Source organism: Rhizobium sp. Leaf341 (genome assembly GCF_001424325.1).
Lineage (GTDB): Bacteria > Pseudomonadota > Alphaproteobacteria > Rhizobiales > Rhizobiaceae > Ferranicluibacter.
In genome coordinates this window covers 960,074-1,015,503 of sequence record NZ_LMPE01000003.1, presented here as the reverse complement: position 1 = coordinate 1,015,503, position 55,430 = coordinate 960,074, and the positions used below count along the sequence as shown (strand labels likewise).

At 63.1% G+C, this 55,430-nt stretch carries 55 protein-coding genes (2 of these 55 running past the window's edge); 27 read left to right on the top strand and 28 right to left on the bottom strand.

The window, feature by feature from the left end; all coding sequences use genetic code 11:
- The 4 genes from ASG03_RS06395 to ASG03_RS06380 all read left to right on the top strand — a co-directional run.
- Positions 1–1,073 carry the 3' portion of a microcin C ABC transporter permease YejB gene (locus tag ASG03_RS06395; RefSeq protein WP_062471394.1) on the top strand. Its footprint begins 19 nt before the window's first position, so the window shows 1,073 of its 1,092 coding nt (coding positions 20–1,092); its start codon lies off the left edge, out of view; it ends in the stop codon at positions 1,071–1,073.
- Complete coding sequence (locus tag ASG03_RS06390) at positions 1,073–2,215, top strand: ABC transporter permease (protein WP_062692930.1); 1,143 nt, start codon at positions 1,073–1,075, stop codon at positions 2,213–2,215. Before ASG03_RS06395 ends, ASG03_RS06390 begins: the two co-directional genes overlap by 1 nt.
- Before the next feature lie 232 nt (positions 2,216–2,447).
- Positions 2,448–4,076, top strand: coding sequence for an ABC transporter ATP-binding protein (locus ASG03_RS06385; RefSeq protein WP_062692928.1), 1,629 nt, complete (start codon positions 2,448–2,450; stop codon positions 4,074–4,076).
- 42 nt (positions 4,077–4,118) lie between these two features.
- Positions 4,119–5,081, top strand: coding sequence for a 2-hydroxyacid dehydrogenase (locus ASG03_RS06380; RefSeq protein WP_062692926.1), 963 nt, complete (start codon positions 4,119–4,121; stop codon positions 5,079–5,081).
- A 112-nt stretch (positions 5,082–5,193) separates the two neighbouring features.
- Here the strand turns inward: ASG03_RS06380 and ASG03_RS06375 are convergent, their stop codons facing one another.
- The 3 genes from ASG03_RS06375 to xseA form a co-directional block, all read right to left on the bottom strand.
- On the bottom strand, positions 5,194–6,060 hold the full coding sequence (locus ASG03_RS06375) for a C40 family peptidase (RefSeq protein WP_062693075.1): 867 nt from the start codon (positions 6,058–6,060) through the stop codon (positions 5,194–5,196).
- Between the two features lie 73 nt (positions 6,061–6,133).
- The gene (locus ASG03_RS06370; protein ID WP_062471381.1) at positions 6,134–6,484 is read right to left on the bottom strand and encodes a MarR family transcriptional regulator; all 351 of its coding nucleotides are present in this window, start codon (positions 6,482–6,484) and stop codon (positions 6,134–6,136) included.
- Positions 6,485–6,650: 166 nt separating this feature from the next.
- Positions 6,651–8,228 carry an exodeoxyribonuclease VII large subunit gene (gene xseA, locus ASG03_RS06365; RefSeq protein ID WP_062693074.1) on the bottom strand — a complete coding sequence of 526 codons (1,578 nt, stop codon included), beginning with the start codon at positions 8,226–8,228 and terminating at the stop codon, positions 6,651–6,653.
- A 138-nt stretch (positions 8,229–8,366) separates the two neighbouring features.
- On the opposite strand from xseA, the gene ASG03_RS06360 reads away from it, so the two are divergent.
- The gene (locus ASG03_RS06360) at positions 8,367–8,630 is read left to right on the top strand and encodes a spike base protein, RCAP_Rcc01079 family (RefSeq protein ID WP_062692924.1); all 264 of its coding nucleotides are present in this window, start codon (positions 8,367–8,369) and stop codon (positions 8,628–8,630) included.
- A 3-nt stretch (positions 8,631–8,633) separates the two neighbouring features.
- On the opposite strand, the gene ASG03_RS06355 is transcribed toward ASG03_RS06360, so the two are convergent.
- Positions 8,634–9,620 carry a Gfo/Idh/MocA family protein gene (locus ASG03_RS06355; protein ID WP_062471379.1) on the bottom strand — a complete coding sequence of 329 codons (987 nt, stop codon included), beginning with the start codon at positions 9,618–9,620 and terminating at the stop codon, positions 8,634–8,636.
- A 240-nt stretch (positions 9,621–9,860) separates the two neighbouring features.
- Here ASG03_RS06355 and ASG03_RS06350 point away from each other — a divergent pair, with 240 nt between their 5' ends.
- From ASG03_RS06350 to ASG03_RS06335, 4 genes are all read left to right on the top strand, one after another.
- The gene (locus tag ASG03_RS06350) at positions 9,861–10,811 is read left to right on the top strand and encodes an aldo/keto reductase (protein WP_062692922.1); all 951 of its coding nucleotides are present in this window, start codon (positions 9,861–9,863) and stop codon (positions 10,809–10,811) included.
- A 72-nt stretch (positions 10,812–10,883) separates the two neighbouring features.
- A complete protein-coding gene (locus tag ASG03_RS06345) occupies positions 10,884–11,783 on the top strand; it encodes a polysaccharide deacetylase family protein (protein ID WP_062693073.1) in 900 nt (299 codons plus the stop codon).
- Between the two features lies 1 nt (position 11,784).
- Positions 11,785–12,093 (top strand): hypothetical protein, encoded by a 309-nt coding sequence (locus ASG03_RS06340; RefSeq protein ID WP_062692920.1) that lies wholly within the window; start codon positions 11,785–11,787, stop codon positions 12,091–12,093.
- Complete coding sequence (locus ASG03_RS06335; RefSeq protein ID WP_062692918.1) at positions 12,090–13,166, top strand: CobW family GTP-binding protein; 1,077 nt, start codon at positions 12,090–12,092, stop codon at positions 13,164–13,166. The genes ASG03_RS06340 and ASG03_RS06335 overlap by 4 nt, the downstream gene beginning before the upstream one ends.
- A gap of 81 nt (positions 13,167–13,247) precedes the next feature.
- Here ASG03_RS06335 and pheT read toward each other — a convergent pair whose 3' ends face one another.
- From pheT to ASG03_RS06305, 5 genes are all read right to left on the bottom strand, one after another.
- Positions 13,248–15,680: a phenylalanine--tRNA ligase subunit beta gene (gene pheT, locus ASG03_RS06330; protein ID WP_062692916.1), complete on the bottom strand. Its 2,433-nt coding sequence runs from the start codon at positions 15,678–15,680 to the stop codon at positions 13,248–13,250.
- Positions 15,681–16,095: 415 nt separating this feature from the next.
- A complete protein-coding gene (gene pheS / locus ASG03_RS06320; RefSeq protein WP_062692912.1) occupies positions 16,096–17,181 on the bottom strand; it encodes a phenylalanine--tRNA ligase subunit alpha in 1,086 nt (361 codons plus the stop codon).
- Between the two features lie 104 nt (positions 17,182–17,285).
- Positions 17,286–17,690, bottom strand: a complete 405-nt coding sequence (gene rplT, locus ASG03_RS06315) for a 50S ribosomal protein L20 (protein WP_062471358.1) — start codon at positions 17,688–17,690, stop codon at positions 17,286–17,288.
- Between the two features lie 37 nt (positions 17,691–17,727).
- A complete protein-coding gene (gene rpmI / locus ASG03_RS06310; protein WP_029620731.1) occupies positions 17,728–17,931 on the bottom strand; it encodes a 50S ribosomal protein L35 in 204 nt (67 codons plus the stop codon).
- Positions 17,932–18,112: 181 nt separating this feature from the next.
- Positions 18,113–19,063 carry a lysylphosphatidylglycerol synthase domain-containing protein gene (locus tag ASG03_RS06305; RefSeq protein ID WP_062692910.1) on the bottom strand — a complete coding sequence of 317 codons (951 nt, stop codon included), beginning with the start codon at positions 19,061–19,063 and terminating at the stop codon, positions 18,113–18,115.
- A gap of 159 nt (positions 19,064–19,222) precedes the next feature.
- Here ASG03_RS06305 and ASG03_RS06300 point away from each other — a divergent pair, with 159 nt between their 5' ends.
- Positions 19,223–20,206, top strand: coding sequence for a glycosyltransferase family 2 protein (locus tag ASG03_RS06300; RefSeq protein WP_062693072.1), 984 nt, complete (start codon positions 19,223–19,225; stop codon positions 20,204–20,206).
- A 1-nt stretch (position 20,207) separates the two neighbouring features.
- Positions 20,208–21,752 carry a glycosyltransferase family 39 protein gene (locus tag ASG03_RS06295; protein WP_062692908.1) on the top strand — a complete coding sequence of 515 codons (1,545 nt, stop codon included), beginning with the start codon at positions 20,208–20,210 and terminating at the stop codon, positions 21,750–21,752.
- Positions 21,753–21,880: 128 nt separating this feature from the next.
- Here ASG03_RS06295 and infC read toward each other — a convergent pair whose 3' ends face one another.
- Positions 21,881–22,417 carry a translation initiation factor IF-3 gene (infC, locus tag ASG03_RS06290; RefSeq protein ID WP_082475557.1) on the bottom strand — a complete coding sequence of 179 codons (537 nt, stop codon included), beginning with the start codon at positions 22,415–22,417 and terminating at the stop codon, positions 21,881–21,883.
- A gap of 212 nt (positions 22,418–22,629) precedes the next feature.
- Here infC and ASG03_RS06285 point away from each other — a divergent pair, with 212 nt between their 5' ends.
- Complete coding sequence (locus ASG03_RS06285) at positions 22,630–23,433, top strand: alpha/beta hydrolase (protein ID WP_062692906.1); 804 nt, start codon at positions 22,630–22,632, stop codon at positions 23,431–23,433.
- A 127-nt stretch (positions 23,434–23,560) separates the two neighbouring features.
- On the opposite strand, the gene ASG03_RS06280 is transcribed toward ASG03_RS06285, so the two are convergent.
- The 5 genes from ASG03_RS06280 to ASG03_RS06260 form a co-directional block, all read right to left on the bottom strand.
- Positions 23,561–24,499: a sugar phosphate isomerase/epimerase family protein gene (locus tag ASG03_RS06280; protein ID WP_062692903.1), complete on the bottom strand. Its 939-nt coding sequence runs from the start codon at positions 24,497–24,499 to the stop codon at positions 23,561–23,563.
- Positions 24,500–24,570: 71 nt separating this feature from the next.
- Complete coding sequence (gene ugpC / locus ASG03_RS06275) at positions 24,571–25,728, bottom strand: sn-glycerol-3-phosphate ABC transporter ATP-binding protein UgpC (RefSeq protein ID WP_082475556.1); 1,158 nt, start codon at positions 25,726–25,728, stop codon at positions 24,571–24,573.
- 54 nt (positions 25,729–25,782) lie between these two features.
- The gene (locus ASG03_RS06270; RefSeq protein WP_062471336.1) at positions 25,783–26,670 is read right to left on the bottom strand and encodes an ABC transporter permease subunit; all 888 of its coding nucleotides are present in this window, start codon (positions 26,668–26,670) and stop codon (positions 25,783–25,785) included.
- Between the two features lie 7 nt (positions 26,671–26,677).
- On the bottom strand, positions 26,678–27,568 hold the full coding sequence (locus ASG03_RS06265) for a carbohydrate ABC transporter permease (RefSeq protein ID WP_062692901.1): 891 nt from the start codon (positions 27,566–27,568) through the stop codon (positions 26,678–26,680).
- A 76-nt stretch (positions 27,569–27,644) separates the two neighbouring features.
- The gene (locus ASG03_RS06260; RefSeq protein WP_082475555.1) at positions 27,645–29,003 is read right to left on the bottom strand and encodes an extracellular solute-binding protein; all 1,359 of its coding nucleotides are present in this window, start codon (positions 29,001–29,003) and stop codon (positions 27,645–27,647) included.
- Between the two features lie 462 nt (positions 29,004–29,465).
- On the opposite strand from ASG03_RS06260, the gene ASG03_RS06255 reads away from it, so the two are divergent.
- Positions 29,466–30,086, top strand: coding sequence for a transglutaminase-like cysteine peptidase (locus ASG03_RS06255; RefSeq protein WP_062692899.1), 621 nt, complete (start codon positions 29,466–29,468; stop codon positions 30,084–30,086).
- Positions 30,087–30,150: 64 nt separating this feature from the next.
- Here the strand turns inward: ASG03_RS06255 and mbfA are convergent, their stop codons facing one another.
- Entirely contained in the window at positions 30,151–31,134 is a 984-nt protein-coding gene (gene mbfA / locus ASG03_RS06250) for an iron exporter MbfA (protein WP_062692897.1), read from the bottom strand.
- 300 nt (positions 31,135–31,434) lie between these two features.
- Here mbfA and ASG03_RS06245 point away from each other — a divergent pair, with 300 nt between their 5' ends.
- A complete protein-coding gene (locus ASG03_RS06245; protein WP_062471330.1) occupies positions 31,435–31,689 on the top strand; it encodes a GlsB/YeaQ/YmgE family stress response membrane protein in 255 nt (84 codons plus the stop codon).
- Positions 31,690–31,746: 57 nt separating this feature from the next.
- Entirely contained in the window at positions 31,747–32,076 is a 330-nt protein-coding gene (locus ASG03_RS06240; RefSeq protein ID WP_156381739.1) for a hypothetical protein, read from the top strand.
- 114 nt (positions 32,077–32,190) lie between these two features.
- Here ASG03_RS06240 and efp read toward each other — a convergent pair whose 3' ends face one another.
- Positions 32,191–32,760, bottom strand: coding sequence for an elongation factor P (gene efp / locus ASG03_RS06235; RefSeq protein ID WP_062471326.1), 570 nt, complete (start codon positions 32,758–32,760; stop codon positions 32,191–32,193).
- Positions 32,761–32,966: 206 nt separating this feature from the next.
- On the opposite strand from efp, the gene epmA reads away from it, so the two are divergent.
- Complete coding sequence (epmA, locus tag ASG03_RS06230; protein WP_062693070.1) at positions 32,967–34,031, top strand: EF-P lysine aminoacylase EpmA; 1,065 nt, start codon at positions 32,967–32,969, stop codon at positions 34,029–34,031.
- Positions 34,032–34,048: 17 nt separating this feature from the next.
- Positions 34,049–35,080, top strand: a complete 1,032-nt coding sequence (locus tag ASG03_RS06225; protein ID WP_156381752.1) for a lysine-2,3-aminomutase-like protein — start codon at positions 34,049–34,051, stop codon at positions 35,078–35,080.
- A gap of 66 nt (positions 35,081–35,146) precedes the next feature.
- On the opposite strand, the gene ASG03_RS06220 is transcribed toward ASG03_RS06225, so the two are convergent.
- Genes ASG03_RS06220 through ASG03_RS06210 form a run of 3 tightly spaced genes read right to left on the bottom strand, consistent with a single transcriptional unit; the run spans position 35,147 to position 37,086 of the window.
- A complete protein-coding gene (locus ASG03_RS06220; RefSeq protein WP_062471321.1) occupies positions 35,147–35,812 on the bottom strand; it encodes an OmpA family protein in 666 nt (221 codons plus the stop codon).
- A gap of 54 nt (positions 35,813–35,866) precedes the next feature.
- Positions 35,867–36,478 carry a GNAT family N-acetyltransferase gene (locus ASG03_RS06215; RefSeq protein WP_062693069.1) on the bottom strand — a complete coding sequence of 204 codons (612 nt, stop codon included), beginning with the start codon at positions 36,476–36,478 and terminating at the stop codon, positions 35,867–35,869.
- Between the two features lie 8 nt (positions 36,479–36,486).
- Positions 36,487–37,086: a helix-turn-helix domain-containing protein gene (locus ASG03_RS06210; protein WP_062693068.1), complete on the bottom strand. Its 600-nt coding sequence runs from the start codon at positions 37,084–37,086 to the stop codon at positions 36,487–36,489.
- A gap of 129 nt (positions 37,087–37,215) precedes the next feature.
- Between ASG03_RS06210 and lepA the strand changes: the two genes are divergently transcribed.
- Positions 37,216–39,042 (top strand): translation elongation factor 4, encoded by a 1,827-nt coding sequence (gene lepA, locus ASG03_RS06205; protein ID WP_062471320.1) that lies wholly within the window; start codon positions 37,216–37,218, stop codon positions 39,040–39,042.
- A 172-nt stretch (positions 39,043–39,214) separates the two neighbouring features.
- On the top strand, positions 39,215–39,589 hold the full coding sequence (locus ASG03_RS22225) for a DUF1508 domain-containing protein (protein WP_082475553.1): 375 nt from the start codon (positions 39,215–39,217) through the stop codon (positions 39,587–39,589).
- Between the two features lie 235 nt (positions 39,590–39,824).
- Here ASG03_RS22225 and ASG03_RS06195 read toward each other — a convergent pair whose 3' ends face one another.
- The 3 genes from ASG03_RS06195 to ASG03_RS06185 all read right to left on the bottom strand — a co-directional run bounded on the left by ASG03_RS06195 (position 39,825) and on the right by ASG03_RS06185 (position 41,952).
- Positions 39,825–40,295: a GFA family protein gene (locus ASG03_RS06195; protein WP_062692891.1), complete on the bottom strand. Its 471-nt coding sequence runs from the start codon at positions 40,293–40,295 to the stop codon at positions 39,825–39,827.
- Positions 40,296–40,317: 22 nt separating this feature from the next.
- Positions 40,318–41,097 carry a pentapeptide repeat-containing protein gene (locus ASG03_RS06190; protein ID WP_244475171.1) on the bottom strand — a complete coding sequence of 260 codons (780 nt, stop codon included), beginning with the start codon at positions 41,095–41,097 and terminating at the stop codon, positions 40,318–40,320.
- A 96-nt stretch (positions 41,098–41,193) separates the two neighbouring features.
- Complete coding sequence (locus ASG03_RS06185) at positions 41,194–41,952, bottom strand: type 1 glutamine amidotransferase (RefSeq protein ID WP_062693065.1); 759 nt, start codon at positions 41,950–41,952, stop codon at positions 41,194–41,196.
- Between the two features lie 177 nt (positions 41,953–42,129).
- Here ASG03_RS06185 and rbfA point away from each other — a divergent pair, with 177 nt between their 5' ends.
- The 6 genes from rbfA (at position 42,130) to ASG03_RS06155 (ending at position 49,707) form a co-directional block, all read left to right on the top strand.
- Complete coding sequence (gene rbfA / locus ASG03_RS06180; protein ID WP_062471314.1) at positions 42,130–42,567, top strand: 30S ribosome-binding factor RbfA; 438 nt, start codon at positions 42,130–42,132, stop codon at positions 42,565–42,567.
- Positions 42,568–42,673: 106 nt separating this feature from the next.
- Positions 42,674–43,609 (top strand): tRNA pseudouridine(55) synthase TruB, encoded by a 936-nt coding sequence (gene truB, locus ASG03_RS06175; protein ID WP_062471311.1) that lies wholly within the window; start codon positions 42,674–42,676, stop codon positions 43,607–43,609.
- Between the two features lie 277 nt (positions 43,610–43,886).
- Entirely contained in the window at positions 43,887–45,593 is a 1,707-nt protein-coding gene (locus ASG03_RS06170; RefSeq protein WP_244475170.1) for a sensor histidine kinase, read from the top strand.
- 230 nt (positions 45,594–45,823) lie between these two features.
- Complete coding sequence (gene rpsO / locus ASG03_RS06165; protein WP_062471308.1) at positions 45,824–46,093, top strand: 30S ribosomal protein S15; 270 nt, start codon at positions 45,824–45,826, stop codon at positions 46,091–46,093.
- A gap of 293 nt (positions 46,094–46,386) precedes the next feature.
- Entirely contained in the window at positions 46,387–48,519 is a 2,133-nt protein-coding gene (pnp, locus tag ASG03_RS06160) for a polyribonucleotide nucleotidyltransferase (protein WP_062600810.1), read from the top strand.
- Positions 48,520–48,690: 171 nt separating this feature from the next.
- Positions 48,691–49,707 carry a class I SAM-dependent methyltransferase gene (locus ASG03_RS06155; RefSeq protein WP_062692889.1) on the top strand — a complete coding sequence of 339 codons (1,017 nt, stop codon included), beginning with the start codon at positions 48,691–48,693 and terminating at the stop codon, positions 49,705–49,707.
- Between the two features lie 91 nt (positions 49,708–49,798).
- On the opposite strand, the gene fabI is transcribed toward ASG03_RS06155, so the two are convergent.
- The 3 genes from fabI to fabA are packed head-to-tail and all read right to left on the bottom strand — an operon-like array spanning position 49,799 to position 52,405.
- Positions 49,799–50,605, bottom strand: a complete 807-nt coding sequence (gene fabI / locus ASG03_RS06150; protein ID WP_062692887.1) for an enoyl-ACP reductase FabI — start codon at positions 50,603–50,605, stop codon at positions 49,799–49,801.
- 6 nt (positions 50,606–50,611) lie between these two features.
- Positions 50,612–51,835, bottom strand: coding sequence for a beta-ketoacyl-ACP synthase I (fabB, locus tag ASG03_RS06145; RefSeq protein WP_062472358.1), 1,224 nt, complete (start codon positions 51,833–51,835; stop codon positions 50,612–50,614).
- 54 nt (positions 51,836–51,889) lie between these two features.
- The gene (fabA, locus tag ASG03_RS06140; protein WP_062595396.1) at positions 51,890–52,405 is read right to left on the bottom strand and encodes a 3-hydroxyacyl-[acyl-carrier-protein] dehydratase FabA; all 516 of its coding nucleotides are present in this window, start codon (positions 52,403–52,405) and stop codon (positions 51,890–51,892) included.
- A 315-nt stretch (positions 52,406–52,720) separates the two neighbouring features.
- Between fabA and irrA the strand changes: the two genes are divergently transcribed.
- The gene (gene irrA / locus ASG03_RS06135) at positions 52,721–53,140 is read left to right on the top strand and encodes an iron response transcriptional regulator IrrA (RefSeq protein ID WP_062471296.1); all 420 of its coding nucleotides are present in this window, start codon (positions 52,721–52,723) and stop codon (positions 53,138–53,140) included.
- 31 nt (positions 53,141–53,171) lie between these two features.
- Here irrA and ASG03_RS06130 read toward each other — a convergent pair whose 3' ends face one another.
- Together ASG03_RS06130 and ASG03_RS06125 are read right to left on the bottom strand one after the other, a co-directional pair.
- Positions 53,172–53,807, bottom strand: coding sequence for a trimeric intracellular cation channel family protein (locus tag ASG03_RS06130; protein ID WP_062692885.1), 636 nt, complete (start codon positions 53,805–53,807; stop codon positions 53,172–53,174).
- Positions 53,804–54,604, bottom strand: a complete 801-nt coding sequence (locus ASG03_RS06125) for a YdcF family protein (RefSeq protein ID WP_062692883.1) — start codon at positions 54,602–54,604, stop codon at positions 53,804–53,806. Before ASG03_RS06125 ends, ASG03_RS06130 begins: the two co-directional genes overlap by 4 nt.
- 188 nt (positions 54,605–54,792) lie before the next feature.
- On the opposite strand from ASG03_RS06125, the gene ASG03_RS06120 reads away from it, so the two are divergent.
- Positions 54,793–55,430 carry the 5' portion of a TIGR03862 family flavoprotein gene (locus tag ASG03_RS06120; RefSeq protein WP_082475597.1) on the top strand. 616 nt of this gene lie beyond the right edge of the window, so only the first 638 of its 1,254 coding nucleotides appear in the window; its start codon is at positions 54,793–54,795; its stop codon lies off the right edge, out of view.

Sequence of the window (55,430 nt, the reverse complement as noted above, 5' to 3'; positions counted from 1 at the left end):
GGCGTCTGCTCCTGATGATCCCGACGATCATCGGCATCATGGCCATCTCCTTCGCTGTCGTTCAGTTTGCACCCGGTGGCCCGGTCGAGCAGGTCATTGCCGACCTGACCGGGCCGAACCAGGGCGGCGACCGGTTGTCGGGCGGCGGCGGCGATCTTGCTGGCGCGTCCGGCGGTGACCAGAGCGGCAACAGCTATCGCGGCGCTCAGGGACTCGATCCGGATTTCATCGCCAAGCTCGAGAAGCAGTTCGGCTTCGACAAACCACCGCTCGAGCGCTTCCTCACGATGATGTGGAACTATGCCCGCTTCGATTTCGGCGAGAGCTTCTTCCGCAACACGTCCGTCATCGACCTCATCCTCGACAAGATGCCGGTGTCGATCTCGCTCGGCCTTTGGATCCTCATTCTCTCCTATGCGATCTCGATTCCGCTCGGTATCCGTAAGGCGGTCTCGGACGGCTCGCGCTTCGATGTCTGGACCTCTGCCATCGTCATCGTCGGCTATGCCGTGCCGGGCTTCCTGTTCGGCATCCTGCTCATCGTGCTTTTTGCAGGCGGTTCCTTCTTCGACTGGTTTCCGCTGCGGGGCCTGGTCTCGGACAATTTCAGCCAGCTGACATGGTGGCAGAAGATCCTGGATTATCTCTGGCACATGACGCTGCCGCTTGTCACACTGCTGCTCTCGGCCTTTGCCACGACGACACTGCTGACAAAGAACTCCTTCATCGACGAAATCCGCAAGCAATATGTCGTCACCGCCCGGGCCAAGGGTCTGGCGGAGCGGCAGGTGCTCTATCGCCACGTCTTTCGCAATGCCATGCTGATCATCATCGCCGGCTTTCCCGCAGCCTTCATCTCGGCCTTCTTCACCGGCTCGCTCTTGACCGAATACATCTTCTCGCTCGATGGCCTTGGCCGTCTCGGCTACGACGCCGTCGTCAAGCGGGATTACCCGATCGTGTTCGGCACACTCTTCATCTTCTCGCTGATGGGCCTCGTTGTCAGCCTCCTATCGGACCTTATCTACACCTGGGTCGATCCGCGTATCGACTTCGAGCGGAGGGACGTCTGATGACGGCGCTCACTGGAACCCCGTCGGGGATGGCCGCGCCGCAGACGGGTCGGCTTTCCCCCGTCGCCCGTCGGCGCTGGGAGAACTTCAAGGCCAACCGGCGTGGCTTCTGGTCGCTCTGGATCTTCCTTGCCCTGTTCGGCATCAGTCTCTGCGCCGAATTCATCGCCAACGACCGGCCGATCCTCGTCTCCTACAAAGGCGAACTGCTCGTTCCGGTGCTCGTCAACTATCCGGAAGAGACGTTCGGCGGATTTCTGGCCGAAACCGACTATGCCTCCGACTTCATTCGGGAGGAGATCGAGGCGCATGGCTGGATGGTCTGGCCGCCGATCCGGTATTCTTATCGCAGCGCCAATTCCAATATCCCGCATTCCGCGCCCACGGCGCCGTTCTGGACGATGAGCGCAACAGAGCGTTGTTCGGGCTACCCGCAGGGCGAGGCGGATCGCGGCTGCACGCTCGGCAATTTCAACTGGCTCGGCACCGACGATCAGGCGCGAGACGTCGCCGCCCGCACGATCTACGGGTTCCGCATTTCGGTGCTCTTCGGCCTGGCGCTGACCATCGCCTCGGCCATCGTTGGCGTGACCGCCGGGGCCATTCAGGGCTATTTCGGCGGTTGGACGGACCTCCTGATGCAGCGCTTCATCGAGATCTGGTCGTCCATGCCGGTGCTCTACATCCTGCTGATCATCGCGGCGATCCTTCCGCCCGGCTTCTTCGTTCTCCTCGGCATCATGCTGCTGTTCTCCTGGGTCGGCTTCGTGGGCGTGGTGCGGGCCGAATTCCTGCGGGCGCGCAATTTCGAGTATGTCCGCGCCGCCCGGGCGCTTGGCGTCGGCAATGCCACCATCATGTGGCGGCATCTTCTGCCAAACGCGATGGTCGCCACGCTCACCTTCCTGCCGTTCATCCTTTCAGGCTCCATCACCACGCTGACCTCGCTCGACTTTCTCGGTTTCGGCATGCCGCCCGGCTCGCCCTCCCTCGGCGAGCTGATCGCACAGGGCAAGTCCAACCTGCAGGCCCCTTGGCTCGGCCTTACCGCCTTTCTGGTGATGTCGATCATGCTGTCGCTGCTGATCTTTATCGGCGAAGCCGCGCGCGATGCGTTCGATCCGCGAAAGACGTTTGGTTGATGCGTGTCTCGCACGCGCACATGAAAGGGCGTACTCTCGCGTCCGGCCCGTTCCAAAGGCGATATGACGTCGATGATCCGGCATGCCCGTCCCGCATGCAATCTGCCGACGACGGTAGTCGCGTTCATGGCGACATGGCCGATGCTGTATTACCGTCGGGAATGAATGAAGCCGTCAGGCTTTTGCGCGCCGACATCCCCACGCTCACCACACGTCTGGAATCGCTGTCCCCATGACCGAACCGCTGCTTTCCGTGCGCGATCTCTCCGTGGCCTTCCATCAGGGCGGCAAGACCTCCCTGGCGGTCGATCGGGTGTCGTTCGACATCGCAAAAGGCGAGGTGGTGGCGCTTGTGGGCGAGTCCGGGTCCGGCAAGTCGGTATCCGCCAATTCCATCCTGAAGCTTTTGCCCTATCCCGCCGCTAGCCATCCGAGCGGGCAGATCCTGTTCAATGGCCGCGATCTCCTGACGATCGACGATGCCGAACTGCGTGCCGTGCGCGGCAACGACATCACCATGATCTTCCAGGAGCCGATGACGTCGCTCAACCCGCTCCATTCGATCGAACGGCAGATCGCCGAGATCCTCGACCTCCACCAGGGCATCAAGCCGGCGCAGGCGCGGCCGCGCGTGCTGGAGCTCTTGCGCCAGGTCGGCATCCGCGAGCCCGAGAAGCGCCTGAAGGCCTATCCGCACGAGCTCTCCGGCGGTCAGCGCCAGCGCGTGATGATCGCCATGGCGCTTGCCAACCGGCCGGAACTGCTGATTGCCGACGAGCCGACAACGGCGCTCGACGTCACCGTGCAGGCGCAGATCCTCGAGCTTCTCAAGCAACTGAAGGACGCGCATGGCATGTCCATGCTGTTCATCACCCATGATCTCGGCATCGTGCGCAAGATTGCCGATCGCGTCTGCGTCATGACGAAGGGTCAGATCGTGGAGACGGGGCCGACCGCCGAGATCTTCGGCAATCCGCAGCACGCCTATACCCGTCATCTCCTCGCCTCCGAACCGCGCGGTACCCCGCCGACGACCGACGAGACGAAGCCCATCGTCATCGAGGCCACGGACATGAAGGTGTGGTTTCCGATCAAGGCAGGCTTCCTGCGCAAGACGGTGGATCATGTGAAGGCCGTCGATGGCATCGACCTGACGCTGCGCGCCGGGCAGACGCTGGGCGTGGTCGGAGAATCCGGTTCGGGCAAGACGACCCTCGGCCTTGCGCTCACCCGGCTGATCGGGTCGCAGGGGCGTATCGGTTTCGAGGGGCAGAACATCGAGAGCTATTCCTTCAGCCAGATGCGGCCGCTGCGACGGCGCATGCAGATCGTCTTCCAGGATCCCTTCGGCTCACTCTCGCCCCGCATGGCGGTTTCCGACATCATCGGCGAGGGGCTGAAGGTGCACGAGCCGTCCCTGTCGGCGCGGGAACGCGACGCGCGCGTGGCCGCCGCCCTGGAGGAGGTGGGCCTCGACGCTGCAACGCGCTGGCGATACCCGCATGAGTTTTCGGGCGGCCAGCGCCAGCGCATCGCGATTGCCCGCGCCATGGTGCTCAAGCCGCAGTTCGTCATGCTGGACGAGCCGACCTCGGCACTTGATATGAGCGTCCAGGCCCAGGTGGTCGACCTCCTGCGCGACCTGCAGGCGCGCCACGGCCTTGCCTACCTCTTTATCAGCCATGATCTGAAGGTGGTGCGGGCGCTGGCCAATGACATGATCGTCATGCGGCTCGGCAAGGTGGTGGAGAAGGGGCCGGCGGAAACCATCTTCACGGCGCCCCGCGAAGACTATACCAAGGCCCTTATGGCCGCCGCCTTCGATCTGGAAGCCGTGCCCGTTCCTGCGGTGCGCCAGTAGGCTCGGACGCGCGAAACCCAAAGCAGATCCGGGAAAATCAACATGACTGCCAGTGCCGCTCCTGTCGTCGTCGACCTGAAATTCAACCCGGATGACGTGAAGGCAGCGCTTTCCCGTGCCTTTCCCGGCCGCGACGTCATCAACCGCGCCGATCCCGACCAGACGGGGCGCGATCTTGCGCAGGCGCGCTATGCCGTCGTCTGGAAGTCGCAGCCCGATCTCTTTGCGCGCGCACCCAACCTGCAGGCGGTCTTCTCCGGCGGCGCAGGGGTCGATCACGTGCTGACCCTGCCCGGATTGCCGGATGTGCCTCTGGTCCGCTTCGTCGACCCGACGCTCACCACCCGCATGAGCGAATGGGTGGTGCTGCAATGCCTGCTGCATCTCCGCCAGCACGCTCGCTATGCGGCGCAGGCTCAGCGGGGTGAATGGGCGGAGCTTCCACAGCCGGAGGCGCGCGAGATCACCGTCGGCGTCATGGGTCTCGGCGTTCTCGGGCAGGACGCCGTGCGCAAACTGAAGATCATGGGCTTCACCGTCGTCGGCTGGTCGCGGCGGCAAAAGACGATCGACGGGGTCGAGACCTATGACGAAAACGGCCTCGACGCCTTTCTCGCCCGCACGGACATGCTCGTCGGACTTCTGCCGCTGACGGCCGAGACGCGCGGCCTCTATGATGCGGCGCTTTTCGCAAAGCTCCGCCGCGGGGGGCCGCTCGGTGCGCCGGTGTTCATCAATGCCGGACGCGGCGGTAGCCAGGTGGAAGCCGATATCGTCGCGTCACTCCGCTCGGGCGTCCTGCACGGTGCCTCGCTGGATGTCTTCTCGACCGAGCCGCTGGAGGCCGATAGTCCGCTATGGACGCTTCCGAACACGATCGTCACGCCGCATGCGGCAGCGGCGTCAGACGTCAATGCCCTCTTCCGCCACGTGGAGGCGCAGATAAAGCGTCACGAGGCAGGACTGCCCTTCGAGCATCTGGTCGATCGAACAGCCGGCTATTGATACCTCGGCTGAATGCATGTCGCCCGAAAGTGTGCAGCGATTTCGGGAAACGACATGCATCAGAACAAGACCTTGAAGCGCGTTGTGAGAATCCTTTTTCACGCACCGCGCTTTAAGGCCTCTCGACCGGCCGGCGAAAGGCTGTCGGCTGCTCGTAGAGCCAGCCGATCCGTTCGATCGCCTCGTCGAGCCCTTCGCGTGCCACGCTCATCGTGTTGCCGTTGGCATGGATCAAGGTCGTTTCGTCTTCCATGATCGCAACATGGCCCTTCCAGAAGACAAGGTCGCCGCGCCGCAGCGTGTCGCGGGTGATCTCGCGCCCCAGCGAGGCCGCTTGCATATCGGTGTCGCGCGGTGCGCTGACCCCGGTCATCATCAGCGACAATTGCACGAGCCCCGAGCAGTCGATGCCGAAACCGGAGCGTCCACCCCACAGATAGGGTGTCTCGACGAACCGGGCGGCGATCGAGACGTAATCGCCCTGCAGCGCCTCGCCGACCGGCGCGCAGTGACCCGCAACGATGGCCTGTCCGTTCTCCAGAAGAAAATAGCGCGTGCCGCGCGTGCTGCGCTCGTCGATCGCCGTGATCCGGCTGCCCATCGACAGGGCCTGGACGGTGGGAAAGCGGAGATCCGCGCCGGAATAGACGAAGGTGCGCGGCGCTGTGATGATGTGCGTCGGGCTCTTCTGGATACTGATCACGGCGAAATCCGGGACATAGCCGACGTAACTGTCCGCATCCGCCTTGACCCATGCCCAGCCGTTCGCGGTATCGAGCACGCGCACCGTTTCGCCGATGAGAAGTTCCGTATCGGTGCCACAGCCGAGATCCGGCTCGGCCCGCAACGGCATGACCGGCACGCAGCAGACGGCGGTCGAGCCTGCGGTGAAGGCAAGGGCATCGACATGGCCGCGCAGCGCTTCCTCTGCAAGATCCGGGCGAAAGGCATGAAGCCGGCGATCGAAGGAAGAGGTCATCATGCTCACACGCAGGGAAGGGGATTGTGAAGGATCGGGATGACGATCCCGAAACGGCGTTTCAAACGACATATCAGAGGGACAGTCTACGGCCGCGATCAATGATCAGATCGCCGAGTTTTTCAAGATAGAGCGCGCCGGTCACGGTGCGTTTGATCACGACATTGCGCCGGTCGCGCTCGTCGCGAACCCGCTCCACCAGCCCACGTTCGCCCATCGTGTCCAGCGCTCGCGTGATCACCGGCTTGGTAACGCCCAAGGTGGCGGCGAGACCGCGGACCGTATGCGGCGGCGGCACGAGGTAGATGTGGAGCAGAATAGCCATCTGCCGCAGTGTCAAGTCGCCGGTCTCGACACGAACCTGATCGAGCGACACCGTGTGCCAGAGCGTCAGCGCCTGCGTTGCGGACAGTTCGACCGGCATGATCCCTCCGGGTTCTGGAAACGGATCCCAACTTGTCCCGGAAAATCGTTACGGAAGCGTTCTCGCCTGTCGGATCTCCGATGCATGCAAGGCGCGATCGGAGGCAGGACACGCTGCGTCTCTGATCGCGATCACGACCGAGAGTGCCTTACCGCCCGGACATTTCCTAGAACAGACTGCCCTGCTTTGCCGGCTCGGACGGCTCTGCGCTGCCGCGCTTGCGCGGCCTGGGTGCTGGTCCCTCGGTGGTGAGCGCGCCGACGGTGCCATCGGCAAATTGCAAGGCCACGGACTGGCCTGCCGACAGGGTGGCTGCGGCCTTGACTGGAGCGCCGTCCGCATCCCGCACGATCGCATAGCCGCGGGCAAGCACGTTCTGATAGGAGAGCGATTGCAGCACGCGGTCCTGTGCCGAGACGGTGCTGCGGGCCCGGCGCAGATCGGCAATGATGGCGGCCTCGGCCCGTCCCGAAAGGCCCTTCAGCCGATCGCCCGAGCGATGGATCTGCGACAGCAGCCGGGCGGGAAGGCCCCGCAAGGCCACATCCGCCGATGTTACGCGCGAGCCGGCCCGCGCGATCAGCCGCTCGACATTGCGTTCGGCCCGCACCATCCGTTCGAGGAGCCGCTGACGCCGATCGTTGATCCGGGCAGTCAGTATATCGGGACGAAGATGTGCCCCGACGCGCTCGAAACTGCGGCGCTTGTCGGCCGTGTTGCTGACCAGCCCGCGCACGAGCCCGGACGCCGCCTCGTCGAAACGGCGGCGCGGTAATGCGAGCACCTGATCGAGCGAGGGCAACGCGCGTGCCAGGGCCCGCAGTGACTGGCGGCGATTGTCCATATGCCGTCCGGCCGCGCTGCGCAGGCGGGCGGTCAGTGACGACAGCGTCGCCTCGAGGTCGGCGCGCACGGGCACTGCCATCTCCGCAGCCCCCGTCGGTGTCGGCGCGCGGCGGTCGCTCGCATGGTCGATGAGCGTCCAGTCTGTCTCGTGCCCGACGGCCGAGATCAGGGGAATGTCGGAGGCTGCGGCGGCCCGCACGACTGCCTCGTCGTTGAAGCCCCAGAGGTCTTCGAGACTGCCGCCGCCGCGCGCGACGATCAGCACATCGGGCCTCGCGATCGGCCCGCCGGGCGAAAGCGCGTTGAAGCCGCGAATGGCGGCTGCCACCTCGTCGCCGGAACCCTCACCCTGCACCTTGACCGGCCAGACGACGACATGCACCGGAAAGCGATCGGCAATGCGGTGGAGAATGTCGCGGATGACGGCTCCGGTTGGCGACGTCACGACGCCGATGACGCGTGGCATGAAGGGCAGGAGCTGCTTGCGGCTTTCCTCGAACAGACCCTCGGCGGCAAGCCTGCGCCGGCGCTCTTCCAGAAGTGCCATCAGGGCGCCGGCGCCCGCCGGCTCCAGCGTCTCGATCATGATCTGGTATTTGGAGGAGCCCGGGAAGGTGGTGACCTTGCCGACCGCGATCACCTCCATGCCCTCTTCGGGCTTGAAGCGCAGCTTGCCCATCGTGCCTTTCCAGACCACGGCATCGATCCGGGCGCGTTCGTCCTTCAGCCCGAAATAAGCATGGCCCGAGGAATGCGGACCGCGATAGCCGCAGATCTCGCCGCGGACGCGAACCTGGTCGAACGCCTGTTCCATTGTCCGCTTGATCGAGCCGGACAGCTCGGAAACGGAGTATTCCCACAGGTTGGAAGGCGAATCGGCATCGGAGGTAAAGCTCATGCGGCCATTCTGACGCGCCCGGGCCGTGAAAACCAGATGCGGCGGTCCGGCGAACAATCTTGCCACCGGTTTTCCACGCTCGGCCGGGGTGCCGCATCCTGTCGGCGAACGATCACCCCGAAAAAGGACCGCACCACCATGACCGACCGTTTTGCTCATACGGCAGACTCGCTCTCGAGCCCCGCCACCCATGCTTTCGACATCACGCCTGCCGACGACGCCGATCTCCCGGAAACGACCCGGGCGATTTTCGTGGGGATCGGCGGCGCGGTCGCGTTGCGGATGCAGTCAGGCGCCGTCGTTACGCTTGCCGGCATCTCCCAGGGCACGCTCCTGCCGGTGCGGGCCGATCGCATCCTGGCCACCGGCACGACGGCATCCGCCCTCGTCGGGCTGGTGTAAGCATCAAACGGCTTCCCAGCCGTCCTTGTCGCTGGCGCGGTAGATCGCGTCGATGAAGGCCTGGTTGGCGCGCGAGTTCTCGAGCGTCACCACGGCATCTTTGCTCCCCATGGCAGCGCGCGAAAAGGCTTCGGCCTGGAGCTTGTATTGGCGCGTGTCCTGGAAGCGGAAAAGCTGCGACTGGCTATGGTTCTGGTTGGTCAGGGCCACTTCCTGACGGCCGTAGCGTTCGGCGTTGAACGGGGAGGTCACCTCGATCACGCCCTCTTCGCCGTGGAAGACCATGACCTGGCGGGCGGCCAGCTGGGTTGAGATGTAGAAGGACAGCTCGAAGGCGCCAAAATCCGCCCTGACGCTCGAATAGATATCGGTGCCGAACGTCGCATCCCGCTCCGTGTTGGCCTGGACGCGCTGAGGCTCGAGGCCCGTTGAGAAACGGGTCGCCATGGTCGGGTACACGCCAATATCAGGAAGCCCGCCGCCGCCGAGTGCGGGAATGTTGCGCATGTTCGCAGGATCGCGGTTGAAATAGGTGAAGGCGCCCTGCACGTGCCGCAGCCGGCCGACGGCACCCTCGGCCAGCAGCGACCGCACCTTGTGCCAAACGGGGCTGTAGGTGATCATGTAGGCTTCCGAAATCAGGACGCCCGTCCGGTCGCGCGCCTCGATCAGCCGGTCGATCTCCTGCGCCTTGAGAGCGATCGGCTTCTCGCAGAGCACATGCTTTCCAGCTTCCGCCGCCCGGATGGACCACTCGACGTGCTGGGCCGTCGGCAGGGGGATGTAGACGGCGTCGATCACGTCGGACGCGAGCATCTCCTCGTAGCTGGCAAAGGCGTGCGGCACGGAAAACCTGTCGGCCATTTCGCGGGCCCGAGCGCCGTCGCGGCTGGCAATGGCGGTGACCACGCAGTTTTCTGCGTCCTGGATGGCGGGGACGACCGCATCGCGACCGATCTTGGCGGTCGACAGAATTCCGAACCTCAACATGCTGTGCTTCTCCCTGGATTGTGCGCCGGACTATGCCACGGCACGGACAGACTGTCTGTGTCGCGGCTTCCGGATCGCATCGCTTCCCCATGTTTTTGGCCGGCCTTACCCATCAGATCGACCTGCGACCCCTAGACCTTTTGGGGGGGTCGGCCCTGTCAGGCGGCCTTGCGGGCCCCTATGTCGAAGGCTGGGCGGATGCCCCGAACCTCTTCATCGAGATCGAACCGGAGAATTTTCATGGAAAAAAGACAGCTGGGCCGGACCGAGATCGCCATCGCGCCGCTGGTCTTCGGAGGCAATGTATTTGGCTGGACAGCGGACGAGACAACGTCCTTCCGTCTGCTCGACGCCTTCTTTGATGCCGGTTTCAACGCCATCGACACCGCCGACGTCTATTCTGCCTGGGCGCCGGGCAACAAGGGCGGTGAATCCGAGATGATCATCGGCAAATGGCTCCGTCAGACGAAGCGCCCGCGCGACGAGGTCGTGATCATCACGAAAGTTGGCTCCGATATGGGCGAGGGCCGCAAGGGACTTTCGGAAAAGTGGATCTCCAAGGCCGTCGACGATTCGCTGCTGCGCCTCAACACCGATTATATCGATCTCTACCTCTCGCACTGGCCGGATGCGGACACGCCATATGAGGAAACGCTTGGCGCCTACCAGGCCCTCGTGAAGCAGGGCAAGGTCCGCGCCATTGGGGCGTCCAACCTCGATGCGGGCCAGTTGCGCCAGTCGCTCGACGTTGCCCGGGAAAACGGCCTGCCGCGCTACGACGTTCTCCAGCCGGAATACAATCTCTACGACCGATCGAGCTTCGATGGCGCGCTGCGCAATCTCTGCATTGCCGAGGAGATTGGCGTCATCACCTATTACAGCCTCGCCTCCGGCTTCCTTTCGGGCAAGTACCGCTCGCACAAGGACCTCGAGGGCAAGGTGCGGGGCAAGAGCGTTGCCAAGTATCTCGATGGGCGCGGCATGCGCATCCTCGGCGCACTGGACGAGATCGCGGCGGAGAAGGCGGCGACGCAGGCTGAAATCGCGCTGGCCTGGATCATGGCGCGCCGCGGCGTCACCGCGCCCATCGCCAGCGCCACCAGTCTCGAACAGCTCCAGAGCCTGACGAAAGCCGCCGAGATCGAGCTCTCGGAGGAGGACTGTCGCCGGCTCAACGAGGCCAGCGAATAGGAAAGAGCCGTTGACCTGCCCGCAAGCCTCTCTAAGCTGAGGCTTCGGTGCCGTCGGATGAAAGGAATGGCCATGGCGAAAGAGATCTTCGTATCCTACGGCATCGATGTGGATGCCGTTGCCGGATGGCTCGGTTCCTATGGCGGCGAGGACAGCCCCTGCGATATCTCTCGCGGCGTCTTTGCCGGCAAGGTCGGCAGCGTCCGCCTTTTGAAGATGTTTCAGAAATGGGGCATCAGGACCACCTGGTTCATTCCCGGCCATTCCATCGAGACTTTCTGGGACGAGATGAAGGCGGTGGCCGATGCGGGCCACGAGATCGGCATGCATGGCTATAGCCACGAGAACCCGATCGCCATGACGCCTGAGCAGGAAGAGGCCATTTTCGACAAATGCGTCGAGCTGATCACGCAGCTTTCCGGTAAGCCACCACGCGGCTATGTCGCGCCCTGGTGGGAATTCGGCTCCAAGACCAATGCCCTGCTCAAGGAGAAGGGGATCCTCTACGATCATTCCCTGATGCACAACGACCACTTCCCCTATTACGTGACCGTGGGCGACGCGTGGACGAAGATCGATTATTCGCAGCATCCCTCGACCTGGATGAAGCCCTACGTGGCGGGGCCGGAGACGGACCTGATCGAAATCCCGGCCTCCTGGAACCTCGACGATCTTCCCCCGATGATGTTCATCAAGGCCGCGCCCAACAGTCACGGCTTCGTCAGTCCGCGCGATCTGGAACAGCAATGGCTCGACCAGTTCGAATGGGTCTACGAGAACTACGATTATGCCGTCTTCCCGATAACCATTCACCCCGACGTCTCCGGCCGGCCGCATGTGCTGAAGATGCACGAACGTCTGTTCGAAACGCTGAAGGGGTATGAGGGCGTGAAATTCGTCACGATGGAAGAGATCGCGCAGGATTTTGCCACCCGGTTCCCCCGTTCGGCTCCGGAGCGGCCAAAACCCTGACATGTGCGGCCTCTGCGGTGCCTTTGCCAATGCCGACCACTGGAGCCAGGGTGGCGACGCCGCGCGCATGACGGATGCCGTTCCGGCCGTCGAGCGCATGCGACAGGCGGCGGCGGCAAACCGTGTGCTGGCCCTGCGCGGTCTCAAACTGTCGGTCTGGGCCGACCGGTTTGTGCTGCGCGGGCCAACGGGCCGCAGCGTCGTGGTCGATAACCTGGGCACCCTCTGGCCGGCGGCCGATAGCCTGGGTGCGTGCGTTGATCCGCTAGACGCAGGCCTGATGTCACGGCTGGAAGACGACCAGACATGACGCGGGACCTGATCACCGCCAACGTGCTGACGGGATTTCTCGGCGCCGGCAAGACGACGCTTCTCAATCGGTTGCTGTCCGGTCCGGACCTTGCGGATACGGCCGTGATCATCAATGAATTTGGCGATATCGGTCTCGATCACCTGCTGGTCGAGTCTGTTGACGGTGATATCGTGCTCCTCAAGAGCGGATGCGTCTGCTGCACCGTTCGCGGCGACCTGAAGGACGCGGTGCTCGCCCTGTTCGAACGTCGTGCGCGTGGCGATATCCCGGCCTTTCGCCGGCTGGTCATTGAGACGACGGGCCTTGCCGATCCGGCGCCCATCATCGCGACGCTCGCCGCCGATCTGATGCTCAAATATCATTTCGCCATCGGCAATGTCGTCACGGCCATTGATGTACCGAACGGCTTGCACAATCTGGAGGCCTTCGAGGAAGCCGGGCGGCAGGTGGCGCTTGCCGATCGCATCGTTCTCACCAAGGCCGACCTCGCTTCCGGGCAAGATCTGGAGGCGCTCCGCCTCGCGGTGGAAGCGATCAACCCCGCAGCTATCATAACGACGACCATCGTGACAACCGGACGCGACAGCCGCGATAAGGGTCAAGCGAGATCCTCAGATGTGGCCGCGCTGTTGACGCAGGATATCCACGACCTCGCATCCCGCCCTGCAGAGGCGCGTCGCTGGGTAGCGGCCGCCCGTCATGGCGATCACGTCCACGCGACCCCTGACCGCAACCGTCATGGTGATATCCGCGCGATGTCCCTGACGATCGACCGCCCGATCGCCTGGGCCCGCTTTTCGCTCTGGCTGTCGCTGATGGTGCACCGACATGGGACGCGCATCCTCCGGCTGAAAGGCATCCTCGATATCGAAGGGGTTGGGTCTCCCGTCGTGGTGCACGGCGTCCAGCACCTGATCCATCCGCCCTTTCACCTCGCAGACTGGCCATGCGACAGGGCAAGCCTGCTGGTTCTGATCACAGACGGCGATCTGGGCGATCTCCAGCGTTCGTTGACGGCCTTCGTCGGCGCGCAGGCGAAAGTCCGGGCGAGCGTTCCCGCACGCACCTGAGAGCGCAACAGAAAGCCCCCGGAAAGAAGGCTTGCCGGGGGCTTGAGGAAACATCGCGAGACGGCCCGGCGGGCCCTTGCTTTACCCGCGCAGCACGCCGCCGGTGGTCTTCGTGACGTTGGCGACGATCTTTGCAGTCAGCGCCTCGAAGTCCTCGTCCGTCAGGGTGCGTTCTGCCGGCTGGATGACGACCTCGACGGCGACCGATTTCCTGTTTTCGCCGAGGGACGCGCCCTCGAACACGTCGAAGACGGTCACGCCCGCGACCAGCTTGCGGTCGGCACCCGAGGCTGCCTTGACGATGGCCGCCGCTTCAACCGAACGATCGACGACGAAGGCGAAGTCGCGCTTCACCGCCTGGAATGGCGAAAGCTCGAGCGCCGGCTTGGTGCGGGTGGCCTTCTTCTTCGGCTCTGGCAAGGCATCGACGAACACCTCGAAGCCGGCCAGCGTGCCGGAGACGTCGAGAGCCTCCAGCGTTTTCGGGTGAAACTCGCCGAAGACGCCGAGCGTGATTTTCGGGCCGTACTTGATGGTGCCGGACCGACCCGGATGGAACCAGGCGGGGGCGCCCGCCTCGATCTGCACATTGGCCATGGGGACGCCGCAGGCTTCAAGCACCGCCAAGGCATCGGCCTTGGCGTCGTAGACATCCACCGGCTTGCCGCCGCCGCTTCTGGCATTCGACCAGGCGCGGCCTGAACCTGCAAGGCCCGCCGTACCGCGACGGATGCCGCCGGCCACGCGTCGCTGACCCTCCGGCCGATCATTTTCATAGGTGCCGGACACCTCGAAGATCGCAACGTCGCCGTAGCCCTTGTCGGCATTGCGCTGCGCCGCCGTCAGGAGACCCGGCAGCAGCGACGGCCGCATGTCCGACATGTCGGCCGCGATCGGATTGGAGAGTGCCAGCGCCGGCTGGCCGCCGCCAAAAAGGCTTGCCTGGGCCTTGGGGATGAAAGACCAGGTCACGGCCTCCAGCATGCCGCGGGCAGCGAGCGCCCGCTTGGCCAGCCGCGTGCGGATCTGCAGCGGCGTGAGGATGCGCGTGTTGACCGAGACGTCCCGCGCGAGCGGCACCGGACGGATGTGATCGACGCCGTGGATGCGCATGACCTCCTCGACCAGATCCGCCTTGCCGTCGACATCAGGACGCCACGAGGGCACTGTGACCCGGAACCGCCCGGCGTCTGCCCCGTTCTCGACGCCAAAGCCGAGCCCGCGCAGGATCGCGACGCTTTCCTCCGCGCCGACATCAAGCCCCGTCAGGCGCTTGACCTCGGACACGGGGAAATCAACGGTTTTCGGATCGGTGTTCGGACCCTGCACGACATGGGCCTCGGCCGGCGTACCGCCGCAGAGTTCCAGAACCAGTTCGGTGGTACGGTCGAGGCCGGGAAGCATGTAGGCCGGATCGACGCCCCGCTCGAAGCGGTAGCGCGCATCGGTGATGATTCCGAGGCTTCTGCCCGTACGGGCGATGTTCATCGGATCCCAGAGAGCGGACTCGATCAGGACGTCCGTGGTGGTCTCGTCGCAGCCCGAATGTTCGCCGCCCATCACGCCGCCGATGGACTCCACCCCGGTTTCGTCGGCAATGACGACATGGCTGGGCGTCAGCTTGTACGTGCGCTGGTCGAGCGCCAGGACGGTCTCGCCGTCCAGGGCACGGCGCACCGTGAGATGGCCCTTGACCTTGGCTGCGTCGAAGACATGCATCGGCCGGCCCATGTCGAAGGTCATGTAGTTGGTGATGTCGACGAGCGCGTTGATGGGGCGTAGACCGATGGCGATCAGCCGCTTCTGCATCCAGGCAGGGCTCGGTCCGTTCTTGACGCCCCGCACGAGGCGCAGTGAAAAGCCCGGGCAAAGATTGACGTCGGCACCGAGGTCGAGCTTGACCTCGACAGGGGTCTGGCCCTCCGCCCGGAATGTCGGCGCCGGCCGCGCCTTCAGCGTGCCCAAGCCGGATGCCGCGAGATCGCGCGCGATACCATGGATGCTGGTGCAGTCCGGTCGGTTTGGCGTGAGGTTGATCTCGATGATCGGATCGTCGAGCCCGGCATAGGCGGCAAAGCTCGTGCCCACGGGCGCGTCGGCCGGCAGGTCGATGATGCCGTCATGGCTGTCGGAGATCTGCAGCTCGCGCTCCGAGCACATCATGCCCCGGCTTTCGACGCCACGAATGGTGCCGACGGACAGCGTCACGTCGATTCCGGGAACATAGGCGCCCGGCGCCGCGAAAGCCCCGATGAGGCCAGCGCGCGCATTGGGCGCACCGCAAACGACCTGGACCGGCTGTCCCGCGCCTGTGTCGACCATCAGCACCTTCAGCTTGTCGGCCTGGGGATGCTTTTCCGCCGACAGCACCTTCGCAATGACGAACGGCCGGAACGCCGCCTTGTCGTCGATATGCTCGACCTCAAGCCCGATCGCTGTCAGCCGCGTGCAGATCTCGTCGAGCGCGGCATCCGTTTCGAGATGGTCCTTCAACCAGGAGAGTGTGAATTTCATGATTTCGCTCTTTGAAGAGCAGACACGTTGCCAGCAATCGGCAGTCTGCGGGTTGCAACTGGTCGAGCAGATCGATGACGCGTTCTGCATCGCTAAGAAGTGCCTCGGCCTCAACGAGAGGAAAAAGCGCTTTGTCCGGGCCGGATCGCCGGCCCGATGCCGTTCTTCCTTCAGGCAGAACATCAAATGGCCGAGCGTTTTCGAGACGGCATGATCTTCAACGGTGATCGCGTCAGCGCATTCGTCCGTGGTCCATCTCAGTCTTCATCGCCTTCGTGAGACATGTCATCCGCGTTCATGTTCGAGGCGTGACCGGGACATGCCCAAAGGAGAGGCTGCGATGGATCGGTGGGCCAGGAACTCTGCAGGAACATTCATCCCGTCCTCCTTTCGCGCGTGACGTTTTTTCAGCCTATCACCCGCTCAACCCCCCGAACAGCGTCGGCATGTCGAGCGGGCGGAAGCCGTAATGGGACATCCAGCGGACGTCGGCATCGAAGAAATTGCGCAGGTCCGGCATGCCGTATTTCAGCATGGCGATGCGGTCGAGACCCATGCCCCAGGCAAAGCCCTGGTAGACGTCGGGATCGAGACCGCCGGCGCGCAGCACGTTGGGGTGCACCATGCCGCAGCCCAGGATCTCCATCCAGTCGGTGCCCTCGCCAAACTTGACGATTGGACCCGAGGAGCGATCGCACTGGATATCGACCTCGAAGCTCGGCTCGGTGAAAGGGAAGAAAGAGGGGCGGAAGCGCATCGTGACCGTGTCGACCTCGAAGAAGGCCTTGCAGAATTCCTCAAGCACCCAGCGCAGGTTGGCAACATTCGCCTTGGTGTCGACCACGAGGCCTTCGACCTGGTGGAACATCGGCGAATGCGTGGCGTCGGAATCCTGCCGGTAGGTCTTGCCGGGGATGATGATGCGGATCGGCGGCTTCTGCGCCTCCATCGTGCGCACCTGCACGGGCGAGGTGTGCGTGCGCAGCACCTTGCGTGCGCCGCTCTCGTCCGGCGGGAAGAAGAACGTGTCGTGCATCTCACGCGCCGGGTGGCCATCGGGGAAATTCAGTGCCGTGAAATTGTAGTAGTCCGTCTCGATATCCGGACCTTCGGCGATCGAGAAACCCATGTCGGCGAAGATCGCGGTAATCTCGTCGGTGATCTGGCTGATCGGGTGGATCCGGCCGCGCTCGGCCGGCGAGGCGCGCACCGGCAGGGTCACGTCGACGGTCTCGCGGGCCAGGCGCTCGGCGATCGCCGCGTCCTTCAGATCCGCCTTGCGGGTTGTGATCGCCTCGCCGATGACGGTCTTCAGCGCATTTATCGCCGCGCCCCGAGTCTGTCGCTCTTCCGGCGTCATCGTGCCCAGCGTCTTCAGCAGTTCGGAAATCGAGCCCTTCTTGCCGAGTGCGGAAAGACGCACCGCCTCGATCGCGGCCTCGCTGTCGGCAGAGGCGATCTCGCCGAGAAGAGTGCTTTGCAAAGTGTCGAGGTCGCTCATTCGTCTTCTGCCTTGTCGGTGGGGCGTGTTCAAAAACGGAAAAACCCGCGCTAGCCTGCCAGCGCGGGTTTCCCAAAGTCTTCAGTCGTCAGGGAAGCGCTGGCTTACTTGACCGCGCTTTCAAACTCGTTCTTCGTGCCGGCGTCCTTCAGGTAGGCCAGAGCCGACTTGGAGGCTTCGACCAGCGCGCCGAAAGCTGCGGCTTCATGGATGGCCATGTCCGACAGAACCTTGCGGTCGACTTCGATGCCGGCCTTGTTCAGGCCGTCGATGAAGCGGCCATAGGTCAGGCCATGCTCGCGGACAGCGGCGTTGATACGCTGGATCCAGAGCGCACGGAAGTTGCGCTTGTTGACCTTGCGGTCGCGGTAGGCGAACTGCTTGGAACGATCGACGGCAGCCTTGGCTGCACGGATCGTGTTCTTGCGACGGCCGTAGAAGCCCTTCGCTGCCTTCAGAACCTTCTTATGCTTTGCATGAGCGGCTACGCCGCGCTTTACACGTGCCATGGTATGATCTCCTTAAAATCCAAAAGTGCCAGACGTCTCAGAGACCGTTGGGCAGGTAGTTCTTGATGACCTTCTTGCCATCGGGCTCGGCCAGCACCATCGTGCCGCGGGCGTCGCGAATGAACTTGTTGGACCGCTTGATCATGCCGTGGCGCTTGCCGGCGGCAGCTGCTACGACCTTGCCGGTCGCGGTGATCTTGAACCGCTTCTTGGCAGAGGACTTCGTCTTCATCTTGGGCATTTTGCTACTCCATTCTGATTATGTGAGGTGACTGACGAGGTCTCCTCGAGCGTAAAAGAACGGCCACGGCATGCCCTGCCGGACCGTTCGGACGGCGGCTTATAACCGCAGGCAGGAAAAAGAGCAACAGGCCCGGTACGGGATTCTCCGCGCGATGCCCGACGCCGAGGCCGTATGCAGGTCAATGCACAGCGTGTCTGCGGGAGAGAAGCGGCAGGATCAGCGAGATCGCGGTGCCGACGAGGGCGGAAACGACCACCAGCAGATGCGTGTTGACGCTGGCGGCAGTCAGGGTCTCCAGCGCGCCCGGCGCCCGCGATGCACCCAGTGCCGCGGCACCGGCCGCGATGCCGGCGGGGTAGGTTCCCACGCCCGCAGGCGCATGGACCGGAAGAATCGAGGAGATCTCGCCGCCCAGTGCTCCCCCGACACTGGCCGCAAGCGGGGCGACGCCCATCAGGGCCAGCACCCAGGCAAGCACCGCGATCTTGACGCCCCAGTTGAAGACCGTGAGAAACCAGGCTCTGCCGAACCCGCCGAGGTCTGCCGGGATGCCGGCGTCGATGTCGTCGATGAGCCCGGTCAACCGTGCGGGAAGCCTACGCGTTGCAAGGGCGACGAGGCGTGCACGCAGAAAAAACAGGAGGAGCGGCAGGACAAGAAACAGCGCCCACAGCGCGCCTGCGATCGCGGGTTGCCTCGCGGTCGCCACGAGGCCGATGCCGCCTGAGGCGAGAAGCGCATGAAGATCAAGCAGGCGCAACACGAGCAGCGATGCGGCGCCCCGGGCCAGCGGCACACCGAACTCCGAGCGCATCAGCAGCGGAAAACTGGTCTCGCCGGTGCGCAGCGGCATCATGATGTTGAGAAGATTGTGGATCTGCGTCACCCTGAAGAGGGCAACGAACCGTCCTTTCGTCTCGTGGCGGAAGTAGTCCTGGATACGATGGGTGCGAATGAAATAGGTGGCCACAAGCAGCGCCAGCGCCATCATCCCTGTGCCCGGTCCCACCGCCTGCCAGCGGGAGAGGATGTCGCCCCATCCCAGGAACCATTGGAGGAAGCCGGCATAAAGACCGATGACGCCGAGGGTGATCAGCGGTGCGCGATGGCGCTTCTGGAAGGCCTGCATGCTCTTGAACCTTGGTTCCTGGACCTTGCGCCGCTCTCGCCCGTAAGCTGAGACTGACAGCGGATTGCTCTCGGTAAGTGCCTGCTATAACAGATGCGCGGGTAAGAACAGATATGTCCGGAGCATCACGTGCAGGAAGCCTCTTCAGAAACCGAGATCATGCCAGGGGCTGACGTCCGCCGCGAGGCGGAGGTCGAGCTTTCGGTTCTCATTCCGGTCTGCAACGAGGAGGACAATATCGCGCCCTTGTTCGACCGGATCTGCGATGCCCTGAAAGATTTCGGCAAGCCGTGGGAATTGATCATTGTCGATGACGGTTCCACCGATGCAACGCTGCTCAACTGCCGCAAGCAGCTGGATCGTCCCGGCCTGGATTTGCGGATCATTGCGTTCCAGCGCAATTTCGGCCAGGCGGCCGGCATTCAGGCCGGCATGGATGCAGCGCGTGGTCGTCTTCTCGCCACGCTCGACGGCGACCTGCAGAACGACCCTTACGACATTCCAAAGATGATCGAGACGCTGGAGGCCCGCGAACTTGACCTTCTGTGCGGCTGGCGCAAGACGCGGCAGGACGGCCTGGTGTTGCGGCTCATTCCCTCCTGGATTGCCAACCGGCTGATCCGCAGAATTACCGGCGTCCATATTCACGACTATGGCTGCGGTCTGAAACTCTACCGGACCGAAATTCTCAAGCATGTCCTGATCATCGGCGGCATGCATCGCTTCATCCCGGCCTGGGTCGCCAACGTGGTCCCGACCTCGCGGATCGGCGAGATGGTGATCGACCATCATCCGCGCCAGTTCGGCACCTCGAAATACGGGATATCGCGAACCTTCAAGGTGGTGCTCGATCTCCTGTCCGTGATGTTCTTCATGCGCTTTCGCCAACGTCCGGCACAGTTTTTCGGCTCGATCGGCCTTCTCTTCGGCGGCCTTAGCGCTCTGATGTTGGTCTATCTCGCCTGGGCCAAGTTTGTTCTCGGGCAGGATATCGGAACACGGCCGATGTTCACCACCGCCTTCATGCTGTTCATCGCCGCCGTTCAGATGATCACCACCGGCGTCCTCGCGGAAATGCTCGTTCGGACCTCCGGAAGCGAGGCGAGCTATATCGTCCGCAAGGTCTACGAACGGGACCGTTGACATGGTGGAGTTCCTGTCGCGGAACCGCGGATGGCTTTACGGCCTGTTTGCGCTCTATTTTGCCGTCAACCTGCTGCTGCGGCTGGCGCTGCCGCATTCGCTGGAACTTGACGAAGGGCAGCAGCTGTTTCTGGCACAGGGCCTGGCGCTCGGCTATGACAGCCAGCCGCCATTCTACAACTGGCTGCAATACGGCGTCGTCCAGCTGTTCGGCAATACGCTTCTGGCGCTGTCGATTCTCAAGAACGCGATGCTGTTTGCGTGTTTTACGCTGGTCGGCATGATGGCAGCCCGGATCATCCGCAATCCCGTTCTCGTCGTTATCGCCGTGTTCGGCATGCTGACCATTCCGCAGATCGTCTTCGAGGCGCAGCGGGACCTGACCCATACCGTGGCCGTCCTCTTTGCGGCCTGTCTTTTCGTCTATGCGCTGGTCACGACCTTGCAGCGGCCGACGGCTCCCCATTATGCGCTGACCGGTCTTGCCATCGGCATCGGGGTCATCGCGAAATACAATTTCGTCCTCTTGCCGGTCGCAGCCCTCGTCGCCGTTCTCCTGGATCCGGTTTTCCGGCGCCGCCTTTTCGATGTCCGCCTTATCCTGACGATCGTCGTCGCCCTTGCGATCGCCGCGCCGCACGGACTGTGGTTCCTCGATCATCTCCAGACGGCCACAGGCCGCACGCTCGACAAGTTGATGCAGGATGAAGATACCGGCCGTCTGGTGCAGATCGGCGAAGGCCTTTTGTCCCTGGTGCAGGCGCTGGCCGCGTTTTCGGTCGCCACCATCCTTCTGTTTGGGGCGGTGTTCGGCCGGCAATGGCGCGCCGCCTGGCGTTTGCAGAGCTCCTGGTCGCGGCTGATCGGCCATATCTTCGCAGTGCTCGTCCTTGCGCTTGTCCTGCTGGTCGTGGTTGGGGGCGCGTCACACATCAAGGCGCGGTGGCTGACGCCGTTCTTCTTCCTGCTCCCTGTCTATCTCGCGTTGAAGATCGATCTGCTGGACCAGCCGCTCGGGCCGGCGCCAAAACACTTTGGCCGCATCGCGATGTTCATCATGCTCGTGGTGCCGCTGGTGCTTTTCCTGCGTGTGCCTGCTGCGCGGCTGACGGGCGATTACAAGAAGATCAATGTTCCCTACCAGCCTGCGATCGAGGCGATCCTGTCGACGGGTCGGCATCGCCCGACCCTGATCGCGACGGTCGAGGAGCAGATGGCGGGCAATCTGAGACTGAACGCACCCGATATCCCGGTAACGATCCCGGGTTCGGAGACGTTTGAGCCGCCGATCACCTTCGATGCCGAGCATCCGCTGCTGATGGTCTGGCGCGACGACGGGAAAGCGGATGCGCCGCTCGATCCGGCATTGCGGGCCTGGCATGACGCCTATGTCCGCGCCGCCACCGGAAACGCGCCTGCCGGGCCGATCGCCGCGCAGGACATCGCGAGACCCTATTATTACGGCCGGCCGGGGGATCTCTACCATATCCGCTATGCCTGGGTATACCCGTCGGCGCCTTCAGGCAGCGCCGCCGATAGCCCGTAGGCCGGGGTCGCGTTTAACCTCGAGCCAGCAAAAAGCCGTCCGGGACGAGGTCGCGAACGGCTTTTGAAAAATGGTCGAGGCCATGACGACATGCGGCCTTGCGGCAGCCTGCCTGCAGCCCGACGGCATTATCTCGGTGCGAGCACCATCATCATCTGGCGGCCTTCGAGCTTGGGCTCGGCTTCCACCTTGGCAATGGTCGTGGTGTCTTCCTTGACCTGAAGCAGAAGCTTCATGCCGAGTTCCTGGTGCGCCATTTCACGGCCACGGAACTTCAGCGTCACCTTGACCTTGTCGCCTTCTTCGAAGAAGCGGTTCATCGCGCGCATCTTCACCTCATAATCGTGAGTGTCGATGTTCGGACGCATCTTGATCTCCTTGATCTCGATGATCTTCTGCTTCTTGCGCGCTTCGGCGGCCTTCTTCTGGGTCGCGTACTTCATCTTGCCGAGATCGAGGATCTTGCACACCGGCGGTTCGGCGTTCGGCGAGATCTCCACGAGATCGAGGCCGGCTTCCTCTGCCATGCGAAGTGCCTGGTCGGTCGGCACGATGCCCTGGTTGCCGCCCTCGGCATCAATCAGCTGGATCCGGGGAACGCGGATCTCCTTGTTGGAACGGGGGCCGTCCTTGACCGGGGCATCAGTTTTGAAAGGTCTGCGAATGGTCGTACTCTCCTCGAGTTGTTGACGACGTCTTGATGGTGGACGAGGCAGGATCCGAAAGCGGCGCTGGCCGCGGGATTGCCTGGATCGTTTGAGGCGACGTCTTTACCACAGGTCGGAAAGAAAATCACCACCTGTCATGCGCCCGCAAAATCTGTTTTAGAAGAAATTCGGCCGCTTTCTGTTGATGCGTCGCCCCGGAAGGAACGGATATGTCGCTTACCCCCCAGCTTGTCCAGCCTCAGACCCTCGATGTCGGAAACGACGGCGCCGCCCGGCGCATCGCCTACATCCTGCAGGGCGGCACCGACGGGGCGAAGCCTACGCTCGTCTGGCTCGGCGGCTACCGCTCGGACATGAGCGGCACCAAGGCGGTGGAGATCGAGCGCCATGCCCGTGAAACGGGCTGCGCCTGCCTTCGGCTCGATTACTCCGGCCATGGCGCCTCGGGCGGCGCCTTCCGCGACGGCACCATCTCGCGCTGGCTCGAAGAGAGCCTCGCCGTGATCGACCACGCCGTCCACGGACCGATGATCCTCATCGGCTCGTCCATGGGCGCCTGGGTCGCGCTTCGGGCCGTCCAGGTGCTGCGCGCGCGGGGGGAGGGGACGCGCATCGCCGGCCTCGTGCTCATCGCCCCGGCGCCGGATTTCACCGTCGACCTGATCGAGCCGAACCTGACGGAGGCAGAGCGGGCCTCACTCGCAGAGCGCGGCTATTTCGAGGAGCCGACGCCGTATGGCCCCGACGCCAATATCTATACTGCCGGCCTGATCGCAGACGGACGGGAAAACGTCGTGCTGTCCGGCATGATCGAGACGGGATGCCCCATCCATATCCTCCAGGGCATGGCGGACCCCGATGTGCCCTTCTCCCATGCCCTGAAGCTGATGGAGCACCTGCCGGCCGATGACGTCGTGATGACGCTCATCGGTGACGGCGATCATCGCCTTTCCCGAGCGGAGGATATCGAGCGCATCCTCGCGGCCATTGATGGGGTGATGGCGACGGCGTGACCGGTCCGGCGACGGCCCGCCGGACGAATGCATGTCGCCCGAACGTGTGCAGTGGTTTCGGGAAACGACATGCATCACAACAAGACCGTAAAGCGCTTTGCGTGAATCCTTTTTCACGCAACGCGCTTTAGGCGCGCAAAGCCTCGCGCGTTCCGGCAGCGGCACGTTCGTTGACCAGCGTGGCAAGCTTGCGGGCATGCGACAGGCAGGCCGGTTGCTGGTCCATGAACCGGCCGGAATCGATCTCCATGATCAGCGTCGTGTCGGGCAGGAAGGTCAGCTCGGAGAAGATCTCGTCCCAGGCGATGTCGCCCCAGCCAATTGGCAGGTGCAGATCACCGATGCCGAGCGCGGTCGCCTCCGCCGTGTGGTAGAAGGTCTTCTTCGTATAGGGCAGGCCGAAACTGTCATGGACGTGCAGATGGCCGGTGACCGGCGCCATGGCCCGGAGCTCCTCGCGGAAATCGAGCCCCTTGAAGGTCGATTCGATATAGGCGTGCGAGAAGTCGATCAGTGCCACGACATTGTCGGAGCCGATTGCCCGCACCGTTTCGGCCACCTGGCGCGGCGTCTGGCGATACTGGCCGCTTTCCGTTGTGAAAATGTTTTCAAGCACGATGCGGACACCATAGCCGCGAGCGACCTCGCCCATTTCGGCCAGTGCATCGCGTTCCATCCGATCAAGATCCGCCCCGGTCTCGTCGGGCCCGAGAAGGGCTGCGCCCGAATGGTGCACGAGGATGCCGGCTCCGAGCCGGTCGCAAAGCTCCAGCATCGCCCGGACGACTTTCTTCTGCAGGTGCAGATGCTCGCGATCCATGAAATTGGAAACGATTTGCCCGTGCAGCGAGAGCTTGTGGAAATCATACGGTCGCACGATCTCGGCAACCCTGCGGGTCCGGTCCTCGATGATCCGGCCGCCGGCGATGATCTCTTCACCGTAGATGCCGATCTCGCAGGCGTTGGCGCCGGTTTCGGCGATCTCGCGCAGCGAGGCGTCGAGAACCGACAGGTCCCCCTTGCCGGTCCGGTTGCAGAAGCCGACGGCGGAAATGATGTCCTTCATGGCGGAGCCTTTCTCTGTGTCCTGAAGAGGTTTGCTCGCGGGCACGCCCGCTGAGGATGTCGATCTGTCGTTCAAACAGCTTCCGTGGCTCTCAGCCCGGTCTCCTGCTCGTTCACGCGGTCATTCTCCGGGCCGAGCCCAAGGCGCCCTGCCGAATGCGTCACGTCGAGCCGCTTGCCGGTCTCGCGGTGAAAGACGTGCAGTTGCGCCGGCGGCAGGGCAAGGCCGATCAGGTCGCCGGGCGCCAGACGAATATCAGGCGGGATGGCGGCCGCAAAGATCCGGCTGCCGAAGGCGACGTGCACGATCCGTCCCGAGCCGAGCTCCTCGACGAAGTCGACGCGGGCCGGTTGACCCTGTCCGGCCGGCAGCACGCGGCATTCTTCCGGGCGGATGCCGAGCGTTATCTGGCGACCGCCAAGCGCGGCTGCAATGGCCGGGGGCACCGGGATCGCCAGGTGTTCGTGACGGGCAACGGCGTCAGCGGCATCGATGCTGCAGTCGATGAGATTCATGGGCGGCGCGCCGATGAACGAGGCGACGAAGGTGCTCGCCGGACGATGATAGATGTCGAGCGGCTGGCCGACCTGCTCCACGTGGCCCTTGTTCATGACGACGAGCTTGTCGGCCAGTGTCATTGCCTCCACCTGATCATGGGTCACGAAGACGGAGGTGGCCGACAACCGCTGATGCAGCTTGCGGATCTCGGCGCGCATCGTGACGCGCAGCGTCGCGTCGAGGTTCGACAGCGGTTCATCAAACAGGAAGACGCCAGGCTCGCGGATGATGGCGCGCGCCATGGCAACGCGCTGACGCTGCCCGCCCGAAAGGGCTGCCGGCTTGCGTGTGAGATAATCGCCAAGACCCACGATTCGCGCCGTTTCCGCAATGCGTGTCCGGCGCTCGGCTTTGGGCACGCCGGCCACTTTGAGGGCATAGCCGATGTTGTCGGCCACCGTCATGTGGGGGTAGAGCGCATAGTTCTGGAACACCATGGCGCAGCCCCGCTCGCGCGGCTCGAGCTTGTTGACGACGCGGCCGTTGATCTCGATCTCGCCGCCTGTGATGTCCTCGAGGCCGGCGATCATGCGCAGCAGCGTGGACTTGCCGCAGCCGGAAGGGCCGAGGATAACGACAAATTCGCCCGAGGCGAAGGCAAGGTCGATGCCGTGAAGCGTCGCGGTCTTGCCGTAGGATTTGCGGACGGCCCGAATGGTGATGTCAGCCATGGGTGAAGCCTTTCTGTGGGTGCCGCTTGAAGTGGCCGTTTGCCGGATGGAAGATCATTTCTCGCTGGAGACGAGACCGCGGACGAACCAGCGCTGGAGGACGGCGACGACGAGAAGCGGCGGCAGCATGATGATGAGGGCGCCGGCCAAGGTGACGTTCCAGTCCGGCAGGGCATTTTCGTGCGGCACCAGCGAACTCAGCGACATCATGGTCGTCTTGTAGGCGGGATCGGTGATCATCAGCAGCGGCCAGAGATACTGGTTCCAGCCATAGACGAACATGATGGTGGTGAGGGCGAGCATGTTTGTGCGCGAGAGCGGGAGCAGCATGTCGATGAAGAAGCGGGCAGGCCCTGATCCGTCCATGCGCGCGGCTTCGGCCAGTTCGTCCGGAAGCGTGAGGAAGAACTGGCGATAGAGAAAAGTCCCAGTAGCCGTCGCCACCAGTGGCAGCGTCAGCCCGGCATAGGAATTGAGCAGGTTCCACTCGACTGACACGGTGATGCCGGTCGCCCAGGCGATCGCCAGGCGGATCGGCTCGAACAGATCCGCGGCCACCGCATAGGTCGGGACGACGCGGACCTCGAGCGGAAGCATCAGCGTGATGAAGACGATCCAGAAGAAGACGTGCTTGAGCGGCGTGCGGAAAAAAACGATCGAGAAGGCGGTGAGCGCCGACAGCGCAACCTTGCCGATGGTAACGAGGCTCGCCATGACGAAGCTGTTCAGCATGGCTGTGCCGAGGTCCGCCCGCGTCCAGGCGGCCGTCATGTTGGCGATCAACTGGTTCTGCGGCAGGAAGTTGAAGGGCACGGCATTGACCTGCTGCATCGTCTGGCTGGCTGCGGCCACGATCACGGCGAAGGGGCCGATCAAGAGGAGGAAGCCGAGGGCCATGAGACCGTAGGTGAAGGCGTCGGCATAGGGTGTGCGCTGGATCACGGCCGCCTCACTTGTAGTGTACGCGCCGCTCGATGAAGCGGAACTGGATGAAGGTGAAGATCATGATGAGGCCGATGAGAACGATGCTCTGCGCAGAAGCGCCGGAATAGTTGAGGCCGCGAAAGGCTTCCTCGACGATGCGATAGACCATGACGTCGGTACCGTGATTGGGACCGCCATCCGTGGTCCGGGCGACAATGCCGTAGGTGTCCGCCCCCACGAAACCCTCGGTCATCATGATGACGGAAAGGAAGAAAAGCGTTGGCGCAAGCAGCGGGATCTGGATGTCGATCGCCCGGCGGATCGGCCCTGAACCATCCATGGCGGCGGCTTCTGTGAGTGACGTCGGCACCGATTGCAGCCCGGCCAGCAGGAAGATGAAGGTGTAGCCGGCCCATTTCCAGGCAAAGACGACAATGACGAGGATCAGCGCATGGCTGCCGTATCTCGCCGGATTCCAAAAATCGGGAAAGACGGAATTGACAGAGGCCATCAACCCGCGCTCCGGCGACAGGATGAAGCGGAAGGCCAGGCCCGCAGCCGGACCCGCAATCGCATAGGGAAGGATATAGAGAAAGCGGACGGCCCCAGAGCCGGGCAACTGCCGATCGACCGCCAGCGCCAGCACAAGGCCGATGAAGATCGTGCTGAGCGTACCGGCGAGGGCGAAGGTGAGACTGACGAGAACCGAATTCCAATAGAGCGGGTCGGCAAAGACCTCACGGAAATTGGCGAGGCCGACGAACTCGGCAGAGCCGCCGAACGGGGGTTCCAGCGTGAAGGCCCAGCGGACCACTGCAACGGCCGGCCAGTAGAAGAACAGCACGATGAGGGCAAGCTGCGGCAGGGCAAAGGCGGTCGGCAGCCACCAGCTTCGAAAGACAGCGCGTTTGTCCATGAGGAGAGTTCCGGCAGTTGGCATGAGGCTGAAAAGCCTGCCGCAACGGAGCGGCAGGCTCGACGATGGCAGCGGGTTAGTTCAGCGTCTGTCCGGAATAGGTCTTTTCGAAACGGCGCAGGACCGCATTGCTGCGCTCGGCGGCCTGGTCGAGAGCTGTCTGCACGTCGGCATTCTGCATGAAGATCGCTTCCAGCGCGGTGCCGACTTCCTTGCGGATCTGCGTGAAACCGCCGAGGCGGATACCGCGGGTGTTCTCCGAGGTCGGCGTGTAGGTCAGGCTGGCAATCGCCAATTCACGTCCCTTGTAGGGCGCCTTGTCATAGAAACCGTTGGCCTTCATCGCGTCGAAACCCGTCTTGGTGACGGGGATATAGCCGGTGACGGTGGACCACCATTGCGCCATCTCCGGCGTGCCGAGATAGGCGAGAAAAGCCGCCGCGCCCTTATACTGCGCCTGCGAAAGGCCAGCCATGACCCAGAGTGACGCCCCGCCGACCAGAGAATTCTGCCGCTCGGTGCCGTTCCAGACGGGCAGCATGGCGACCTCCCATTTGACGCCCTGCGGGAGCGTCTTGCCGATCGTGCCGTGATCGGCGATCGAGGTCTGGATCATCTGGCAGGTCTGCGAGGTGAAGGCGGGAACCACGTCCATGCCGAGCTGCTTGGTCTTGATCACCACCAGCTTTTCGTCGGCCAGTCTCTTCAGGAATTTGACCTGATCGACGAACCGCGTCTTGTTGAAGACGACTTCGGCGTCGAGACCCTTGTAGCCATTTGCCTGTGTGGCGATCGGCTGATTATGGATGGCCGAAAACTGCTCCATGGTCGCCCAGGTGTCGAAGTTCATGCCCATCGGGCAATCATAGCCGGCGGCCTTCAGCTTGCGTGCGGCCTCTTCGACCTGCTCCCATGTATCCGGCTTGAAGTCGATGCCGGCCTTCTGGAAGGCGTCGACATTGTAATAGAACATGGCTGTGGAGGAGTTGAAGGGGAAGGAGTTCAGCTCGCCCGATGCCGTTGCGTAGTAATTGGCGATGCCGCTGAAATAGTTGTCCCAGTCGATCTTGTAGCCGTTGTCGGCCATGAGCGTCTTGGCCGGAACGAAGGCCTTGGACAGCATCAGATCCAGCGTGCCGGCATCGTAGATCTGGGTGATGGCCGGCTGCTTCTTGGCGCGATAGGCGGCAATCGTGTTCTGCAGCGTTGCGTCATAAGCATTCTGCGACGTGCAGACGACCTCGAAGTCACCCTGCGACTGGTTGAATTTCGAGCAGGCCTCCTGAACACGATCGCTGAGATCGCCCGTCAGGCCGTACCAGAACTCGAACCTGGTCTTTTCCGCGTGAGCCGAGGTGGCCGACAAGGTGGTGGCGGTGAGCGTCGTGGCCGCCAGAAGGCCGGTCAGGACGAAGGGGAAAACGGAGGGTTTCATCGCTTGTGCCTCTTGCAGGGACGTGAAGGCCTATCCGGGTCGCTGCCTCGGATAAATCCACGCTGCTGCTAGCAGCCGGCCATGACACGCAGGCGTCGTTTCCTTTACGGAATGATGACGGTTGGAATGCTGCGCTGCAGCGTGACGGCGGCGTTCTGCTGTCCGGAAAAAGCTTCAGGGCGCGTTAACCTCCCGTGGCAAGACAAGTCTCATCGAATTAAATGTTATACTTCAATGGCTTGCAGCGGGTGATGCGAATTTGTCTCCCATTTTAACCATATGAATCGATCCTCGAATCTTCAGATTGACGCAAGGGGAAGGAGCCTGTTAACTTTCTGTTAACGATTAGAGCGGTGCGCGCAGCTTAGAAGACGCGAAGCCGGCGTTGTTGTCAGAACTCAGCGGGGACACGGACGTCGCATGCTTTGCGGCGAAAGCCTCCCTGCGCCATAGGGGATGTGCATGGCACAGATGACGGGGCTCAAGGGAATGGTCGTCGCGCTGGCGAGTCTTCTCGTTTCGGCAGGCGCGGCCGTACCGGCGCTCTCTGCGACCGCGTTGTCCATGCAGACAGGCGCGATCACCTCCCAGCCCATCGGTCATTATGAATTCTGCAAGACGCATGCTGCCGAGTGCGACATCCGCACCCGCTCGACGCCCGCACCGCGGGTGACGGCCTATGGCTGGTCCGTGATCCGCGCCGTCAATGCCGACACCAATCACGAGATCACGCCGATGACGGATCTCGAGCTCTACGGCCAGGACGAGGTCTGGGCCTATCCGGAAACCGCCGGCGACTGCGAGGACTATGTTCTCCTCAAGCGCAAGCGTCTCATGGAAAAGGGCTTCTCTCCGGCAGACGTTCTCATCACGGTCGTTCGCAAGCCCGACGGCGAAGGCCACGCGGTCCTGACGGTACGCACCGCGCAGGGTGACTTCATCCTCGACAATCTCGACGACACCGTGAAGCTGTGGACCAAGACGCCCTATCGTTTCCTCAAGCGCCAGGCATCGTTCAACACCGGCCGCTGGGTCACGATCGAAAACGGCGCCGAAATCGTCGTCGGTTCTGTCGGGCGATGACGATCGGATCTGATCGTCGCATGTCACGAGGCGCCTAAGGGCGCCTCGCCGCTTCGACAGACGGTCAGCTGTTTCCGATCAGAATGCCGGCACCCAGAACCAGCCCGCCGCCCAGCACCACCTGAAAGGCTGCGCGCAGGAACGGTGTTTCCATAAAACGGTTCTGGATGAAGGCGATGGCCCAGAGTTCGATGAAGACCACGGCGACGGCCAGTGTGGTCGCAGTCCAGAAGTCGGGGATCAGATAGGGTAGAGCATGTCCGAGGCCGCCAACGGCGGTCATGATGCCGCAGGCAAGGCCGCGCTTCAGCGGCGAGCCGCGCCCGGAGATCTTGCCGTCGTCGTGCGCGGCTTCGGTAAAGCCCATCGAGATGCCGGCGCCGACAGAAGCCGAAAGACCGACAAGGAACGTCTGCCAGGTGTCCTGCGTCGCAAAGGCTGCAGCGAAGATCGGCGCCAATGTGGAAACCGATCCATCCATGAGACCGGCAAGGCCCGGCTGCACGTAGGTCAGCACGAATTGCCGTCGCGCCGTTTCATCTTCCGAAGCCTTGACGTCGTCGGGGGTGTGGCGCGCGCCGAGCATGCGGGCGATATCCTCGTGGCCTTCTTCGGCCAGAGCGAGGTCGCCCAGCAGCTTGCGCGTGTCCGCGTCACTGGTGCGCTTGGCTGCCGCGTAGTAGAAATTCTGCGTCTGCCGCTCCATCGTCTCGGCTTCCTGCCGCATCTGATCGAGTGTCAGATTGCGCTGCAACCAGTCGGGCTTCTGGCGAATGAATCCGCTGACATGCTCCCGGCGAAGGAGGGGGATCCGCTCGCCGAATCGGCGGCGATGCATGTCGATCAGCATGTTGCGATGTGTCTGTTCGACGGTGGCCATGTCCTCGAACACCTTGGCGGAAGCCGGGTAGGCGGTCCGCAGATGATCGGCATAGGCGAGATAGATCCGGGCGTCGTCCTCCTCGGACGAAATCGCAAGCGCCAGGATTTCCTGTTCACTCAGGCTGTCAAAGGCGCGGCGGGAGCGGGAGAAGAAGGTCGTCAGCATGGTCGGTCCTGAATTAGAATAATTCTAAACTAGACGCTTGTTCGCGAAGATCAAGCACGAATGCGGTCGGGGTGCTTGATGTTCTCGTGGTCCTGTGCGTCCGTGGGGAGACGGCCAAAGTGCAGGCCTCCTCCGGCAGCCGTCGGAGGCCGGATCGACGTCGCAGGACGATCGCGGAAGGGTCGGACCGATGATCGACCATGACCTTGCCTGGGCGATCTTCCGCCGCAGGGGAACAAAACCACACGCGCTACGTTCATTCTCGGCAATTCGATATTATTGAACCCACGGAGAACGAAAATGGACGTTAACGGCGTAGGCTGGCTCGCAGCAATCATCATCGGCGGCTTTGCCGGCTGGCTCGCAGAACAGTTCATGAAGTCCAATATGGGCGTGTTCATGAACATCATCCTCGGCATCATTGGAGCCGTCGTGCTCAACGCCATCCTGGCCGCAATCGGCGTGTCGCTCGGCGCTGGCTGGATCGCCTATCTGATCACGGGCTTCATCGGTGCCTGCATCCTGATTGCCATTGGTCGCATGGTACGTCGCTAAGAAGCGTCATCGAGCCGAAACGCAGAAGACCGCGACCACCGAAGCCGGGAGATGAACATGCTGACATTCGCTGCTGAAGGCAATGGTCAGGGCAGGCTCGAGATCAACGGGCAGACCGCGCCCGTGACCTACGAACTGATTGTCGCCCGGGAAGAGGATGAATCGCGTCAGGTGCGCATCAAGCTCAGTGCGCCACGTGATTGGCTGCTGAACCAGGGCTTCAAGGGCGAAGCTACTCTCGTCCGTGCCAATGGCGACCGCATTCCCGTTCGCCGCGACGGCGAGCTGGATGTTGGGGACGCTGTGTCTGTCACGCTCGAAGGCTACGACGATACGCGAAGTGACGCTTCGGATGTGGCGCAAGCCTATCCGGAACTGAAGCACTGATCGACCGGATGGTTGAAACAGAAAGGGCGCCGCTCATTACGGCGCCCTTTCTCATGTTCTGACCTAATCCATCTCATGGGTCAGGCCTGATTCACGTCTCAAGCCTGCACGCTGTCAGTCCTTGGCGCGCTCGACATAGGAATTGTCTTCGGTCGCGATGACAACGCGGGTGTTTGCGACGATATGCGGGGGAACGAGCGTGCGCACGCCGTTCGACAGAATTGCCGGCTTATAGGACGACGAAGCCGTCTGGCCCTTGGTGACCGGCTCGGTCTCCACGATCTCCAGCGTCACATGACGCGGCAGCTGGATCGCGATGGCCAGGCCTTCGTGGATCGACAGCGTGACGGTCATGCCGTCCTGCAGGAAGACCTTCTGGTCGCCGATGTCTTCCGCGGTCATCACCACCTGGTCGTAGGTGGCCGGGTTCATGAAATGGAAGCCTTCGCCATCTTCGTAGAGGAAGGTGTGATCGCTATCCTCGACATAGGCGCGCTCGACCTGTTCGGTCGTGCGGTAGCGCTCGGAAACCTTCACGCCGTCGGAGATCCGGCGCATGTCCACCTGCGTGACCGGCGTACCCTTGCCGGGGTGGAAGTTGGCGGCCGTGAGAACGACATAAAGCTTGCCGTCGACGTCGAGCACATTGCCCTTGCGAACGGAGGAGGCGATCACCTTGACCATAAGTCTTCCTTGTAACTGATAAAGATGCATCGTAGAGCGTGGGCGTCTGCCCATCTGCGATGCGGGTAAACCGGATTTGGGCCGCACCTAGCGCATATCCGGGCAAATAGCCAGTGCAGGCCGCGCGCAGGGCGAAGGAATGCCGGAAGAGGAAGGGCAGTGCGCACCTCGACGATGCCCATCATGAACCGCAGACGGACCCCTCGATGACACCAGTCGCAGCCTCTCCCTGGTGGACGCCTCATGTTCACGCTGACCGCCGGCCGTTTCTGCTTGCCCGCAACCGGATCAAGGCGGCGCTGCGCGACTATCTTGCGCGCGAGGACTTCATCGAAGTGGAGACGGCGGCCCTTCAAGTCTCGCCCGGAAACGAGGCGCATCTTCATGCTTTCGAGACCGCCGCGATCGATCCGGCCGGGACGCGCACGCCGCTCTACCTCCACACCTCGCCCGAGTTTGCCTGCAAGAAATTGCTGGCTGCAGGCGAACGGCGGATCGCGTGCTTCGCGCCTGTCTACCGCAACCGGGAACGGGGCCCGCTGCACCATCCCGAGTTCACCATGCTCGAATGGTACCGGACCGGCGAGACCTATCAGGCGCTGATGACAGACGGCCATGAAATGCTGATGCGCGCGGCAGAGGCCGCGGGAACGCGAATGCTCGGCCATCGCGGCCGTTTCTGCGACCCGGCGCTCGAGCCCGAGCGTCTGACGCTGGCCGAAGCCTTCGACCGCTCTGCCGGCATCGACCTCCTCGCAACCATCGGGCCGCAAGGCGAGCCTGATCGGGATGCCCTGGCTGCCGCCGTTATCGGTGCCGGGATCCGGATTGCAGAGGACGACAGCTGGTCAGATCTCTTCAGCCGGGTTCTCGTCGAGAAGATCGAGCCGCATCTGGGCATCGGTCGCGCCACCATCCTGATGGAATATCCGATCACCGAGGCGGCTCTTGCCCGCCCGTCGGCGGACGATCCGCGCGTTGCGGAGCGGTTCGAGCTTTACGCCTGCGGCGTCGAACTTGCCAATGCCTTTGGCGAACTGACCGATGCCGGCGAACAGAGACGGCGGTTCGAGCAGGAAATGAAGGAAAAGAGCCGCCTCTATGGCGAGCGCTATCCGATCGACGAGGATTTTCTTGCAGCGCTTGCGGTCATGCCCGAGGCAAGTGGCAGCGCGCTGGGGTTCGACCGTCTGGTCATGCTGGCAACTGACGCCGCGCGGATCGACCAGGTGCTCTGGGCGCCGGTCGTGGAGACGGGAGCAGACCGGTGAATGTTCCTCTCAAAAACTTGCCGCTGAAGACCGTGGCGCAGCTGCGCGGCGCCGGGCTCGTGGGGCCCCATGCCGGCGATCTCGACGCCGTTGCGCGTCGCTATGCCGTGGGCATCACGCCCGAAATGGCCGCGCTGATTGATCCCGCCGATCCGCGCGACCCGATCGCGTTGCAGTTCGTTCCCGACATCGCCGAACTCGACCACCGGCCGGAAGAGCGCGCGGACCCGATCGGCGATGCCGCGCACAGTCCTGTCGAAGGCATCGTCCATCGCTATCCCGATCGCGTGCTGTTGAAGGCTGTGCATGTGTGTCCGGTCTATTGCCGCTTCTGCTTTCGCCGCGAGATGGTCGGCCCCGAGGGGCTGGGAACGCTTGCCGCGGACGCACTGGACGCCGCGATCGCCTATATCGCCGAGCACCGGGAAATCTGGGAGGTCATTCTGACAGGCGGCGATCCGCTGGTGCTGTCACCGCGCAGGCTCGCCGACATCCTGGGACGGCTGAGGGAAATCGCGCATGTGAAGATCGTCCGGCTTCACAGCCGCGTTCCAGCGGTCGATCCCGCACGGATCGATGCCGCGCTAATTGCTGCGCTCAAGGGAAGCGGCAAGACGGTGTATGTCGCGCTGCATGCCAACCATCCCCGCGAACTCACGCAGCAGGCGCGTGATGCCTGCGCCCGGCTTGTGGATGCCGGCATCGTCATGGTCAGCCAGACGGTGCTGTTGAAGGGTATCAATGACGATGTCGAAACGCTGTCGGCCCTGATGCGGGCTTTCGTGGAGACACGCATCAAGCCCTATTACCTGCACCATCCGGATCTCGCGCCGGGAACCGCGCACTTCCGCCTGTCGGTGGAGGAGGGGCAGGCGTTGGTCGCAGCCCTTCGCGGCTCGATCTCGGGGTTGTGCCAGCCGGTCTACGTGCTCGACATTCCCGGCGGCCACGGCAAGGCGGTTATCGCATCCCCGAGCATCGGGCGGACTGACGCTGGCCACAGGGTCGAGGACTTTCGCGGCGGCCTTCACGATTACCCGCCCCGCTGACAAAAAAGAGCCGGCACCTCCCGGCACCGGCTCCTTTTGTTTTCAGGATGTGACGGACAAAGCCGCTTATTGTTCCTTGATCGGTGCGATCGAGATTTCCACGCGCCGGTTCTGGGCGCGACCGGCTTCGCTCGAATTGGACGCGACCGGGCGCTCGGCACCGTAGCCCATGGCCGACATGCGGCGCTGGTCCACGCCCTGCGACGCCAGATAGTTGGCGACCGACGCGGCGCGGCGTTCCGAAAGGCCCTGGTTATAGCCGGCGCTGCCGGTGGAGTCCGTGTGGCCATCGACGTCGACCAGCGTCTTGTTAAACTTGCGCAGCACGATCGCGACCGAATTCAGCGTGGCATAGAAGCCCGGCATGACCTGATCCTGGTCGGTCGCAAACGTGATGTTCGACGGCATGTTGAGGATGATTCGATCGCCCTGGCGGGTGACGGAGACGCCGGTGCCCTGAAGCTGGGCGCGCAGCTCGCTTTCCTGGCTATCCATGTAGTTGCCGATGAGGCCGCCGCCGAGCGCGCCGATCCCTGCGCCGACGAGCGCGGAGTCGCGCCGACCGCGTGCGCTGCCGCCGACGAGAAGTCCGGTTGCAGCACCCAGCCCCGCGCCGATCAGCGCGCCGCCAGCCGTGTTCGACATCTTCTGTTCGCCCGTATACGGGTCGGTCGTCGTGCAGCCGGAAAGATAGATGGCCGAGACGGCCATGATGGCGATTTTCTTCATCATCGAATCAAGTGTCCCCAAAATTGCTCCCTGTTTCTCATAGCATGGATTGCGGCCTTATGATGGAGACCGGGTCTCCGCCGGAACGACAGGCGTGTCCGACGAAAGCAGGCATTTGTAAAAGAAGGTCGACCCGCAGAAGCTGCCATCGGGAAAACAGGCGTAGTCCGGAATGACGCCGGCTTGCCTCCAGCCGAGCCGCGCATAGATCGCCTCTGCCGGACTGCCCGTCGCGGTGTCCAGCACGAGCAGATGCCGTCCGAGCCCCAGCGCGTGCTCCTCTGCCGCTGCCATCAGGGAGCGCGCGAGACCTCGGCCGCGCCCGCGCCGATGGACAAGAAGCTTCTTCAGGTCCGCCCGATGCGGCTGGTTGGGTGGCAGGGCGACTCCGAGCTGGACTGTGCCGACAATCTCGCCGTCGTGCTCCGCAACGAGCAGCACGACCTGCCCGACCGCCACGGCCTCAGCGACGCCGCTCCAATAGATGGCTGCGTCCGCATCGCCGAACGGCGAGAGGAAGCCGACCGACGCTCCATCGGCAACGCAGTCGACCAGGATCGCGGACAAAGCGGGAATGGCGGCGCGGGCTTCCTCGCCGCTCAGGCGGCGGATCGGCTGTCGGATGCCGGCTGGTTCTGCAGACTGGGAAGTGGCGATGGGTATGGTCATGGGCATGGTCATGGGCGTGCCTTGCTGGGACGCGGCTGGCCGCGATGAAGGATGACGGCATAGCGGGCCGACTGTTCGTGAGGGTTCGAGAAGACGATCATCTCGCTCAACCGCATGAACAGGCAGTCGCCGGTTTGGAGGTCGTAGGTTGCGTCGCCGGCCGTCATCATCATGCGCCCGTCGAGCATCCAGAGATACTGGGTCGTGCCGCTGTCGAACGCCTGGGGCTCGAACACCACTCGGCCGCCGGGCGGAAAGGTGACGTCGACGAGATCGACCGGTGAACCCATGGCGTCCGGCGAGACCGCCCGTCGGACATAACCCGTCTGCGGATCGCGCCAGACGTGCTGCTCCTGCGCCCTGCGCAGAGGGGTCGGCTCGGGGACGTCTTCTGAGAAAAAGCGCGAGAGGGTCGTGCCCAGCGCGTGGCAGAGGTTTGCCAGAAGTTGGGCGGTCGGATTGGCTTCACCGCGCTCGATGCGCGATATCATGGCGCGGCTGACGCCCGACCGCTCGGCAAGGGTGTCGAGCGTGGTCGAGTGAGCGCGACGCAGTGCGCGCAGTCGGCCTGAAATCGCCAGATCCGAGGGTCCCATGGTATTTTCCATCATAAGAGAATTATCCGCTTTTATGATGGAGTCAAGACGGCGCAAGCCGACGGATTTATGGTGTCCGAATGCTGAAACGCCTGCATTTCCCGCTTTGCGCCCGTCGGGAGCGCTGCTATATGCGGGCGCATGAGCACACCATCCTCCAAGACGCCGCTGGATCATATCCGCAATTTCTCCATCGTCGCCCACATCGACCACGGCAAGTCGACGCTTGCCGACCGGCTGATACAGTCGACGGGTGGCCTTGCCGAGCGCGACATGTCCGAGCAGGTGCTGGACTCGATGGACATCGAGCGTGAGCGCGGCATCACCATCAAGGCCCAGACAGTGCGTCTGCACTACAAGGCCAACAATGGCGAAACCTACATCCTGAACCTCATCGACACCCCCGGCCATGTCGACTTCGCCTATGAAGTCTCCCGCTCGCTGTCGGCCTGCGAGGGTTCGTTGCTCGTGGTCGATGCAAGCCAGGGTGTCGAGGCGCAGACGCTCGCGAACGTCTACCAGGCGATCGACAACAACCACGAGATCGTCACGGTTCTCAACAAGATCGACCTGCCGGCCGCCGAGCCCGACCGCATCCGCGAGCAGATCGAAGAGGTTATCGGCATCGATGCGAGCCAGGCCGTCCTGATTTCGGCGAAGACGGGCCTCGGTATTCCCGACGTGCTCGAGGCCATCGTGCACCAGTTGCCGGCCCCCAAGAGCCCGGGCGGCGAAAAGGCACCCCTGAAGGCGCTGCTGGTCGACAGTTGGTACGACACCTATCTCGGCGTCATGGTTCTCGTCCGCGTCATCGACGGCGTGCTGTCCAAGGGGCAGACGATCCGCATGATGGGCACGGACGCCAAGTACCAGGTGGAACGCGTTGGTGTGCTCACGCCGAAGATGCTGGCGGTCGACAGTCTCGGACCGGGTGAGATCGGCTTCTTCACCGGCTCCATTAAGGAAGTGGCCGATACCCGTGTCGGTGATACCATCACCGAGGACAAGAAGCCGACTGCCGAGGCGCTCCCGGGCTTCAAGCCGGCGCAGCCGGTCGTGTTCTGCGGTCTCTTCCCCGTCGACGCCGCCGATTTCGAGGATCTGCGCTCGGCCATGGGCAAGCTGCGTCTCAACGATGCATCCTTCTCGTTCGAAATGGAAAGTTCGGCAGCGCTCGGCTTCGGCTTCCGCTGCGGCTTCCTCGGCCTGTTGCATCTCGAGATCATTCAGGAACGCCTCGAGCGCGAATTCGACCTCGACCTGATCGCAACGGCGCCGTCGGTGGTCTACAGGCTGACCATGACAGACGGTTCGGAGCGCGAGCTCCACAACCCCGCCGACATGCCGGACCCGGTGCGGATCGCGGAAATCCAGGAACCCTGGATCAAGGCGACCATCCTTACGCCGGACGATTATCTCGGCGGCATTCTGAAGCTCTGCCAGGACCGCCGCGGCGTTCAGACCGAACTGACCTATGTCGGCAAGCGCGCCATGCTTACCTACGAGCTGCCGCTGAACGAAGTCGTGTTCGACTTCTACGACCGCCTGAAGTCGATTTCCAAGGGTTACGCCTCCTTCGACTATCATCTCGACGGCTACCGCGAGGGCAACCTCGTGAAAATGTCGATCATGGTCAATGGTGAGCCGGTCGATGCCCTGTCGATGCTGGTCCACCGCTCGGCTGCGGAGAAGCGCGGGCGCGACATGTGCGAGAAGCTGAAGGACCTGATCCCGCGGCACATGTTCAAGATCCCGATCCAGGCGGCCATCGGCGGCAACGTCATCGCCCGCGAGACGATCTCGGCCATGCGCAAGGACGTGACGGCGAAGTGCTATGGCGGCGACGCCAGCCGTAAGCGCAAGCTGCTCGACAAGCAGAAGGCCGGCAAGAAGCGCATGCGGCAGTTCGGCAAGGTCGATATCCCACAGGAAGCCTTCATCGCCGCGTTGAAGATGAGCGACGAATAAGCACGAGTCCCGAGCCGCCCTTCATCGATGTCAGGTATTCATGTTCTGGCATCGATGTGCTGGTGGCAACACTATGTCATTTGTTACAGTGCATTCCCGTCCTGCCGCTTTTGTTGTAGGTTTTTGCTGACGGACAAAAGCGCCCGCTTTTGGCCGAAGGGAGGGACATGACATGCACACGTTCAAGATCCTGAAAGCCGCCGGTGGTCAGTTTCGGGCCCAGTTTCTCTATAATGCTGAAGTGATGGTCTGGTCGGAGAACTATGCTTCGAAAGTCAGCGCCAGGAATTGCATCGACTCCATCAAGAAGAATGCGCCGGGCGCATCCACCATCGATCTGACCAAGGACGAAACCGGATCCGGTTATCGGTTCGAGATCGTCGAGAACAAGGGCGGACAGCACTTTGTCCGCTTCAGGGCGGCAAACGGCGAGCCTCTGGTCCAGTCGGAGGCCTATGCCGCGAAGGCCAGTGCCAAGACCTGCATCGACTCCATCAAGAAGAACGCGCCTGGCGCGCCGGTTGTGGATGAAACCGTAACAGCGTGACCGCGTTCGACGCGTCTTACTTCTTCCGGGCGTAGGGTCTCGTTCTCTCGCCCGGAGGCGGTGTGCGGACGCGCAGCCCGCCCGATATCTCGAGTTGATGGCAGCCTATACGGTGGCGGCCACAGAGATTGCAGCGGGTGTCCGCTTGGGAAACGGGAGCGTTTGCCGCCAAATCAAAACAGTGTCGGACGCGATTAAGGTCGCGCTCGACCTCCTGTTTGAAAAATTCGGATGATCATGCCGTTGTTTCCCTCGCTTGGTAGGCGGCGATGAGCCCAGGGAAAGCATCCATCGGCGGGAAGCGCTCGAAGCTGTGGGCGGCGCCCGTTCCGGCAAAGGCCAGCTTCTCGCAGGTATAGGTCTCGATGAAGGGACGATACCAGCTGAGGTCGTCCAGCATGGTCGCCCGAACATTGACCATGTCCGGCAGACTCTCGATCCGCGTGAACATCCAGCTCAGGCAGTGCGGACAGGCGAAATGGTGCAGCATATCGCCATGAAGACCGCCGATGACAGGTTCGCCCTCGGGAACGGAAAAGCCATGAGCAGGAATGGCGACGCTGAGCGAATAGGGCCCGGCGGTCATCTTCTGGCATCCCGTGCAATGGCATGCCATCGTCACGATCGGCTCTGCCGTGATGCGCAGACGGACCTTCCCGCAGCGACAAGCGCCCGTCAGGGGAAGATGCGGCAGATTGTGCGTCATTTGCAGTCCTTTTTCGGTCGGATCAATCGTGCTTGCAAGGCCAGTTTGTCGGGGGCGTCAGTCCGGGGGGAAGTTTGGTCTTCGCATCGCCGCAGGCCAAGGCAACCTGCTCCTGCTTCAGGCCGGTTGCCGCGGAGAGATCCAGCCCTTCGATGCGCGTCAGGTAGAGAAACGCCTCGTCGAAGGCGATCGGACCCTTGAAGGTCGCACCTGTCAGCTTGGCCCGGGCAAGATTGGCAAGCGAGAAACGGGTGCCGGTAATGTTTGATTTCGCGAAATTGACGCGCGACAGTTCGGCCTTGCTGAAATCGGCTCCCGTCAGGTCCGCCTCCGTCAGGTTGGTCCGTTGCAACTCTGCGCCTGCAAACGATGCCCCGGCCGCCTTGATCCCCGACAGATTGGACCGATAGGCTTCGATCCGTGCAAAATTCGCCTTCTCTGCCGAGGCGCCGCTCAGCGAAGCCCGGATCAGCGTTGCCTTTTCGAGGTTTGCGCCGCCCAGATCCGATCCACCGAGATCGGTGGCCGACAGATTTGCCCCGGCAAGAACCGCGTCGGTCAGCGTGCTGGATGGCAGCATCAGGTTGGCCTTGCTGCAGCCGCTCCAGTCGATCCCGGCATTCGGTGTCGCTTCGCAATCCGCGGCCGCGGCCGGACCTGCCGCGCCGGAGAAGCTGGCAAAAGCGATGCCTGCGCACAGGCCCGCAACCGGCAGGCCGACGCTCAGCAGCGTCCTGACGCGCGCATCGATCCGCGTGCGAACCGATAGGGTCGCGATCCGTCCGGCGGGGTTCGTCATCATTGCCTCCCGTGCCGGAATCCGGCGCGTCCTCCACGTCTTCATGATGAAGAGAATAAGAGGAAGGGCACCAGGCCGCAATGGTCGGCGGGCGTTTCGTCAGCTTTCACAGACATTTCGCACGCCGTGCATCCCTTCCGCCTGCCCGGATGGCGCGACGGCAATCGTATCGACCCAGGCGCGCGCGATCGCCAGGCCGGCTTTGTCGGACGCCGCCCCGAACCGTGCCTGAAGATCCGCGGAGCGGGAGAGCCAGTCCGGGTCGATCCGGTCGATCTGGTCCTTGTAGATCGTCTTCCACGTATCGATCACAGCCGTTCCCGCCTCGACGTGAAACTGCATCCCGTAGCTCGCCCGGCCGATGCGGAAGGCCTGCAGGGGAACCGCTTCGTTCCACGCCAGACCGTCTGCTGCAGGCGGCAGCGTGAACGTGTCGGAATGCCACTGGAAGGCTGTAAAGCACGCGCCGGCCGCTGAAAGCACCGGATCTGCGAGCCCCTCTGCCGTCAGCACGACCGGCTGCCACCCGAACTCCCGCGCCGTGCCGAGATGGTTGTCGGCACCGTGGGCCCGCGCCAGAAGCTGGCTGCCAAGGCAGATGCCGAGAACCGCTCGGTCCGTTTCGGTGAAGCGGCGCATCAGAAGGGCGAGGGCCGGAAGGTAGGGGTAGAGGTCGTCGTCGAGCGCGCTTTGCTCTCCACCGAGCACCACCATCGCATCGAACGGGTCACAATTGGCAGGCAAGGGATCGCCCGCATAGGCCTTGCGGATATCGAGGCATGCACCGGCCTCCCTCAGCGCCACGCCGACCAGGCCGAGATCGGAATGGGGCATGTTTTCGATGACGAGGACGTGCATGGCGGCTCCGCTGGCTGGGTCTTTCAGGAAGAGATCATGGGCAGCTTTCCCGATCAAGAGGCGCGTCAAGGCCCGCATTTCCGGCACTTTCGCGCGGCAAGTCTTGACCTTCAGCCTCGAAAGAGGCATTGCACCGCCTCAATCGCGCCGACATTGGCGCTCGATATTGGATACATCATGGCCAAATCCACCTCTTCGGGCCGCACCCAGCGCATGCTGCGGGTCGGCGAACAAGTCCGCGCAGCCCTGGTCCAGGTTCTGCAGCGGGGAGAGGTGCGCGATCCGCTGATCGAGACCACCGTCATCTCCATCTCGGAAGTGCGCATGTCGACAGACCTGAAGGTGGCCACCGCCTATGTGACGCCGCTCGGCGTTGCCGATCACGACGGCATCATCGAGGCGCTGAACCGGCACGCGAAATTCCTTCGGGGTCGGCTGTCGCCGCACCTGCGCCAGATGAAGTACATGCCGGAAGTGCGTTTCAAGGACGATACGAGCTTCGACAACTACAGGAAGATCGACGAACTGCTGCGTTCGCCCGATGTCGCGCGCGATCTCGGCCCGAGCGATGCGACGGCGGAAGATCTCGGCGAGGACGAGGCGGACAGGCGATAGCACGCTTTGGCCGTTTCCCTCTCGCGACAGAGTGGAGACGGATGCCTTATGATGCGAGATCCGAGCATCTCGATGAAACCGACACGAACAGTGGAACCACAAGACGATGGGTAAACCGCGCAAACCAAAAGGGCGGCCGGTCTCCGGCTGGCTGATTCTCGACAAGCCGCTGGACTTCGGATCGACGGAAGCCGTTTCGAAGGTGAAGTGGCTGTTCAAGGCGCAGAAGGCCGGCCATGCCGGAACGCTGGACCCGCTGGCCTCCGGCATGCTGCCGATCGCGCTCGGCGACGCCACCAAGACCGTGCCCTACGTCATGGATGGACGCAAGGTGTACGAATTCACCGTCGCATGGGGCGAGGAACGCACGACGGACGACCTCGAGGGCGACGTGGTGAAGACGTCCGACAGCCGCCCGAGCGAGGAGGCCGTGCGCGGTATTCTGGCCAATTATACCGGCGTGATTTCGCAGGTTCCCCCGCAGTTCTCGGCCATCAAGATCGCCGGCGAGCGCGCCTATGATCTGGCACGGGAAGGCGAGGTGCTCGACATCCCCGCGCGTGAGGTGGAAATCTTCCGTCTGTCTCTGCTTGGCTGCACGCCCAATCTGGCGCATTTTGAGATCGAATGCGGCAAGGGAACCTATGTTCGCTCGCTCGCGCGCGATTTCGGGCGCGACCTCGGCTGCTTTGGCCACATCGCCTCGCTGCGTCGTTCATTTGTCGCGCCGTTCGCCGAAGAGACGATGGTGCCGCTGTCAGAATTGACCGCGCTCGAATCCATCGAGAGCGACGAGGACCGACTGGCTGCGCTCGATGCCTTCCTGATCGATACGGGAGAGGCACTGTCGAATCTGCCGCATATCGCGATCTCCGAAGACCAGGCTCATCGCATCCGCATGGGCAATCCGATCATCCTGCGCGGTCGCGACGCACCGCTGGCCGAGGACGAGGCCTATGCCACCGTTCGGGGCCGGCTGGTTGCGATCGGGGAGATTGGCGAAGGCGAATTCCGCCCGAAGCGCGTCTTCAACGCCGACTGACACGCTCCACTGACCTGTGCCCCCATGACCCGCGCGGATCGGCGGCTGACCTACAGGCGAAATCTCGTGCCTTTTCAAACAGGGCCGAGGGTGGTCTAGTAAGGTGATTCGGGCGTCTGGCTCTTGGGCCGGATGCCCGACGTTCCGTGCGAGGGAGCGAGCCGGTTCCGGGAGGTCAAGTTCCGGAACAGGGTCGAAGGGCAGTGTCTCCGGCGCGTCCACAGGGATGCGCGACACTGCGGGGGCAACGTTCTTGGGTGGTGGGCTGAACAGAGGCTTGCGCCAACGCGTGACCAGCGGGCTTTCCAGCCTGCATATCCGTCTGCGCCGACCTCTCGCGGTCTATCTCGCAGCCCTTCTGCTGATGGCGATCATTCCTTCTTTCGTCTTCTCCCTGATGATCCTGAAGCGCAGCATGGACGACCAGGAACGCGTGGTCGACGCGCTCCTCAAGGCTTCGACCGGTTCGGTCACCCGCGCCGTCGAGCGCGAGGTGGACAACATGCTGACGACGCTGCGCGTGCTTGCCTCCTCCCGATCGCTTGAGAACGACGATCTCTCTGCCTTCTATCGGCGTGCGGCTTCGTCACTTTCCGGTACGGGCATGCACCTCCTCATCATAGACCGGAGCTACCAGCAACGCGTCAACACGCGCGTTCCCTTCGGCAAGCCGCTCGGCCGCGCGTCCGATCCGCTCTCTGTCGATCGGGCGTTCCGAAGCGGTGTTCCCCTGGTGTCGCCGGTGTTTTTCGGGCGGACGGCCAAGACATGGGTCTTCAACGTCTACCTGCCAATCTTCGCGGCCCGGCGGGAAGACGACTATCTGATGACGCTGACGCGCGATGCCGTGTCTCTCGAGCGACCGATCGGGCGCGACGTCCTGTCGCCCGGCTGGAATGCCGCCATCATCGACGGTAAAGGCGATGTCGTCGCGGCCTCCGACCCCAAGGTCGAGCCGGGCAAGCCTTTCTTTCTCTCCATCGTTCCCTCCCTGCGCGTCGGCGTGGGCGAAGCCGAAGAACAGGGGATCCGCTATCGCACCGTGACGGAGTTCTCCATCCTCAGCGGCTGGAAGATCGTCGCCTGGGCGAAGGCCGCCGATGTCGATGCCACGGCGCGGCGCTCCTATGTCTGGCTCTCGGGCGGAGCACTGGTTTTCGCGCTGATCGCCCTCGCCATTTCGCTCGCCATCGCCAGAATGATGAGTCGCGGGGTTCGGCTGCTTGCGGCAGATGCCCGCCGGCTCGGGCAAGGCAAGCCGGTTGCCTTGCGGCATCATATGGTGGAGGAGGTGGCCGTCGTCTCGGCCGCTCTCTCGGACGCTGCCGAAGAGCGGGTGCGCGCCGAGGCCGAGATCCGGTTCCTGATGCGCGAGGTCGCCCACCGCTCCAAGAACCAGTTGAGCGTCATCCAGTCCATGCTGACCCAGTCCGCAACCTCGCTCGAAAGCCGGCAGGACTTCGTGGAAACGTTTAGGCGGCGCGTTGCCGGCCTCGCCCGCTCCACCGACCTGATGATCGCGAACGCGGCTCAAGGCATCGATATGGATGAGCTGGCGCACAACCAGCTCCAACCCTTCATTCCTGAAGGGTGCGATCGCGTCTCCTTCTCCGGTCCACCGGTGCGGCTGGACACGCAGGTATCTCAGATGCTCGGGATGGCGCTGCACGAACTGGCGACCAATGCCACCAAATACGGCGCCCTTGCGAATGCGCATGGTCGCGTCGACCTTTCGTGGAGACTCGACGGCGATACGTTTCGCCTCGTCTGGCGCGAGAGCCGCGCCGATATCGCTCCGGAGATGCGCACGCCCGGCCGCAAAGGGTTCGGAACGCTCGTGCTCGAGCGCATGCTCGGCATGTCGCTCGATGCGCGTCTGCAGCGCTTCATGCACGAGGACGGTATCGAATGGCAGGTAGAGATCGACAGCGCCCGGCTGAACAATCCGCCTCCGGAAGGCGGAAAGGGCACGGCGGCGGGTTGAGGCAGCATTGGCGGAGAAGGGGCCGCGAGCCCGCCGGAGGTAGGCCCGAGAATGGCCAGAGGACAGGGCCGGGACGGCGGGTCTTTCCTTTCCCTCACGAATGCTTTATAGGCACCGCCAGCATAAGGACGGGCTTTAACGTGCCTGTCTCCTTCTGCCTTCAAGGCCGCAGCTAGACGACATCCCGGCTGCCGGCGACCCGCAATCCTTAAAATCGAAAGGATCACACGATGTCGATCACTGCAGAACGCAAGGCAGATCTGATCAAGCAGTACGCAACCGCCGAAGGCGACACCGGTTCTCCGGAAGTCCAGGTGGCCATCCTGACCGAGCGGATCAACAACCTGACCGAACACTTCAAGGGCCACAAGAAGGACAACCACTCGCGTCGTGGCCTTCTCGCCATGGTTTCGAGCCGTCGTTCGCTTCTTGATTACCTCAAGAAGAAGGAAGAGGCCCGCTACACCAAGCTGATCACTTCCCTCGGCATCCGCCGTTAAGATCATTCCCGGCGGGCGGTGCTTCAAGGCGCTCGCCCGCCGGCCTCTTTTCCGGGTGCGGTCTTCCGTACCCCGCTTGAAAGTCCAAGAGCAGCCCGGACGTGCCGGACTGCAGAGCAACAGATGACCTGTCATGGGGCAGGATTGCAGGATGCTTCGAAGCCGAACCTTGCTTCGTGAACCCGGAAGCCTCCCGTTGTCTTGCCCGTGATACGTCGACCATGCAGGGCCGCCCGCGCCATATTCACAAAGGCCTGCGGCGCGGCCTTGCCGCACAAATGTTAGGACAAGATATGTTCGATACCCATAGCGTTGAAATCGAATGGGCAGGCCGCCCGCTGAAGCTTGAAACGGGCAAGATTGCCCGCCAGGCAGATGGTGCCGTCCTCGCCACCTACGGCGAAACCGTCGTTCTCGCCACCGTCGTTTCGGCCAAGTCGCCGAAGCCGGGCCAGGACTTCTTTCCGCTGACCGTCAACTACCAGGAAAAGACCTACGCCGCCGGCAAGATCCCGGGCGGCTACTTCAAGCGCGAAGGCCGTCCGTCGGAAAAGGAAACGCTGGTTTCCCGCCTGATCGACCGTCCGATCCGCCCGCTCTTCCCGGAAGGCTACAAGAACGACACGCAGGTCGTCGTGACCGTGGTCCAGCATGACCTTGAAAACGATCCGGACGTCCTGTCGATGGTGGCGGCTTCGGCCGCGCTGACGCTCTCCGGCGTCCCCTTCATGGGTCCGGTCGGCGGCGCGCGCGTCGGCTACATCAACGGCGAATACGTCCTCAATCCGCATCTCGACGAGATGGACGAGTCGGTTCTCGATCTCGTCGTCGCCGGCACGCAGGACGCTGTCCTGATGGTCGAGTCCGAGGCCAAGGAACTCAACGAAGAGATCATGCTCGGCGCCGTGATGTTCGGCCACAAGGGCTTCCAGCCGGTGATCGACGCGATCATCAAGCTTGCGGAAGTTGCTGCCAAGGAGCCGCGCGAATTCGAACCGGAAGATCATTCCGCGCTCGAAGGCGAGATGCTCCAGCATTTTGAAGCCGAACTGCGCGATGCCTACAAGATCACGCAGAAGGCCGACCGCTACAAGGCGGTCGATGCCGTCAAGGCAAAGGTCAAGGCGCACTTCTTCCCGGAAGGCGAAGAGGCCCGCTACACGAGCGAAGTCATCGGTGCCGTCTTCAAGCACCTGCAGGCCAAGATCGTCCGTTGGAACATTCTCGACACCAAGAGCCGCATCGATGGCCGTGATCTCGAGACCGTCCGCCCGATCGTCTCCGAAGTCGGCATCCTGCCGCGCACGCACGGTTCGGCCCTCTTTACCCGCGGCGAAACGCAGGCGATCGTCGTCGCCACGCTCGGCACCGGCGAAGACGAGCAGTACGTCGACAGCCTGACGGGCATGTACAAGGAGCGCTTCCTGCTCCATTACAACTTCCCGCCCTATTCCGTCGGCGAAACCGGCCGCATGGGCTCCCCGGGCCGCCGCGAAATCGGCCACGGCAAGCTTGCATGGCGCGCCATCCGTCCGATGCTCCCGAGCCCGGACCAGTTCCCCTACACGCTGCGTGTCGTCTCCGAGATCACCGAGTCCAACGGTTCGTCCTCGATGGCCACCGTCTGCGGCACGTCGCTCGCGCTGATGGATGCCGGCGTTCCGCTGGCCAAGCCGGTTGCCGGCATCGCCATGGGCCTCATCCTCGAAGGCGACCGTTTTGCGGTTCTTTCCGATATCCTCGGCGACGAAGATCATCTCGGTGACATGGACTTCAAGGTTGCAGGCACGGAAGCCGGCATCACGTCGCTGCAGATGGACATCAAGATCGCCGGTATCACCGAAGAGATCATGAAGGTCGCGCTCAGCCAGGCGCAGGGCGGTCGCAAGCACATCCTGAACGAGATGGCCAATGCCATCACCGAAGGCCGTAGCCAGCTCGGCGAATTTGCACCCCGCATCGAAGTCATGCAGATCCCGGTCGACAAGATCCGGGAAGTCATCGGCTCGGGCGGCAAGGTCATCCGCGAGATCGTCGAGAAGACCGGCGCCAAGGTCAACATCGAGGATGACGGCACGATCAAGATCGCATCGTCGTCCGGCAAGGAAATCGAAGCGGCCCGCAAGTGGATCCACTCGATCGTTGCCGAACCGGAAGTCGGCCAGGTCTATGAAGGGACCGTTGTGAAGACCGCCGATTTCGGCGCCTTCGTCAACTTCTTCGGCCCGCGTGACGGCCTCGTCCATATCTCGCAGCTTGCTTCCGAGCGCGTTGCCAAGACCTCCGACGTCGTCAAGGAAGGCGACAAGGTCTGGGTCAAGCTGATGGGCTTCGACGAGCGCGGCAAGGTGCGCCTGTCCATGAAGGTCGTCGACCAGGCAACCGGCAAGGAAATCAGCGAAAAGGGTGGCGAAGCCGCCGAATAAGGCGCGCCGCCGAACCAAGACAGCAAGGGCGCGGGGCGTTGATCGCTCCGCGCCCTTCTTGCATGATCACGATAGCCGCACGCGACGCGGTACCGAACCGAACACCGCCGATCCGACAGGGGGATCGGCACGACGGGCAGCCGCAAGAGGCTGCCGAAGAGGCAAGACGCAATGACGAGCGACAAGGTCAAGACTCTGTTTCATCCTTTCGACAGCGGCGTGCTGTCGGCGCCGGGCGCAGGCGAGCGCGTGCTCTTCCTGGCAGCCGAGGCGGGCTACCGGCTGCCGGAAGGCTTCGACGCCGAGCTGGTCTGCGTACAGCCGAACCGCCCGCTCTATCGCGCACTGGTCTCTGCCGGTGCGAACGTCACGCCCTTCGTGGAAGGCGATGACTACGCCGCGACGCTGATCCTCTGCGGAAAGCATCGCGGCGAGAATGAGAATCGCATTGCCGAGGCGCTGAAGCGCACCCGCATCGGCGGGCTCATCGTCGTGGCCGGCACCAAGGAAGACGGCATCCAGTCGCTGCGCAAGCGCTTCAACGCGCTGGAGTGGGGCGGCGACAGCATGCCGAAATACCACGGCGTTGTCTTCTGGTTCGCGCGCCCCGAAGATGCCACGGCCGAGATCGAGCGCTTCGCTTCGACTGCTGTTCGCGTCGAAGGGCGCTTCGATGCGGCCCCGGGGATGTTCTCGCATGACCGGATCGATGGTGGCTCGGAGCTGTTGGCCTCGCGCCTGCCGTCCGATTTTTCCGGCCACGCTGCCGATTTCGGCGCCGGCTGGGGCTATCTCTCGGTCATGCTCGCCGAACGCGCGCCTGGCATCAAGGGCATCGATCTGTTCGAGGCCGATTATCACGCGCTGGAGGCTGCCCGTGGCAACCTGAAGGCCAACGCACCGAAGGTGCCGACGCGCTTCCATTGGCAGGATCTGACGCAGGAAGCCCCGCGCGATCACTACGACCTCATCGTGATGAACCCGCCCTTCCACGAGACCCAGGCCGCCGACCCCGCGCTCGGCGCCGCCATGATCGCCATGGCAGCCAAATCACTCAAGGCGGGTGGACGCCTCATGCTGGTTGCCAACCGCGGCCTCCCCTATGAGCCGACAATGAACGCAACCTTCAAGGAATGGGGCGAAACCTGCCGCAACGCCCGCTTCAAGATCCTCTGGGGCCGCAAGTAGCGTTTCGGTCTCCCCGTTGTTTCCATGCAAAAGGCGCCGCGATGATCTCGCGGCGCCTTTTGCATGTGGAGACGGAAAGGGGCAGGGCCGACTATTCTCCGTCCGCATTCCGCAATGTTTCCAGCACCGGCATCGACGTGATGTTGTAGCCGGAATCCACATAGTGGATCTCGCCGGTCACGCCGGATGCGAGCTCTGAGAGAAGGTAGAGAGCCGAATTGCCGACGTCGTCGATGGTCACGGTGCGGCGGAGCGGCGCGTTCTTCTGGTTCCAGGAGAGCATGGCGCGCGCGTCCGAGATGCCGGCGCCGGCAAGGGTACGGATCGGCCCGGCGGAAATGGCGTTGACGCGGATGCCGCGGGGACCATAGTCGGCCGCGAGGTAGCGGACGGATGCTTCGAGCGCAGCCTTGGCAACGCCCATCACGTTGTAATTCGGCATGACCCGCACGGAGCCGCCGTAGGTCAAGGTCAGCATCGCACCACCGTCCGTCATCAACTCGGCCGCGCGGCGCGCGATTTCGGTGAAGGAGAAGCAGGAAATGACCATGGTCCGGCTGAAATTCTCACGGCTCGTATCGGCGTAAAGACCTTTCAGCTCGTTCTTGTCGGAGAAGCCGATGGCATGGACGATGAAGTCGAGACGGCCCCAGCGCTCCTTCAGGGTCTCGATCACGGTGTCGACGGAGGCGAGGTCCTCAACGTCGCAAGGAAGCAGCAGATCCGAATTCAGCTGCGCCGCCAGCGGCTTGACGCGCTTGCCAAGGGCTTCGCCCTGATAGGTGAAGGCCAGTTCTGCTCCTGCGCGCGACAATGCCTGGGAAATGCCCCAGGCGATTGAATGGCTGTTGGCGACACCCATGATGAGGCCGCGCTTCCCTGACATCAGACCGGTCATGACGGCTTACCCGTTGTAACGCTGGAAGACGAGGGTCGCATTGGTGCCGCCGAAGCCGAACGAGTTCGACAGAACCGTATCGATCTTGGCATCGTCGATCCGCTTGCGCACGATCGGCACCCCGTCGAACTCCGGGTCGAGTTCGGTGATATGCGCGCTTTCGCCGATGAAGCGTTCCTGCATCATGAGCAGCGCATAGATCGATTCCTGAACGCCGGCCGCACCCAGGGAGTGGCCCGTCAGCGACTTGGTCGACTGGACGGCCGGGATCTTCGACCCGAAGACTTCGCGGATCGCGCCGATCTCCTTGCTGTCGCCGACCGGCGTCGAGGTGCCGTGCGTATTGATATAGTCGATGTCGGTCTTCACTGTTGCCAGTGCCTGACGCATGCAGCGAATCGCGCCTTCTCCGGACGGAGCCACCATGTCATAGCCATCGGACGTTGCACCATAGCCGGTCAGCTCGGCATAGATCTTGGCACCGCGGGCCTTGGCATGTTCCAGCTCTTCGAGCACCAGAACGCCCGCACCGCCGGCGATGACGAAGCCGTCGCGGGAAACGTCATAGGCGCGGGATGCCGTCGACGGCGTGTCGTTGTATTTCGACGACATGGCGCCCATGGCATCGAACAGGTTCGACATCGTCCAGTCGAGATCCTCGTGGCCGCCCGCGAACATGATGTCCTGCTTGCCCCACTGGATCATTTCCGCCGCGTTCCCGATACAGTGCGCGGATGTGGAGCAGGCCGAGGAGATCGAATAGTTGACGCCGTGAATCTTGAACCAGGTGGCAAGCGTTGCCGAAGCGGTCGAAGACATGGCCTTCGGCACGGCGAACGGACCGATGCGCTTCGGGCTGTTGTTCTTGCGGGTGATGTCGGCTGCCTCGATCAGCGTCCGGGTGGATGGCCCGCCGGAGCCCATGATGATGCCGGTGCGCTCGTTGCCCGAGATATCGCTGTCTTCGAGACCCGAATCGGCAATCGCCTGCTTCATCGCGACGTGGTTCCAGGCGCCCCCTTGCGACAGAAAACGCGCCGCGCGGCGATCGACCAGATCCGTCGTGTCCAGATCGGGGGAACCCCAGACCTGGCAACGAAATCCGTGTTCAGCGAAATCGTTGGAAAAGCTGATACCGGAGCGCGCATCGCGCAACGATGCCGTAACCGCTTCGGCGTCGTTCCCGATGGAGGAAACGATACCAAGACCCGTGACAACAACCCGTCTCATCTCGATGACCTTTTCTTGAAGTGAACTGGAGAAAGCGCCTGCCACCCCGAGGGATCAGGCCGCCTTTTCCTTCGACAGGCCGACGCGAAGGTCCGTTGCCTGGTAGATGGTTTCTCCGTCGGCCTTCAGCCAGCCGTCCGCGATGCCGAGCACCAGCCGTCCGCGCATCACGCGCTTGAAGTCGATGCCGTATTCCAGAAGCTTGGTGTCGGGGAGAACCATGCCCTTGAACTTGACCTCGCCGGTCGACAGCGCCATGCCGCGACCGGGCTCGCCGAGCCAGCCGAGGAAGAAGCCCGTCAGCTGCCACATGCCGTCGAGGCCGAGGCAACCGGGCATGATCGGGTTGCCGGGAAAGTGACAGGGAAAGTACCAGTCATCCGGCTTCACGTCATACGCAGCCCGGATATAGCCCTTGTCGAAAGTGCCGCCGGTTTCGGAGATGTCCGTGATCCGATGGACCATCAGCATCGGCGGAAGCGGCAGTTGCGCATTGCCGGGGCCGAACAGTTCGCCCCGCGCGCAACGCAGGATGTCGTCGTAGCCGTAGCTGGATTGTCTGGTCGTCATGAACGTCTGGTGTCTCCGCCAAGGTGTCTTGTCTGCCCGGTCGGGACCGGGTCTTGCTCTTGCCAAGCCCGCAGGCTCGGACCAATGCAGTCTTCGTCCGATGCCACGCCGGAGGTTCCGGCTTTGGCCCATATCCGCAGTCGCATAGCGCATGATACCGGAAACAACCAGTAGCAATTGCCATCTCGCGCCTTTTTCGGGCCCTTTTCTGCCCGTGGACCGCTATGGCAGCTTAATGTGTATTGAAAGCATGGCCAACCAAAGTTATATCGACACGAATACTCAACTTAACAAGAGCTGACCGGACCAGTCTGCATGACGATGGAAACAGGAATGAGGCCCGACGACCGCTTGCGCCGCTTTGGCCTCAGGCCGACGCGTCAGCGCGTGGCGCTTGCCGACCTCCTGTTTGCCAAGGGCGACCGGCACCTCACGGTTGAGGAACTGCACGAGGAGGCCGTAACCGTTGGCGTACCCGTGTCACTTGCGACCGTCTACAACACGCTGCACCAGTTTACCGAAGCGGGCATGATCCGCGTTCTCTCCGTCGAGGGTGCACGCACCTATTTCGACACCAACGTGTCCGATCACCACCACTTTTTCGTGGAGGGCGCGAACCAGGTGCTCGATATTCCGGTCAACAATATCACGATCGGCAATCTTCCGGAGCCGCCGGAGGGCATGGAGATTTCCCATGTCGATGTTGTGATCCGGCTCAAGCCGAAGCAGCGCTGAACCTTTCCGTCTGCGTCTGTAACGCGTCTTCTCAGAGCACGTCGTCCGGGTTTCGGCCCGGGCCTGCCTTGCCCGTGGGCAGCGTCCAGCCGAATTTCAGCGCTCCGCCGCGCACCACGAAGGCAGAGACGATGCCGAGCGCGGATGTGACAAGCAAGGGCAGGCCGACAAGGGTTGCGAGCGTAAACACAGCGGAGCCGGTCAGTGCGGCCGTGACGTAGATTTCCGGACGCAGGAGCACAGAGGGTTCTCCCGCAAGCAGATCGCGCAGGATGCCGCCGAACGTTGCCGTAAGCATGCCGGTGACGAGTGCCACGACGGGGGATCCCGTTGCCGAAAGCCCTTTGGCTGCCCCCATGACGCAATAGGCCGACAGCCCGATCGCATCGAGCCAGACGAGTGCGCGATACCGCGAATCGAGCCGGTGCGAGAACAGGAAGAGCGCAACGCCGACGGTCGCGCAGATGATGAGATAGAGCGGGTTCTTGATCCAGAAGACGGGCGTCGCCCCCAGGATGACATCGCGAAGCGTGCCCCCGCCGATGCCGGTGATGGAGGCAAGGAAGACATAGCCGATGATGTCCAGCTGTTTGCGCGACGCGGACAAAGCGCCGGTTGCAGCGAAAACGGCGACGCCGGAATAGTCGAGCAGATCGAGAATGGTCATGGGCGTTCCACGGACGGGAAGAGGGTGGAAGTGCGACCCGTCAAGGCGTAGGCCAGCAGGCCGATCCACTCGCGCACGGCCGTCGTCGTCAGCTGAGCATTGAGCGCCGGCTGCGTGAGGTCGAGACCGAAGCTTGCCTTGCCGGTCGTGCGGTAGTCCGTCGCCCAGGGTATGACGGCAATGTCGAGATTGCGGAACAGGCCAACGGCGCGTGGCATGTGGAAGGCTGATGTGATCAGGAGGCAGTTCGACAAGCCGTTCTGGGCGAGCAGTGTCTTGGTGTTCGCTGCATTCTCGAAGGTGGTGCGCGAACCGTCTTCCCGGATCAGGCGATCGAGGGGAATGCCGAACGCCGGAAAGAAACGTGCTGCGGCATCGGCGTCGCCTTCAAAGCTTCCGCTGAGCGAACCATCGCCGCCCGACACGAGAATGCGTGCACCCGGCGCCAGCCGGGCAATCCGCAGAGCCTCGACGAAGCGATCAGCCGCCTGATTGAATTCGAAGCCGCCGCGCGTGGCCATCACCTCGTTCTCGAACGCGCCGCCGAGGACGATCAGGCAGGAGATATCTGCGGGAAGAGCGGGCGGGCGGGGAAATCGGTCTTCCAATCTCTGCAACAGCACGCTGCCTGTCGTCGTGAACAGGGTGACGCAGAGAATGACGGTCGAAAGTCCCGAAAGCACGAGGCCCAACCTCTGAAACCCGGCAGCGGTGGAGATGCACCCGGACAGCACGAGCGCAAAGGCAAGCGACAGGGGCTGGGCCAGCAGCCAGAAAATCTTGGAGATGAGAAACATGGGTGGGGCACGCGGGGTTCTGGGATCGATGGGCGACCATAGACGTGGGCCTTGCCCGGAAGCAACCGGCGCGATGACGTGAACAGGGATCGTGCTTGTGCAGGGATGCGGCGCGTGTCGTGCTGATCTGCCGTTCGGGATCGCCTGACATCTTGCCCCGCCATGCCCTTTGCCGCATGAACGAACGCATGACGAAAGCGAGCAATATGGCAAAGACGATCGCGATCATTGGAGGCGGGCCGGCCGGACTGGCGGCCGCCGAACTCCTCTCGGAAACACAGCATGGTGTCACGGTCTACGACGCCATGCCGACGATCGGCCGCAAGTTCCTCCTTGCTGGCAAGTCTGGCCTTAATCTGACCCATGCCGAACTATTCGAGGACTTCGCCGGTCGCTATGGTACCGCCAGCGCGCACCTTCGGCCGGCTCTCGATGCCTTTACCCCGCAGGATATGCGGCATTGGGCGCAAGGTCTCGGCATCGAAACCTTCGTCGGATCTTCCGGGCGCGTGTTTCCCACGGCCATGAAGGCGTCACCGCTGTTGCGGGCCTGGCGCCAGCGTCTGGAGATGCGCGGCGTGACCATCCGCACGCGCTGGCGCTGGAACGGCTTCGGGGAAGGCGATGCCCTTCTCTTCGAAACGCCGGAGGGGACGCAAGCCATCGACAGCGATGCGACGCTGCTGGCGCTGGGCGGGGCAAGCTGGCCGCGGCTTGGTTCCGACGCGCGATGGGTGCCGATCCTCAAAGCCCGTGGCGTGACCGCCGTCCCGTTTCGTCCGGCCAATTGCGGCTTCGATGTTGCCTGGGGTGCAGACTTCGTCGA

Excerpts from the sequence above, each read along its gene's own strand:
- rbfA (WP_062471314.1), top strand. The coding sequence starts at position 42,130 with ATGGCCAAATCCACCTCTTCGGGCCGCACCCAGCGCATGCTGCGGGTC.
- ASG03_RS06340 (WP_062692920.1), top strand. The coding sequence starts at position 11,785 with ATGTGCGGCCTCTGCGGTGCCTTTGCCAATGCCGACCACTGGAGCCAG.
- pnp (WP_062600810.1), top strand. The coding sequence starts at position 46,387 with ATGTTCGATACCCATAGCGTTGAAATCGAATGGGCAGGCCGCCCGCTG.
- epmA (WP_062693070.1), top strand. The coding sequence starts at position 32,967 with ATGACACCAGTCGCAGCCTCTCCCTGGTGGACGCCTCATGTTCACGCT.
- pheT (WP_062692916.1), bottom strand. The coding sequence starts at position 15,680 with ATGAAATTCACACTCTCCTGGTTGAAGGACCATCTCGAAACGGATGCC.
- ASG03_RS06155 (WP_062692889.1), top strand. The coding sequence starts at position 48,691 with ATGACGAGCGACAAGGTCAAGACTCTGTTTCATCCTTTCGACAGCGGC.
- ASG03_RS06305 (WP_062692910.1), bottom strand. The coding sequence starts at position 19,063 with ATGCAGGCCTTCCAGAAGCGCCATCGCGCACCGCTGATCACCCTCGGC.
- ASG03_RS06260 (WP_082475555.1), bottom strand. The coding sequence starts at position 29,003 with ATGAAACCCTCCGTTTTCCCCTTCGTCCTGACCGGCCTTCTGGCGGCC.
- ASG03_RS06245 (WP_062471330.1), top strand. The coding sequence starts at position 31,435 with ATGGACGTTAACGGCGTAGGCTGGCTCGCAGCAATCATCATCGGCGGC.
- rpsO (WP_062471308.1), top strand. The coding sequence starts at position 45,824 with ATGTCGATCACTGCAGAACGCAAGGCAGATCTGATCAAGCAGTACGCA.
- ASG03_RS06220 (WP_062471321.1), bottom strand. The coding sequence starts at position 35,812 with ATGATGAAGAAAATCGCCATCATGGCCGTCTCGGCCATCTATCTTTCC.
- ASG03_RS06125 (WP_062692883.1), bottom strand. The coding sequence starts at position 54,604 with ATGTTTCTCATCTCCAAGATTTTCTGGCTGCTGGCCCAGCCCCTGTCG.
- truB (WP_062471311.1), top strand. The coding sequence starts at position 42,674 with ATGGGTAAACCGCGCAAACCAAAAGGGCGGCCGGTCTCCGGCTGGCTG.
- ASG03_RS06390 (WP_062692930.1), top strand. The coding sequence starts at position 1,073 with ATGACGGCGCTCACTGGAACCCCGTCGGGGATGGCCGCGCCGCAGACG.
- rplT (WP_062471358.1), bottom strand. The coding sequence starts at position 17,690 with ATGGCACGTGTAAAGCGCGGCGTAGCCGCTCATGCAAAGCATAAGAAG.
- ASG03_RS06185 (WP_062693065.1), bottom strand. The coding sequence starts at position 41,952 with ATGCACGTCCTCGTCATCGAAAACATGCCCCATTCCGATCTCGGCCTG.
- ASG03_RS06265 (WP_062692901.1), bottom strand. The coding sequence starts at position 27,568 with ATGGACAAACGCGCTGTCTTTCGAAGCTGGTGGCTGCCGACCGCCTTT.
- fabA (WP_062595396.1), bottom strand. The coding sequence starts at position 52,405 with ATGACGACCAGACAATCCAGCTACGGCTACGACGACATCCTGCGTTGC.
- ASG03_RS06280 (WP_062692903.1), bottom strand. The coding sequence starts at position 24,499 with ATGAAGGACATCATTTCCGCCGTCGGCTTCTGCAACCGGACCGGCAAG.
- ASG03_RS06380 (WP_062692926.1), top strand. The coding sequence starts at position 4,119 with ATGACTGCCAGTGCCGCTCCTGTCGTCGTCGACCTGAAATTCAACCCG.
- fabI (WP_062692887.1), bottom strand. The coding sequence starts at position 50,605 with ATGACCGGTCTGATGTCAGGGAAGCGCGGCCTCATCATGGGTGTCGCC.
- ASG03_RS22225 (WP_082475553.1), top strand. The coding sequence starts at position 39,215 with ATGCACACGTTCAAGATCCTGAAAGCCGCCGGTGGTCAGTTTCGGGCC.
- xseA (WP_062693074.1), bottom strand. The coding sequence starts at position 8,228 with ATGAGCTTTACCTCCGATGCCGATTCGCCTTCCAACCTGTGGGAATAC.
- ASG03_RS06300 (WP_062693072.1), top strand. The coding sequence starts at position 19,223 with ATGCCAGGGGCTGACGTCCGCCGCGAGGCGGAGGTCGAGCTTTCGGTT.
- mbfA (WP_062692897.1), bottom strand. The coding sequence starts at position 31,134 with ATGCTGACGACCTTCTTCTCCCGCTCCCGCCGCGCCTTTGACAGCCTG.
- ASG03_RS06385 (WP_062692928.1), top strand. The coding sequence starts at position 2,448 with ATGACCGAACCGCTGCTTTCCGTGCGCGATCTCTCCGTGGCCTTCCAT.
- ASG03_RS06215 (WP_062693069.1), bottom strand. The coding sequence starts at position 36,478 with ATGACCATACCCATCGCCACTTCCCAGTCTGCAGAACCAGCCGGCATC.
- ASG03_RS06335 (WP_062692918.1), top strand. The coding sequence starts at position 12,090 with ATGACGCGGGACCTGATCACCGCCAACGTGCTGACGGGATTTCTCGGC.
- ASG03_RS06130 (WP_062692885.1), bottom strand. The coding sequence starts at position 53,807 with ATGACCATTCTCGATCTGCTCGACTATTCCGGCGTCGCCGTTTTCGCT.
- ASG03_RS06355 (WP_062471379.1), bottom strand. The coding sequence starts at position 9,620 with ATGTTGAGGTTCGGAATTCTGTCGACCGCCAAGATCGGTCGCGATGCG.
- irrA (WP_062471296.1), top strand. The coding sequence starts at position 52,721 with ATGACGATGGAAACAGGAATGAGGCCCGACGACCGCTTGCGCCGCTTT.
- ASG03_RS06345 (WP_062693073.1), top strand. The coding sequence starts at position 10,884 with ATGGCGAAAGAGATCTTCGTATCCTACGGCATCGATGTGGATGCCGTT.
- ASG03_RS06210 (WP_062693068.1), bottom strand. The coding sequence starts at position 37,086 with ATGGAAAATACCATGGGACCCTCGGATCTGGCGATTTCAGGCCGACTG.
- ASG03_RS06195 (WP_062692891.1), bottom strand. The coding sequence starts at position 40,295 with ATGACGCACAATCTGCCGCATCTTCCCCTGACGGGCGCTTGTCGCTGC.
- efp (WP_062471326.1), bottom strand. The coding sequence starts at position 32,760 with ATGGTCAAGGTGATCGCCTCCTCCGTTCGCAAGGGCAATGTGCTCGAC.
- ASG03_RS06190 (WP_244475171.1), bottom strand. The coding sequence starts at position 41,097 with ATGATGACGAACCCCGCCGGACGGATCGCGACCCTATCGGTTCGCACG.
- ASG03_RS06285 (WP_062692906.1), top strand. The coding sequence starts at position 22,630 with ATGTCGCTTACCCCCCAGCTTGTCCAGCCTCAGACCCTCGATGTCGGA.
- ASG03_RS06240 (WP_156381739.1), top strand. The coding sequence starts at position 31,747 with ATGCTGACATTCGCTGCTGAAGGCAATGGTCAGGGCAGGCTCGAGATC.
- lepA (WP_062471320.1), top strand. The coding sequence starts at position 37,216 with ATGAGCACACCATCCTCCAAGACGCCGCTGGATCATATCCGCAATTTC.
- pheS (WP_062692912.1), bottom strand. The coding sequence starts at position 17,181 with ATGAGCGACCTCGACACTTTGCAAAGCACTCTTCTCGGCGAGATCGCC.
- ASG03_RS06295 (WP_062692908.1), top strand. The coding sequence starts at position 20,208 with ATGGTGGAGTTCCTGTCGCGGAACCGCGGATGGCTTTACGGCCTGTTT.
- fabB (WP_062472358.1), bottom strand. The coding sequence starts at position 51,835 with ATGAGACGGGTTGTTGTCACGGGTCTTGGTATCGTTTCCTCCATCGGG.
- ASG03_RS06350 (WP_062692922.1), top strand. The coding sequence starts at position 9,861 with ATGGAAAAAAGACAGCTGGGCCGGACCGAGATCGCCATCGCGCCGCTG.
- ASG03_RS06360 (WP_062692924.1), top strand. The coding sequence starts at position 8,367 with ATGACCGACCGTTTTGCTCATACGGCAGACTCGCTCTCGAGCCCCGCC.
- ASG03_RS06370 (WP_062471381.1), bottom strand. The coding sequence starts at position 6,484 with ATGCCGGTCGAACTGTCCGCAACGCAGGCGCTGACGCTCTGGCACACG.
- rpmI (WP_029620731.1), bottom strand. The coding sequence starts at position 17,931 with ATGCCCAAGATGAAGACGAAGTCCTCTGCCAAGAAGCGGTTCAAGATC.
- ASG03_RS06255 (WP_062692899.1), top strand. The coding sequence starts at position 29,466 with ATGGCACAGATGACGGGGCTCAAGGGAATGGTCGTCGCGCTGGCGAGT.
- ASG03_RS06375 (WP_062693075.1), bottom strand. The coding sequence starts at position 6,060 with ATGACCTCTTCCTTCGATCGCCGGCTTCATGCCTTTCGCCCGGATCTT.
- ugpC (WP_082475556.1), bottom strand. The coding sequence starts at position 25,728 with ATGGCTGACATCACCATTCGGGCCGTCCGCAAATCCTACGGCAAGACC.